Source organism: Pseudomonas sp. 58(2021), assembly GCF_017491585.1.
GTDB lineage: Bacteria > Pseudomonadota > Gammaproteobacteria > Pseudomonadales > Pseudomonadaceae > Aquipseudomonas > Aquipseudomonas fluorescens_BT.
Genome location: NZ_JAFGYZ010000010.1, coordinates 1 through 57090 on the forward strand (window position 1 = coordinate 1; position 57090 = coordinate 57090).

General features: G+C 60.7%; 52 protein-coding genes (1 of these 52 only partly in view). 28 read left to right on the forward strand and 24 right to left on the reverse strand.

Features of this window, described 5'->3' with window-relative positions:
* Window positions 1-220: 220 nt before the first annotated feature.
* From J5M72_RS13225 to J5M72_RS13250, 6 genes are all read right to left on the reverse strand, one after another.
* Entirely contained in the window at window positions 221-994 is a 774-nt protein-coding gene (locus J5M72_RS13225) for an enoyl-CoA hydratase (RefSeq protein WP_169430498.1), read from the reverse strand.
* Window positions 995-1008: 14 nt separating this feature from the next.
* The gene (locus J5M72_RS13230; RefSeq protein WP_207865703.1) at window positions 1009-2136 is read right to left on the reverse strand and encodes an acyl-CoA dehydrogenase; all 1128 of its coding nucleotides are present in this window, start codon (window positions 2134-2136) and stop codon (window positions 1009-1011) included.
* 141 nt (window positions 2137-2277) lie between these two features.
* Window positions 2278-3471, reverse strand: coding sequence for an acetyl-CoA C-acyltransferase (locus J5M72_RS13235; protein ID WP_207865705.1), 1194 nt, complete (start codon window positions 3469-3471; stop codon window positions 2278-2280).
* A 13-nt stretch (window positions 3472-3484) separates the two neighbouring features.
* The gene (locus J5M72_RS13240; protein ID WP_169430501.1) at window positions 3485-4246 is read right to left on the reverse strand and encodes an SDR family NAD(P)-dependent oxidoreductase; all 762 of its coding nucleotides are present in this window, start codon (window positions 4244-4246) and stop codon (window positions 3485-3487) included.
* Window positions 4247-4261: 15 nt separating this feature from the next.
* Window positions 4262-5926 carry an AMP-binding protein gene (locus tag J5M72_RS13245; RefSeq protein ID WP_207865707.1) on the reverse strand — a complete coding sequence of 555 codons (1665 nt, stop codon included), beginning with the start codon at window positions 5924-5926 and terminating at the stop codon, window positions 4262-4264.
* Between the two features lie 184 nt (window positions 5927-6110).
* The gene (locus J5M72_RS13250; RefSeq protein WP_207865709.1) at window positions 6111-7127 is read right to left on the reverse strand and encodes an AraC family transcriptional regulator; all 1017 of its coding nucleotides are present in this window, start codon (window positions 7125-7127) and stop codon (window positions 6111-6113) included.
* Between the two features lie 221 nt (window positions 7128-7348).
* Between J5M72_RS13250 and efeU the strand changes: the two genes are divergently transcribed.
* Genes efeU through efeO (J5M72_RS13270) form a run of 4 tightly spaced genes read left to right on the forward strand, consistent with a single transcriptional unit; the run spans window position 7349 to window position 11567 of the window.
* Window positions 7349-8197, forward strand: coding sequence for an iron uptake transporter permease EfeU (efeU, locus tag J5M72_RS13255; RefSeq protein WP_207865711.1), 849 nt, complete (start codon window positions 7349-7351; stop codon window positions 8195-8197).
* A gap of 8 nt (window positions 8198-8205) precedes the next feature.
* Window positions 8206-9405, forward strand: coding sequence for an iron uptake system protein EfeO (gene efeO, locus J5M72_RS13260; protein ID WP_207865713.1), 1200 nt, complete (start codon window positions 8206-8208; stop codon window positions 9403-9405).
* 17 nt (window positions 9406-9422) lie between these two features.
* Entirely contained in the window at window positions 9423-10721 is a 1299-nt protein-coding gene (gene efeB / locus J5M72_RS13265) for an iron uptake transporter deferrochelatase/peroxidase subunit (RefSeq protein ID WP_169430506.1), read from the forward strand.
* Window positions 10722-10742: 21 nt separating this feature from the next.
* On the forward strand, window positions 10743-11567 hold the full coding sequence (gene efeO, locus J5M72_RS13270; protein ID WP_207865715.1) for an iron uptake system protein EfeO: 825 nt from the start codon (window positions 10743-10745) through the stop codon (window positions 11565-11567).
* 77 nt (window positions 11568-11644) lie between these two features.
* Here efeO (J5M72_RS13270) and pssA read toward each other — a convergent pair whose 3' ends face one another.
* The gene (gene pssA / locus J5M72_RS13275) at window positions 11645-12988 is read right to left on the reverse strand and encodes a CDP-diacylglycerol--serine O-phosphatidyltransferase (RefSeq protein WP_207865717.1); all 1344 of its coding nucleotides are present in this window, start codon (window positions 12986-12988) and stop codon (window positions 11645-11647) included.
* 170 nt (window positions 12989-13158) lie between these two features.
* Here pssA and J5M72_RS13280 point away from each other — a divergent pair, with 170 nt between their 5' ends.
* From J5M72_RS13280 to J5M72_RS13295, 4 genes are all read left to right on the forward strand, one after another.
* On the forward strand, window positions 13159-13725 hold the full coding sequence (locus tag J5M72_RS13280; protein ID WP_207865719.1) for a TetR/AcrR family transcriptional regulator: 567 nt from the start codon (window positions 13159-13161) through the stop codon (window positions 13723-13725).
* 53 nt (window positions 13726-13778) lie between these two features.
* Complete coding sequence (locus tag J5M72_RS13285; protein WP_007951263.1) at window positions 13779-14258, forward strand: nuclear transport factor 2 family protein; 480 nt, start codon at window positions 13779-13781, stop codon at window positions 14256-14258.
* 213 nt (window positions 14259-14471) lie between these two features.
* Window positions 14472-14993 (forward strand): hypothetical protein, encoded by a 522-nt coding sequence (locus tag J5M72_RS13290; RefSeq protein WP_207865720.1) that lies wholly within the window; start codon window positions 14472-14474, stop codon window positions 14991-14993.
* A gap of 108 nt (window positions 14994-15101) precedes the next feature.
* Window positions 15102-15881, forward strand: coding sequence for a TSUP family transporter (locus J5M72_RS13295; RefSeq protein WP_207865724.1), 780 nt, complete (start codon window positions 15102-15104; stop codon window positions 15879-15881).
* Here the strand turns inward: J5M72_RS13295 and nudC are convergent.
* From nudC to J5M72_RS13310, 3 genes are all read right to left on the reverse strand, one after another.
* Window positions 15849-16679 (reverse strand): NAD(+) diphosphatase, encoded by an 831-nt coding sequence (gene nudC / locus J5M72_RS13300; RefSeq protein ID WP_169430511.1) that lies wholly within the window; start codon window positions 16677-16679, stop codon window positions 15849-15851. The two genes, J5M72_RS13295 and nudC, sit on opposite strands and share 33 nt — an antisense overlap.
* A gap of 6 nt (window positions 16680-16685) precedes the next feature.
* Window positions 16686-17498, reverse strand: a complete 813-nt coding sequence (locus J5M72_RS13305; protein ID WP_085709995.1) for a crotonase/enoyl-CoA hydratase family protein — start codon at window positions 17496-17498, stop codon at window positions 16686-16688.
* An 82-nt stretch (window positions 17499-17580) separates the two neighbouring features.
* Entirely contained in the window at window positions 17581-18354 is a 774-nt protein-coding gene (locus tag J5M72_RS13310) for a class I SAM-dependent methyltransferase (RefSeq protein WP_207865726.1), read from the reverse strand.
* 158 nt (window positions 18355-18512) lie between these two features.
* On the opposite strand from J5M72_RS13310, the gene J5M72_RS13315 reads away from it, so the two are divergent.
* The 3 genes from J5M72_RS13315 (at window position 18513) to J5M72_RS13325 (ending at window position 20346) form a co-directional block, all read left to right on the forward strand.
* A complete protein-coding gene (locus J5M72_RS13315) occupies window positions 18513-19046 on the forward strand; it encodes a tetratricopeptide repeat protein (protein WP_169430513.1) in 534 nt (177 codons plus the stop codon).
* A gap of 89 nt (window positions 19047-19135) precedes the next feature.
* The gene (locus J5M72_RS13320; protein WP_243433322.1) at window positions 19136-19594 is read left to right on the forward strand and encodes a sigma-70 family RNA polymerase sigma factor; all 459 of its coding nucleotides are present in this window, start codon (window positions 19136-19138) and stop codon (window positions 19592-19594) included.
* Window positions 19591-20346: a transcriptional regulator gene (locus J5M72_RS13325; RefSeq protein ID WP_207865728.1), complete on the forward strand. Its 756-nt coding sequence runs from the start codon at window positions 19591-19593 to the stop codon at window positions 20344-20346. The genes J5M72_RS13320 and J5M72_RS13325 overlap by 4 nt, the downstream gene beginning before the upstream one ends.
* Here the strand turns inward: J5M72_RS13325 and J5M72_RS13330 are convergent.
* A complete protein-coding gene (locus tag J5M72_RS13330) occupies window positions 20330-22594 on the reverse strand; it encodes a hypothetical protein (protein ID WP_207865730.1) in 2265 nt (754 codons plus the stop codon). The genes J5M72_RS13325 and J5M72_RS13330 overlap by 17 nt on opposite strands.
* A gap of 222 nt (window positions 22595-22816) precedes the next feature.
* Between J5M72_RS13330 and pncA the strand changes: the two genes are divergently transcribed.
* Window positions 22817-23443 carry a bifunctional nicotinamidase/pyrazinamidase gene (gene pncA / locus J5M72_RS13335; protein WP_207865732.1) on the forward strand — a complete coding sequence of 209 codons (627 nt, stop codon included), beginning with the start codon at window positions 22817-22819 and terminating at the stop codon, window positions 23441-23443.
* A gap of 93 nt (window positions 23444-23536) precedes the next feature.
* Here pncA and J5M72_RS13340 read toward each other — a convergent pair whose 3' ends face one another.
* Complete coding sequence (locus J5M72_RS13340; RefSeq protein WP_207865734.1) at window positions 23537-24838, reverse strand: ATP-binding protein; 1302 nt, start codon at window positions 24836-24838, stop codon at window positions 23537-23539.
* Between the two features lie 4 nt (window positions 24839-24842).
* Window positions 24843-25544, reverse strand: coding sequence for a response regulator transcription factor (locus tag J5M72_RS13345; protein WP_065261627.1), 702 nt, complete (start codon window positions 25542-25544; stop codon window positions 24843-24845).
* A 203-nt stretch (window positions 25545-25747) separates the two neighbouring features.
* Between J5M72_RS13345 and J5M72_RS13350 the strand changes: the two genes are divergently transcribed.
* The 8 genes from J5M72_RS13350 (at window position 25748) to J5M72_RS13385 (ending at window position 36183) form a co-directional block, all read left to right on the forward strand.
* Entirely contained in the window at window positions 25748-26905 is a 1158-nt protein-coding gene (locus tag J5M72_RS13350) for an efflux RND transporter periplasmic adaptor subunit (RefSeq protein ID WP_102718708.1), read from the forward strand.
* Between the two features lie 15 nt (window positions 26906-26920).
* The gene (locus tag J5M72_RS13355; protein ID WP_207865736.1) at window positions 26921-30019 is read left to right on the forward strand and encodes an efflux RND transporter permease subunit; all 3099 of its coding nucleotides are present in this window, start codon (window positions 26921-26923) and stop codon (window positions 30017-30019) included.
* A 78-nt stretch (window positions 30020-30097) separates the two neighbouring features.
* Window positions 30098-30739 carry a DUF1345 domain-containing protein gene (locus J5M72_RS13360; protein ID WP_169430519.1) on the forward strand — a complete coding sequence of 214 codons (642 nt, stop codon included), beginning with the start codon at window positions 30098-30100 and terminating at the stop codon, window positions 30737-30739.
* 151 nt (window positions 30740-30890) lie between these two features.
* A complete protein-coding gene (locus J5M72_RS13365) occupies window positions 30891-31919 on the forward strand; it encodes a LacI family DNA-binding transcriptional regulator (protein WP_347709520.1) in 1029 nt (342 codons plus the stop codon).
* 105 nt (window positions 31920-32024) lie between these two features.
* Entirely contained in the window at window positions 32025-32807 is a 783-nt protein-coding gene (locus J5M72_RS13370; protein WP_207865737.1) for a TIM barrel protein, read from the forward strand.
* On the forward strand, window positions 32800-33819 hold the full coding sequence (locus J5M72_RS13375) for a sugar kinase (RefSeq protein ID WP_207865739.1): 1020 nt from the start codon (window positions 32800-32802) through the stop codon (window positions 33817-33819). The genes J5M72_RS13370 and J5M72_RS13375 overlap by 8 nt, the downstream gene beginning before the upstream one ends.
* A 66-nt stretch (window positions 33820-33885) precedes the next feature.
* On the forward strand, window positions 33886-35184 hold the full coding sequence (locus tag J5M72_RS13380) for an MFS transporter (protein ID WP_207865741.1): 1299 nt from the start codon (window positions 33886-33888) through the stop codon (window positions 35182-35184).
* Between the two features lie 21 nt (window positions 35185-35205).
* The gene (locus tag J5M72_RS13385) at window positions 35206-36183 is read left to right on the forward strand and encodes a D-glycerate dehydrogenase (RefSeq protein ID WP_207865743.1); all 978 of its coding nucleotides are present in this window, start codon (window positions 35206-35208) and stop codon (window positions 36181-36183) included.
* A gap of 123 nt (window positions 36184-36306) precedes the next feature.
* Here J5M72_RS13385 and J5M72_RS13390 read toward each other — a convergent pair whose 3' ends face one another.
* The 4 genes from J5M72_RS13390 to J5M72_RS13405 all read right to left on the reverse strand — a co-directional run bounded on the left by J5M72_RS13390 (window position 36307) and on the right by J5M72_RS13405 (window position 41738).
* Window positions 36307-37494, reverse strand: a complete 1188-nt coding sequence (locus tag J5M72_RS13390) for a pyridoxal phosphate-dependent aminotransferase (protein WP_207865745.1) — start codon at window positions 37492-37494, stop codon at window positions 36307-36309.
* Window positions 37495-37535: 41 nt separating this feature from the next.
* Window positions 37536-39161: a methyl-accepting chemotaxis protein gene (locus tag J5M72_RS13395; RefSeq protein WP_207865747.1), complete on the reverse strand. Its 1626-nt coding sequence runs from the start codon at window positions 39159-39161 to the stop codon at window positions 37536-37538.
* Between the two features lie 221 nt (window positions 39162-39382).
* A complete protein-coding gene (locus J5M72_RS13400) occupies window positions 39383-40522 on the reverse strand; it encodes a glycerate kinase (protein WP_207865749.1) in 1140 nt (379 codons plus the stop codon).
* 91 nt (window positions 40523-40613) lie between these two features.
* Window positions 40614-41738: a sugar diacid recognition domain-containing protein gene (locus tag J5M72_RS13405; protein ID WP_207865751.1), complete on the reverse strand. Its 1125-nt coding sequence runs from the start codon at window positions 41736-41738 to the stop codon at window positions 40614-40616.
* 171 nt (window positions 41739-41909) lie between these two features.
* Between J5M72_RS13405 and J5M72_RS13410 the strand changes: the two genes are divergently transcribed.
* The gene (locus tag J5M72_RS13410) at window positions 41910-43220 is read left to right on the forward strand and encodes an MFS transporter (RefSeq protein WP_207865753.1); all 1311 of its coding nucleotides are present in this window, start codon (window positions 41910-41912) and stop codon (window positions 43218-43220) included.
* Window positions 43221-43283: 63 nt separating this feature from the next.
* On the opposite strand, the gene J5M72_RS13415 is transcribed toward J5M72_RS13410, so the two are convergent.
* The 3 genes from J5M72_RS13415 to J5M72_RS13425 form a co-directional block, all read right to left on the reverse strand.
* Window positions 43284-43655 (reverse strand): DUF6124 family protein, encoded by a 372-nt coding sequence (locus J5M72_RS13415; RefSeq protein ID WP_169430530.1) that lies wholly within the window; start codon window positions 43653-43655, stop codon window positions 43284-43286.
* Between the two features lie 544 nt (window positions 43656-44199).
* On the reverse strand, window positions 44200-44562 hold the full coding sequence (locus tag J5M72_RS13420) for a hypothetical protein (protein WP_207865755.1): 363 nt from the start codon (window positions 44560-44562) through the stop codon (window positions 44200-44202).
* Window positions 44559-45263 carry an SDR family oxidoreductase gene (locus tag J5M72_RS13425; protein WP_169430532.1) on the reverse strand — a complete coding sequence of 235 codons (705 nt, stop codon included), beginning with the start codon at window positions 45261-45263 and terminating at the stop codon, window positions 44559-44561. Before J5M72_RS13425 ends, J5M72_RS13420 begins: the two co-directional genes overlap by 4 nt.
* A 99-nt stretch (window positions 45264-45362) precedes the next feature.
* Between J5M72_RS13425 and J5M72_RS13430 the strand changes: the two genes are divergently transcribed.
* The 3 genes from J5M72_RS13430 (at window position 45363) to rarD (ending at window position 48543) form a co-directional block, all read left to right on the forward strand.
* Window positions 45363-46262, forward strand: a complete 900-nt coding sequence (locus J5M72_RS13430; RefSeq protein WP_207865757.1) for a LysR family transcriptional regulator — start codon at window positions 45363-45365, stop codon at window positions 46260-46262.
* 69 nt (window positions 46263-46331) lie between these two features.
* Entirely contained in the window at window positions 46332-47345 is a 1014-nt protein-coding gene (locus J5M72_RS13435) for an aldo/keto reductase (RefSeq protein WP_207865759.1), read from the forward strand.
* A gap of 316 nt (window positions 47346-47661) precedes the next feature.
* Entirely contained in the window at window positions 47662-48543 is an 882-nt protein-coding gene (gene rarD / locus J5M72_RS13440) for an EamA family transporter RarD (RefSeq protein WP_207865761.1), read from the forward strand.
* A 63-nt stretch (window positions 48544-48606) separates the two neighbouring features.
* On the opposite strand, the gene hppD is transcribed toward rarD, so the two are convergent.
* A complete protein-coding gene (gene hppD / locus J5M72_RS13445) occupies window positions 48607-49683 on the reverse strand; it encodes a 4-hydroxyphenylpyruvate dioxygenase (RefSeq protein WP_007958955.1) in 1077 nt (358 codons plus the stop codon).
* 246 nt (window positions 49684-49929) lie between these two features.
* Window positions 49930-50877: a DMT family transporter gene (locus tag J5M72_RS13450; RefSeq protein ID WP_207865763.1), complete on the reverse strand. Its 948-nt coding sequence runs from the start codon at window positions 50875-50877 to the stop codon at window positions 49930-49932.
* A 77-nt stretch (window positions 50878-50954) separates the two neighbouring features.
* On the opposite strand from J5M72_RS13450, the gene J5M72_RS13455 reads away from it, so the two are divergent.
* The 3 genes from J5M72_RS13455 (at window position 50955) to J5M72_RS13465 (ending at window position 54079) form a co-directional block, all read left to right on the forward strand.
* On the forward strand, window positions 50955-51827 hold the full coding sequence (locus J5M72_RS13455) for a LysR family transcriptional regulator (RefSeq protein WP_169430537.1): 873 nt from the start codon (window positions 50955-50957) through the stop codon (window positions 51825-51827).
* Between the two features lie 115 nt (window positions 51828-51942).
* Complete coding sequence (locus J5M72_RS13460; RefSeq protein WP_207865765.1) at window positions 51943-53478, forward strand: EAL domain-containing protein; 1536 nt, start codon at window positions 51943-51945, stop codon at window positions 53476-53478.
* A 235-nt stretch (window positions 53479-53713) separates the two neighbouring features.
* On the forward strand, window positions 53714-54079 hold the full coding sequence (locus J5M72_RS13465; RefSeq protein WP_169430538.1) for a histone-like nucleoid-structuring protein, MvaT/MvaU family: 366 nt from the start codon (window positions 53714-53716) through the stop codon (window positions 54077-54079).
* A gap of 209 nt (window positions 54080-54288) precedes the next feature.
* Here the strand turns inward: J5M72_RS13465 and J5M72_RS13470 are convergent, their stop codons facing one another.
* Complete coding sequence (locus J5M72_RS13470; protein ID WP_169430539.1) at window positions 54289-54807, reverse strand: DUF4946 domain-containing protein; 519 nt, start codon at window positions 54805-54807, stop codon at window positions 54289-54291.
* 142 nt (window positions 54808-54949) lie between these two features.
* On the opposite strand from J5M72_RS13470, the gene gloA reads away from it, so the two are divergent.
* Complete coding sequence (gloA, locus tag J5M72_RS13475) at window positions 54950-55471, forward strand: lactoylglutathione lyase (RefSeq protein WP_169430540.1); 522 nt, start codon at window positions 54950-54952, stop codon at window positions 55469-55471.
* An 82-nt stretch (window positions 55472-55553) separates the two neighbouring features.
* Here the strand turns inward: gloA and ahpF are convergent, their stop codons facing one another.
* Window positions 55554-57090, reverse strand: partial view of an alkyl hydroperoxide reductase subunit F gene (gene ahpF, locus J5M72_RS13480; RefSeq protein ID WP_169430541.1) — the 3' portion only. It continues 26 nt past the right edge of the window; the window shows 1537 of its 1563 coding nt (coding positions 27-1563); the start codon falls outside the window, past its right edge; it ends in the stop codon at window positions 55554-55556.

A 57090-nucleotide genomic window follows, 5' to 3' on the forward strand; every position in this document is an offset into this window, starting at 1 on the left:
CCCCCAGGAGAGGGAGCTGACCGAGGTGTCTGGCGTCATACATCGACCTGAAAGATCGCGTCGATTATGGATAGCGGACTACATGCTTTTTACAGCCTGAGTTCGACTCGGTAATTCAGGTCGGCGTAACTCCCGAGTACAACCCGGTCAGTCCCCTCTCCCTCCGGGCGGTCCGACGTTTCGGGAGGGTTAGGGTGAGGGGGCTCTTGAGGGCGCCGCGTTATTTGCCCTGGAACTCGGCAGGCCGCTTGGCCACAAACGCAGCCATCCCTTCCTTCTGATCCTGCGTCGCAAACGCCGCATGGAACACCCGGCGCTCGAAACGCACGCCTTCGGTCAGGTTCACTTCGAACGCGCGGTTGACGCTTTCCTTGACCATCATCGCAATCGGCAGCGATTTGCTGGCGATCACCGCCGCGACTTTTAGCGCTTCGTCCAGCAGTTCATCACTCGGCACGATCCGAGCGACGATGCCGCAGCGCTCGGCTTCCACCGCGTCGATCAAACGCCCGCTCAGGCACATTTCCATGGCCTTGGCCTTGCCCACGGCGCGGGTCAGGCGCTGGGTGCCGCCCATGCCCGGCAGCACGCCGAGGTTGATTTCCGGCTGGCCGAATTTGGCGTTGTCGCCGGCCAGGATGAAGTCGCACATCAGCGCCAGTTCGCAGCCACCGCCGAGGGCAAAACCGTTGACCGCCGCGATGATCGGCTTGCGGCGGTTGGCCACGCGGTCGCTGTCACTGAACAGATCGTCCATGTAGATCTGCGGATAGGTCAGCTCGGCCATCTCCTTGATGTCGGCGCCGGCAGCGAAGGCTTTTTTCGAGCCGGTGATGACGATGCAGCCAATGTTCGCATCGGCTTCCAGGCCATCGAGGGCGCGGTTCACTTCGCTGACCAGTTGCGCGTTGAGGGCATTGAGCGCCTGCGGGCGATTGAGGGTGATCAGGCCGACGCGGCCGTGGGTTTCCAGCAAAATCGTTTCGTAACTCATGTGCAGATTCCTTCTCAAAGATTGCGCGAAATGACCATGCGCTGAATGTCGCTGGTGCCTTCGTAGATCTGGCAGACCCGCACGTCGCGGTAGATGCGCTCCAGCGGGAAGTCGTTGAGGTAACCGTAACCGCCCAGAGTTTGCAAGGCCATGGAGCAGACCTTCTCGGCCATTTCCGAGGCGAACAACTTGGCCATCGACGCCTCGACCAGCGCCGGCTGACCGCTGTCACGCAGGGCGGCGGCGTAATGCACCATCTGCCGCGCCACGGCGATCTGGGTGGCCATGTCCGCCAGGCGGAACGCCACGGCCTGATGCTCGATGATCGGCTTGCCGAAGGTGTCACGCTCGCGGGCGTAATCACGGGCGGCTTCGAACGCGGCACGGGCCATGCCCACCGATTGCGAAGCGATGCCGACACGGCCGCCTTCGAGGTTGGCCAGGGCGATCCTGTAGCCCTCGCCCTCCTCGCCCAACCGGTTGGCCACCGGCACTTTCACGTCTTCAAACAGAATCTGGCAGGTGTCCGACGCGTGCTGGCCGAGCTTATCTTCGACTCGGGCGACTTTGTAGCCCGGCGAATCGGTCGGCACGATGAAGGCGCTGATCCCGCGCTTGCCGGCACTCGGATCGGTGACCGCAAACACGATCACAACCCCGGCATTCTGCCCGGAGGTGATGAACTGTTTGCAGCCGTTGAGCACGTAGTGATCGCCTTCCAGCCGCGCACGGGTTTTCAGGCTGCTGGCGTCGGAGCCGGCCTGGGGTTCGGTCAGCGCGAAGGCACCGAGCATCTCGCCGCTGGCCAGCGGTTTGAGGAAACGTTCACGCTGGTCGTCGTTGCCGAACTTGAGGATCGGCACACAACCCACCGAGTTGTGCACGCTCATGATCGTCGAGCAGGCGCCGTCGCCGGCGGCGATTTCTTCCAGCGCCATGGCGTAGGCCAGATAACCGGTGTCGCAACCGCCCCACTGCTCCGGCACCAGCATGCCGAAGAAGCCCAGCCCGGCCATTTCGCCAATGGCCTCTTTCGGGAAGCGGTGTTCGCGATCCCACTCGGCGGCAAACGGTTTGAGCCGTTCCTCGGCAAACTGCCGGGCCATGTCGCGGATTTGTTGTTGGTCGTCATTGGGAATCATGGCAAATCCTTATTCATTGGCACCGTCTATCCCCTGTGTGAGCGGGCTTGCTCGCGAAAGCGGTGGATCAGCACAGTGAGTGTTGGCTGACAGGACGCTTTCGCGAGCAAGCCCGCTCCCACAATTCGAGATGCGCGAGCTTTAGTAGAGGCACTCGACAGCCATCGCCGTGGCTTCGCCGCCGCCGATGCAGATCGCCGCAACACCGCGTTTCAAGCCTTTCTGGCGCAGAGCCGAGAGCAAGGTCACCAGAATCCGCGCACCGGAGGCACCGATCGGATGGCCCAGGGCGCAGGCGCCACCGTGGATGTTGAGCTTGTCGTGAGGAATTTCCAGGTGGGTCATCGCCGCCATGCCGACCACGGCGAAAGCTTCGTTGACTTCAAACAGGTCGACCTGATCCAGCGACCAGCCGGTCTTCTTCATCAGTTTCTTGATCGCGCCAATCGGTGCCACCGGGAACAGGCCCGGAGTGTCGGCAAACGCGGCGTGGCCGTGAATCACCGCCAATGGTTTCAGACCTTGCTTCTGCGCTTGCGACTGGCGCATCAGCACCAGTGCGGCGGCGCCGTCGGAGATCGAGCTGGAATTGGCGGCGGTCACAGTGCCGCCCTCGCGGAACGCCGGTTTCAGTGACGCGATCTTGTCCAGCTTGGCTTTTGGCGGCTGCTCGTCGTTGCTGATCACAACCTGTTCTTTGCCAACGGTGACGGTCAGCGGAACGATCTCGGCTTTGAAACTGCCGTCCTTGATTGCCTGCTGGGCACGGGTGGTCGAGGCGATGGCGAAAGCGTCCTGAGCCTCGCGGCTGAAGTCGTTGGTTTCGGCGCAATCCTCGGCGAAGGTGCCCATCAGGCGGCCCTTGTCGTAAGCGTCTTCGAGGCCGTCGAGGAACATCGAGTCCAGCACCCGGCCGTGGCCCATGCGATAACCGGCACGGGCGCGGTCCAGCAGGTACGGCGCGTTGGACATGCTTTCCATACCGCCGGCGATCACCACATCGGCGCTGCCGGCCAGCAACATGTCGTGAGCCAGAATGGTGGTTTCCATGCCCGAGCCGCACATCTTGTTGACGGTGGTGCAGCGGGTGGATTTATCCAGCCCGGCGCCCAGCGCAGCCTGACGCGCAGGCGCCTGGCCGAGCCCGGCCGGCAGTACGCAGCCGAACAACACTTCATCGACCGCATCGGCGGCCACACCGGCACGCTCAACCGCCGCCTTGATTGCAGCGGCGCCCAGTTGCGGCGCGGTCAGGCTTTTCAGTTCGCCCTGAAAACCGCCCATCGGGGTGCGGACGGCGCTGACGATGACAATCGGATCGTTGGAGATGGTCATGAAAAAATCCTCCTTACTTGGCGGCCATGCGCAAGGCACCGTCGAGACGGATCACCTCGCCGTTGAGCATGCTGTTTTCAATGATATGCCGCACCAGCGCGGCGTACTCGGCAGGTTTGCCCAGGCGTGGCGGGAACGGTACGCCGGCGGCCAGCGAGTCGCGCACTTCCGGGGTCATGCCGGCCATCATCGGGGTTTCGAAAATGCCCGGGGCGATGGTCATCACGCGGATGCCGAAGCGCGCCAGTTCACGCGCGGCAGGCAGAGTCAGGCTGGCGATGGCGCCTTTGGACGCGGAATACGCCGCCTGGCCGATCTGGCCGTCGAACGCCGCGACGGATGCGGTGTTGATGATCACGCCGCGCTCACCGTCGGCGTTGGCTTCGCTTTCGGCAATCGCGGCTGCCGCCAGACGCAGCATGTTGAAACTGCCGATCAGGTTGACGTTGATCACCTGGGCGAAGCTCGCCAACGCATGCGGACCGTTCTTGCCGAGGATTTTTTCGCCACGAACAATGCCGGCGCAGTTCACCAGGCCATTGAGGCTGCCGAAGGCTTTTACCGTGGCCTGCACGGCGGCTTCGGCGGCAGCTTCGTTGCTGATGTCGGCCACCACACTTTGCGCGCCGAGGCGCTGTGCCTGGGCGGCGACGGCTTCGGCGTTCATGTCCACCAGCATCACTTTGGCACCGGCGCTCACCAGCAACTCAGCGGTGGCGGCACCCAGGCCGGATGCGCCGCCGGTGACGATAAAAACCTTGTTCTCGATCTGCATGACTGACTTCCTGATTCAAGCTGAAACTTTGTGCGCCGCGGCCTCTTGAGCCTTGGCGATTTCCTGGTTGCGCAAGATAAAGCGCTGCAATTTGCCGCTCGGGGTTTTCGGCAACTCGCTGACAAATTCGATTTCACGGGGGTACGAGTGCGCGGCCAGGCGCTTGCGCACGTGCTGCCGCAGTTCTTCGGCCAGCGCCGGTTCGGCGCGGTATTGCGGGTTGAGCACGACGAAGGCTTTGACCAGTTCGGTGCGCTCGGGATCGGGCTTGCCGACCACCGCCGCTTCGACCACCGCCGGGTGCTCGATCAGAGCGCTTTCCACGTCGAACGGGCCAACCCGGTAGCCGGACGTGGTGATCACGTCATCGCTGCGGCCAACGAAGCTGATACTGCCGTCCGGGTTCCACTCCACGGTGTCGCCGCTCAGGTAGTAATTGCCGACGAAGGCCTTGGTCGGTGCACCTTCGTAACCGGCGAACCAGCACATGGGCGACTGTGTGCGGTCGATGGCGAGAATGCCGGGCTGACCGACGCCGAGTTCGTTGTACTGATCGTCGAGCACCACGATGCGATGGCCCGGCGAGGCGAAACCGGCAGCGCCGAGGTGGATCGGGTGTTCGAGGCCGTGGTGGTTGCACAGCACCATGCCCAGTTCGGTCTGGCCGTAGTGGTCGTGAATGACCACGCCGAGGTTGTCGGCGAACCAGCGGATCACTTCCGGGTTCAACGGCTCGCCGGCACTGCTGACGATGCGCAACTTGCCCTTGATCGATTTGGCAAACTCATCGCCGCCGGCAATCAGCAAACGATACGCCGTGGGCGAACCGGTGAGGTTGGTGATCCCGTACTTGTTGATCACCCGGCAAGTGCTTTCGAGGGTGAACGGGCCATCGTAGAAGGTGATCGGATGGCCCATCGACAACGGGCCGGTCACGCCAAAATAAATGCCGTAGGCCCAGCCCGGATCGGCGACGTTCCAGAACGCATCTTCCGGGCGCAGATCCACGGCATCGCGGGTGTAACTCTGGAACGCCACGATGGCTTTGAGCGGCACCGAAAGCGCTTTCGACGGACCGGTGGTGCCCGAAGTGAACATCAGCAGGAACGGGTCTTCGCCGGTCAGCATCACCGGTTCGCAGACACTGGAATGGTTGGGCAACTCGGCCCAGAAACTGAAATCGCCTCGGACGATGCCCTGGCCTTTCGGGCCGCCGACGGTAACCAGCGTCGGGCAATCGGCGACTTCACTGAGCTTGGGCCGGTTGACGGCATCGGTGACCACGACTTTGGCGCCGGAACTGTTCAGGCGATGTTCGAGGGCTTTGGGGCCGAACGCGGTGAACAGCGGTTGATACACCGCGCCGATGCGCCAGGTGGCGAACACGGTGATCAGCAATTCGATATTGCGCGGCAGCAGGCCAGCGACCTTGTCGCCCTTCTGCACGCCTTGGGCGAGAAGGAAATTGGCGAAGCGCGCGGCTTTGTCCTGCAGGTCGCTGAAGGTGTACGTCGCACTGGCGCCGTCGCGACCTTCCCAGAACAGCGCGATGCGCCCCGGCAAGGCGTGACGGTCACAACATTCGACGCAGGCGTTGAGCGCCTCGAGCGAGCCGCTGAGTGCGGCGTCCACGGTGTGCTGATAATCAAACTGTGCGGTGGCAGACAAGTAATCGCGCATTGCCAGAATCCCTCTGTTCTTATTAGGTTGGGGAACCGTAAACAACAGAGGAATACTCGCGCCGCACGCCGATTGCGGCAATGGTCAAAGCCCTCAAAGTGGATGACTGGTTTGGCCAAGGTTCGCGTCGATGATCGTTCCCACGCGGAGTGTGGGAACGAGAACCAGCGGCGGGTAGTGTGGGTCAGGACGCTTCGTTGAGGATCAAGCTGCGATAGTGCCCAGGATTAGTTCCCGACCACTTGCGAAACGCCTTGTAGAACGAGCTCGCATCGGCAAACCCCAGCCGCGTGGCGATCTCGGCAAAACTGATCGCAGGCTCTGCCAGCCAGGTAATCGCCAATTCCTTGCGCACGCTGTCCTTGAGGCCTTGATACGTCTGCCCCTCTTCCGCCAGACGCCGACGCAGGGTCGAGGCCGACATGCACAGTTGCTGGGCCAGGGCTTCGGTTTCCGGCCACTGTTCGGCGGGCAACTGCCGCAGATCCTGCTTGATCCGGCTGGCAAGGCTTTCCGGGTCGCGGTACTTCACCAGAATGTTCGCCGGGGCATGGGCCAGAAAACGCTTTAACTCCTCGGCGCTGCGCTTGATCGGCAGATCCAGCACGTCGGCGGCGAAAATCATCCGCGTGCGCGGCCGGTCGAAACGCAGGTTCTCGGAGAACATCACCCGATAGTCATCACAGAAATCCGGCGCCGGGCAGCGCAACTCGATGGCCAGGATCGGAATCCGCCGCCCCGCCAGCCAGCACGCCACGCCGTGGACGATCATCCAGTAAGTGAAATAGGTGAAGGCGCGGCGCGGCTCGGGGTCGTCCTCCAGCAGGACGATTTCCGCCAGGCTTTGCTGGTGCACGAGTTGTGCCGGCAGGCGTTCAAGCATCAGCGACAGGAAACTCAAACCGCTGCTCAGCCCGGCCGCCAGATTCGGTTGGGCCATCGCGCTGCGGCAGAGGAACTCCAGGCTGCCGGACTTCAGCTTGCGCGGGTCCATGCCAAAGAACTCGTCGTCTCCCCGCCGCGCCAGCAGCCGCCACAACCGCGCGTATTGACCGGCGGGCACGCGGGCGTCATCGGTGCCCAGCAGCGCCGGATCGATGCCGACCTTGTTCAAGACTTCCTCCGTGGCCACGCCCGGCGCACAACTTTGCTGCAGTGCTTCACGCACCAGTTGAATGGCGATGGTGTCTTTTTCCGACATGGATCGAGGCAAATCCTGTTGTTGTTCGAGTGGCTGGCATCTTAACGCAGCCATCGAGACACAGCTCGCTCACGCTCTGAAATGCTTTTGGCTGACATGAGAATGATTGTTCTTCAGGCCTGTTCAGCTATCGTTCAGGTAAATGTCAATGAGTGGCATGTGAGAATGACTTTCATTATGTTACAACTTGTAACCTCATTTCGTTACACAGTGGATGCCGAATGCTCGTTCCCTTTCTGATCATGCTGCGTGAAGGCATTGAAGCCGCGCTGATCGTTGGCATTATCGCCAGCTACCTGCAACAGACCGGTCGTGGCCAGTGGATGCCGGCGGTATGGATCGGCGTGTTTCTCGCCGCTGCGCTGGCGTTGCTGGTCGGCGGTGGCCTGGAACTGGTCAGCGCCGAATTCCCGCAAAAACAGCAGGAACTCTTTGAAGGCGTGGTCGGCCTTGTCGCCGTGGGGATTCTCAGCTCCATGGTGTTCTGGATGCGCAAGGTGGCGCGTTCGATCAAACATTCGCTGCAAGCCTCTCTCGATCACGCACTGACTTCGTCGAAGCATCAGGTCATCGCCCTGATCGCCATGGTGTTTTTCGCCGTCGCCCGGGAAGGACTGGAAACGGTGTTCTTCCTGCTCGCCGTGTTCCAGCAGAGCGAAGGCCCGGGCGCGCCGATTGGCGCCCTGCTCGGCCTGATCCTGGCCATCGTCGTCGGCTTCCTGATCTACAGTGGCAGCATGCGCCTGAACCTGTCGGCGTTCTTCCGCTGGACCGGACTGTTCATCCTGGTGGTCGCTGCCGGGATTCTCTCCAACTCGGTGCAGGCGCTGCACGAAGCCGGGGTCTGGAATCACCTGCAAACCGTGCTCTTCGACTTCAGCGCGACGTTGCCGATGGACGGCCCGCTGGGCTCGGTGCTGGCCGGCATGTTCGGTTATCAGGATGCCCCGACCGTCAGCACCCTCGGTGCGTATCTGATCTATCTGGTGGTGGCGCTGGTGATGTTCTTCTATCCGTCTCCCGCCCCTGCACCCAAAGCCGCCGCCTCGAATTCCGTTTCCAGCCAATAAGGGCCTCCATGTCAAAGCCTAATATCCCTCAGGCCTCGCCTCCCCGCGCCTTGCGCTGGGCGGTGGCCGGTTCGGTGGTCGTGATGATCGCCGCCGGCGGCCTGTTCTACTACGCCTCGAAAATGGCCGCGGCCAAACGTCAGCACAATCATGACGAAGTGGTGGTCAACATCCACCCCGGCAGTTGCGAGCCGAACGAGCTGAGCGTACCCGCCGGGCGCGCCAGTTTCCGCATCGTCAACCGCTCCGACCGGGCGGTGGAATGGGAAATCCTCGACGGCGTGCTGGTGATCGAGGAACGCGAGAACATCGCGCCGGGCCTGAGCCAGGTGATCAACGCCAACCTGCAACCCGGCGACTACGCCATCACCTGCGGGTTGCTGAGCAATCCGCGCGGCGTGCTGCATGTCACGCCGACCGCCGCTTCCGACGCCGCCGCCAAGGCCAAGCCGTCGATGGTCGCTTTCGTCGGGCCGCTGTCGGAGTTCCGGGTTTATCTGGCCACTCAGGGCAGCGCGCTGATCAGAGCTGTCACGGCGCTCAACCAGGCAATCACCCGCGGTGATCTGGCCCAGGCCCAAGCGGCGTATTTGCCGGCCCGTGCCGCGTATCAGCGTCTGGCCCCGGCCGCACAACGCCTGGCGGAACTGGACAACAGCATCAACGCCCGCGCCGATTACTTCGAAAAACGCGAGCAGGATCCGGCCTTTGTCGGTTTCCATCGCATCGAGTACGCGCTGTTCCAGCAACGCAGTCTCGACGGCCTGTCGCCGGTTGCCGAACGCCTGTTGGGCGACGTCAACACGCTGAAACAACAGTTGCTGGCCCAATCGCTGCCGCCGGAGCAACTGGTGGAAATCCTCGTGCGCAACCTCAACACCCTGGCCGACGTGCGCGCCGCCAGCGGCGAAGAGGAACGCTACAGCCACAGCGATCTCAACGGTTTCGCAGCCAATCTGGAGACCGCGCACAAAGTCGTCGAACTGCTGCGGCCGCTGCTGAGCAAATCCGCCGCCGAACTGCTGCCGAAAATCGACAGCGCGCTGACTGATTTCGACAACACCCTGAACGGCTTCAAGGTCAAGGATGGCTACGCCAGTTACGACACCGTCAGCGGTGAACAACGCAAACAGATCGCCGACAAGGCCAAGACCCTGGCCGACGCCCTCGACGGCATCGATCCCGCCCTCGGCCTCTCCGGCCTGTAAATAGAAGACGAATACCGATGAACGATTCCGAACACTTCAACCTGCAACGCCGTCGCGTACTGATGGGGATGGGCGCCGCCGGCGTCGCACTGGCCGGCACCGCCCTGAGCTGCCCGGCCATGGCCGCCGTACCCGCGCAAGTCACCGAAGCACCGAGCAGCGACAAGACCCAGGATCATCACGACTTCCATGGCGTACACCAGACCGGCATTGTCACCCCGCGTCCGGCGTCCGGCATGCTGGTGTCATTCGATGTGCTGGCCAGCGACCGTGAAGACCTCGAACGCCTGTTCCGCACCCTCAACGAGCGCATCGCGTTCCTGATGAAGGGCGGGCCGGTGGCGCAGATCGATCCGAAGCTGCCGCCGCCGGATTCCGGCATCCTCGGCCCGGTGGTCACCCCGGACAACCTGACCATTACGGTGTCGGTGGGCGAATCGCTGTTCGACGAGCGTTTCGGCCTCGCCGCTGCCAAGCCCAAGCGCCTGATCCGCATGGTCGGCTTCCCCAACGATGCGCTGGAAGCCGATTGCTGCCACGGCGACTTGAGCCTGCAGTTCTGCTCCAACACCGCCGACACCAACATCCACGCCCTGCGCGACATCGTGAAAAACCTGCCGGACCTGCTGCTGGTGCGCTGGAAACAGGAAGGCAGCGTGCCGCCGCAAGCCCCGGCCAAACCCGGTGTGCCGGCGCAATCGGCGCGTAACTTCCTGGGTTTTCGCGACGGCTCGGCCAACCCGGATTCCAACGACGACAAAGCCATGGACCGTATCGTCTGGGTGCAACCGGGCAGCGACGAACCGGCCTGGGCCGTCCACGGCAGTTATCAAGCGGTGCGGATCATCCGCAACTTCGTCGAACGCTGGGACCGCACGCCGTTACAGGAGCAGGAAAGCATCATCGGCCGGGTGAAAACCACCGGCGCGCCAATGGGCGCCAGCCATGAAACCGAAGTCCCGGACTACAGCAAGGACCCGGAAGGCAAGCTGACCAAGCTCGACGCGCACATCCGTCTGGCCAACCCGCGCACCGCCGCGACCCAGGCCAATCTGATCCTACGCCGGCCGTTCAACTATTCCAACGGCGTGAACAAGAACGGCCAGCTCGACATGGGCCTGTTGTTCATCTGCTACCAGGCCGATCTGGAAAAAGGCTTCATCACCGTTCAGACCCGCCTCAACGGCGAGCCGCTGGAGGAATACCTCAAGCCGGTCGGCGGCGGTTACTTCTTCACCCTGCCGGGTGTTACGGGCGACAAGGATTTCATCGGTCGCTCGCTGCTCAACGCTACCCAACCAAAAACAACTGCATAGCATTCAACAGGAGCCGCCCCCATGAAAAAGACGCCCATCGCGTTATTGCTGACCCTTGGTCTACTCAACACCCCGCTGTCGGCGTTCGCGGCGACCGCGCCGCTGGATCTGGTCGGGCCGGTTTCGGACTACAAGATCTACGTCACCGAGCAACTGGACCAACTGGGCACCCACACCAGGCAATTCACCGATGCCGTGAAAAAGGGCGACCTGGCCACCGCGCAAAAACTCTACGCGCCAACCCGCGTTTATTACGAGTCGATCGAGCCAATCGCCGAGCTGTTCAGTGACCTCGATGCATCCATCGACTCCCGCGTCGACGACCACGAAAAAGGCGTGAAGGCTGAAGACTTCACCGGTTTTCACCGCCTCGAGTACTCGTTGTTCTCGGAAAAAAGCACCCAGGGCCTGAACGATCTGGCCGACAAGCTGGATAAAGACGTCCAGGACCTGCAGACCCGCGTCGCCGGCCTGACCTTCCCGCCCGAGAAAGTCGTCGGCGGTGCTGCCGCACTGCTGGAAGAAGTCGCCGCCACCAAGATCTCCGGTGAGGAAGACCGTTACAGCCACACCGATCTCTATGACTTCCAGGGCAACATCGACGGCGCGAAGAAAATCGTCGACCTGTTCCGTCCGCAGATCGAGAAGCAGGACAAGGCGTTTGTGGCCAAAGTCGACAAGAACTTCGCCACCGTGGACAAGATCCTGGCCAAGTACAAGACCAGGGACGGTGGTTTCGAGACTTACGACAAGGTGAAGGACAACGACCGCAAGGCGCTGGTGGGCCCGGTCAATACCCTGGCAGAAGACCTGTCGACGCTGCGTGGCAAGCTCGGTCTGAACTGAGACGTGTAGCGCCTGTTCTGCCGCCTTCGCGGGCTTGCTCGCGAAGACATTTTTAGCGACGCTGAAAACTCTGTGCATTAGAGGATGCGATAGAGCAACCGTTCGACCCGCACCCGGCTCACGCGCTTGAGGAACTTGGCCACCCCGGCCGGATAGTCCGCCAAGGCTTCCAGGTCCTGGAATCGCTCGATCCGCGTGGTGTGTTCGAAGATGTTTTCCAGCTCAAGGCGGCGCGGTTCCAGCCACTCGCCTTTCGGGTCATCGATCAACAACGCGTTTTCCAGGTCGAGACGGAACGCCCGCGGGTTGAGGTTGTTGCCGGTCAGCAGCGTGTAGCGCTGGTCGATCCACATGCCCTTGAGGTGATAGCTGTTGTCGCCCTCACGCCACAGATGCAGGTTCAACTGGCCGCTGTCGATGTTGCGCTGATGGCGCTTGGCGAAACGGCGCAGGCTGATCTCGTAGAGATACGGCAGCGCGGCGATCACCTTGAACGGCTCGGTCGGCGGAATGTAGAAGTCGTTGGCGGTCTTGTCGCCGACCACGATATCGATCTTCACACCACGGGCCAGCGCCCGGTTGATCTCGCGGATCACCCCCAGCGGCAGGTTGAAGTACGGCGTGCAGATGGTCAGTTGCTTCTGGGCGCTGGCAATCAGTTCCAGAATCACCCGGTTCAGCGGATTGTTCTTGCCCACACCGAGCAACGGGCTGACCGACAGGCCGGTATGCGCCGTGCTGCCGGCACTGGTGTCATACGCGGCGTATTTGAGACGGCTGCGCAGGTCGCCGATGTCGTTGCGCAGGCTGCGGGTGGTCGGCAGGTTCGGCAGGTCGAGGCGATGCACCGCTTTGGATTCGATCAGACCGTGCTTGACCAGGTGGTGCATGGAGTCCGCCAATTCACGGTTCTGCAACACGTGATAACGGTCAAAGCGATACTTGTCGAACTTGTGCAGGTAGACGTTGTTCAGGCTGGCGCCGCTGTAGACCACGCAATCGTCGATCACGAAGCCCTTCAGGTGCAGCACGCCGAACAGCTCGCGGGTCTGCACCGGCACGCCATAAACCGGCACCACGCTCTGGTGGGTGCGGGTCATCTCCTGATACCAGGCGGCGTTGCCCGGTTGCTTGCCGGCACCGATCAAGCCGCGCTGGGCCCGCAGCCAGTCGACGACCACCGCGATTTCAAGCTCGGGACGCTTGAGTTTGGCGGCGTGCAAGGCCTCGAGAATTTCCTGGCCGGCCTCATCGTTTTGCAGATAGAGCGCGACGAGGTAGATGCGCTGGGTCGCCTGGGCGATTTTCTCCAGCAGGCAACGGCGGAACTCGGCGGCACCGGACAGAATGGTCACGGCCTCGGCGGTCAGCGGAAAGCTGCGCAACTTGGGCAGCAGAGAGCGTTTGAAAAGCAACGGCATAGGGCTCGCAATGGGTCGAATCCGAAGAACCCGAGAGCTTACACCATCAACTCCTTCGGGTCTTCACGCCTGATTGATCGTTTCCACGTTCTGCGTGGGAATGCAGCGCGCGGGAACGATCGTAAAATAATTTCTTGACCAAGGAGAACGATCGTTCTACTGTTCATCACATGAACGAAATCACACGCAACGACACGACCCGAGACATCATTCTGGATGTCACCGAAAAGTTGATCTACAAAAGTGGCATCGCGGCCACCGGCATGGATCTTCTGGTGAAAACCGCCGGTGTTTCCAGAAAGAGTATCTACCGCTACTTCGCCAACAAGGAGGAGTTGACCGTCGCCGCCCTGCAACGCCGCGACGTGCGCTGGATGCACTGGTACAGAAGCGCCGTCGATCAGGCCGAAACCCCGGCCGACCGCCTGCTCAACCTGTTTACCGTACTCAAGGGCTGGTTCGCCTCGGAAGGTTTCCGGGGCTGTGCCTTCATCAACACCAGTGGCGAAACCGGCGATCCCGAGGATCCGGTGCGCCTGGTCGCCAAAGACCACAAACAAAAGCTGCTCGACTACCTGTGCGAGCTGTGTACCGAACATGGTGCCGAGGACCCGCAGCTGTTGGCCAAGCAGCTGCTGATCCTGATTGACGGCGCCATTACCGTAGCGCTTGTGATGGGTGATCACAGTGCCGCCGATAATGCGCAATGCATGGCGCGAAAGTTATTGGACCTGTAACGCCTTAATAAGCCTGACAAGTTGTTTAACTGTTAATAGATCGGGAGACAAACATGTCTACTGCAGCCGAAGTTCGTCCGCCATTGCCACCGTTCAACCGTGAATCGGCCATTGAAAAAGTTCGTCTGGCCGAAGATGGCTGGAACTCCCGCGACCCGGAGCGCGTGTCGCTGGCCTACACCCTGGACACCAAATGGCGCAACCGCGCCGAATTCGCCAACAACCGCGAAGAAGCCAAAGGGTTCCTGACCCGCAAATGGGCCAAGGAACTGGATTACCGCCTGATCAAGGAACTCTGGGCTTATTCCGACACCCGCATCGCCGTGCGTTACGCCTACGAATGGCACGACGACTCGGGCAACTGGTTCCGCTCCTACGGCAACGAGAACTGGGAATTCGACGAGCACGGCCTGATGTTCCAGCGTTACGCCTGCATCAACGACATGCCGATCAAGGAAAGCGAACGCAAGTTCCACTGGCCTCTGGGCCGACGCCCGGATGATCATCCGGGGTTGTCCGAGCTGGGTCTGTAATCACGGAGCCCGCCACTCACGATGGAAGCAGGGATGCTTCCATTTCGTGCTTTTCCCAAAACAACAATAGCCCATTGTTTTTATCGCAAAAGGTACTTATGGACTGTCAGTAATGACAGTAGCGACAACAGCAAATTCATCAAATCATTGTCATGCAGCCATATTTGGCCGAATTAACGGCCTCTCTATCGACCATGACAGTGAGCGACTGATATGACCCAGAAAAACATGGTTCCAAATGGTGATTTCAGCACCGGTGATTTCAGCGAATGGATTCCACAAGGTTACGACACACCGATGTCCGTCGAACGCCACAACGGTAGCTATGCCGCACGCTTGGTCGGTGGTAGAAACCAGGGGCAGAGTCTTGCAACAAAGACCTTTCACATTCAACCGGGAGTGTTCGCTTTCAGTTCCCGGATCCAGGCTCCCAATGCCGCCCCGTTGCAAGACACCAAGGATCGACGAATTCACATCCCGGTCCTCAGCAAAACCCCCAATCCAATGTTTCACGCGCACATCTACTGCACGCTCTGGACGACCAATCGCAACACTGGTGAGCATGAAGTATGGCCCGAAGTACGCTATGTCGATCCGCAAACAAGAACGCTGACGCTCAAAGGCACTATCCGGCCCGGTTACGAGTGGTTAAGTGTTCACTTCGCCATTCCCAACGATCCCTTTGGAAACAAAGGGCATTACCTCATCAGCAAAGTCTGGTTCTCGGTCGTGTAGCGACTTCCGTCCGAGCTCCACTTGATCGACGAGGATCCAAGTCGCGATGACCGGGTGTTACGGCTATGATGACCGCCCGCTCCTGCCCTGCCGAAATAAGCCGATTCCATGCCTTTCGAACTCAGCGTTGACCTCACTACCCTGGCCGTTCTGGCCCTTGTCGCTTTCATTGCCGGATTCATCGACGCCATCGCCGGCGGTGGCGGTCTGTTGACCACGCCTGCGCTGCTCACCGCCGGCCTGCCGCCGCACCTGGTGCTGGGCACCAACAAGTTGAGTTCGACCTTCGGTTCGGCCACCGCCAGTTTTACTTTCTACCGGCGCAAGCTGTTCCACCCAAGGCAATGGATGCACGCGATCATTGGCACGCTGGTCGGCGCCCTGACCGGCGCCATCGTCGCCCACTATCTGCCGGCGGAATGGCTGAACAAGATGCTGCCGGTAATCGTCTTCGCCTGCGGCCTGTACCTGTTGTTTGGCGGCACGCCGAAAGCGCCCCTGGACAGCGACGCACCGATCAAGAAAAAGTGGCAATCGACCCAGGGCTTCAGCCTCGGCTTCTACGACGGCGTGGCGGGTCCTGGCACCGGCGCGTTCTGGACGGTCAGCAGCCTGCTGCTGTACCCGATCGATCTGGTCAAGGCCAGCGGCGTGGCGCGCAGCATGAACTTCGTCAGCAACATTGCAGCGCTGTCGGTGTTCGTGTTTTCCGGGCAAGTGGACTGGATCATCGGCCTGAGCATGGGCCTGTCGGTGATGGTCGGCGCATTCTTCGGGGCGCGCACCGCGATCAGCGGCGGCGCCAAGTTCATTCGTCCGGTGTTCATCACCGTGGTGCTGGGGTTGACCGTGCGCCTAGCCTGGCAGCACTGGTTCAGCATGGCCTAAACGCCGCGCTACATAGACGTCGATCAGGTAACGGGCAATCGATTTTGACGCCGGCAACGGCGGCAGATCGTGTACGTTGAACCACTGGGCGTCTTCGATCTCGTCTTCCTGACAGACAATCTCGCCACCGGCATATTCGGCGTGGAAGCCCAGCATCATCGAGTGCGGGAACGGCCAGCACTGGCTGCCCATGTACTGGATGTTCTTCACTTCGATGCTGACCTCTTCGCGCACTTCGCGGATCAGGCAATCCTCGGCGGATTCCCCAGGCTCCGCGAACCCGGCCAGCGTGCTGTAGACCCCGGTGACGAAACGCGGTGAGCGCGCCAGCAGGACTTCATCGCCACGGGTCACCAGCACGATCATGCTCGGCGAAATGCGCGGATAACTGCGCAGCTCGCACGGCTGACAATACATCGCCCGCTCCCGTGGCACCTGAGTCATGGCCTGACCGCAGTTGCCGCAGAACCGGTGTTCACGGGCCCAGGTGCCGATCTGTGCGGCATAGCCCAGCACTTTGTAGATAGTGTGATCGCCATCGAGCATGAACGCCCGCAGCCCCTTCCAGTTACAACCCGACACCTCGCTGGTGTTGCGCAATTCCAGCAGGTAGACCGGCTCGCCATCGAGGTGACCGATGCCGTGCTCGGCAAGGATCGACAAGTCCTGGCGCTTGAGCCATTCCCGGGGGAACAGCGCGCCGTTGTCATCGAACAGAAAACCCTCGGGGCTGCGCGCGACGGCCCAGCCGCCGGGTTGATCGGTGTCCAGTACTGCGGTGGTCCAGCGAGATGTCATGGTTTCTCAATCCAGAAATTCGGGTTTCTGTTTGCTCATATGGGCGGCCATGGCCACGCGCAAGTCGGTGGATTGCAACATGGCGGCGTTCCAGGTGGCAACGTACTCCAGACCATCGTCGATACGATGGTCGCGCATGTAGCTGATCATTTCCTTGGTGCCGGTGACCGCGATCGGCGACTTGCCGGCGATGTCCCGGGCAATGTCCATCACGCCTTCGATCAGGCTGTCCTTGTCGCTGTAGACGCGGTTGACCAGGCCGATGCTGCGCGCTTCTTCGGCGCCAAAGGTGCGACCGGTGTAAGCCAGTTCCCGCAGCATGCCGTCACCGATGATCCGTGGCAACCGTTGCAAAGTGCCTACATCGGCCGCCATGCCGATATCGATTTCTTTAATGGAGAATTGTGCATCTTCGGCGGCGTAGCGCATGTCGCAGGCCGCGATCAGATCGATGGCGCCGCCCAGGCAATAACCCTGAATCGCCGCCAGCACCGGTTTGCGGCAATTGTCGACGGCGTTGAACGAGGCTTGCAGGGTCAGAATCTTTTTGCGCAGCAGGCGTGCGTTGCGGCCGACGTCCTTGCCCAGCTCGTTGGCGACGCCGGCCAGCATCATCAGGTCGATACCCGAGGAAAAGTGTTTGCCGGCACCACTGAGCACCACCACCCGCACTTCGTCGGTGTCGTCGATCCACTGGAACACCTCGACGATTTCGCTCCAGAACGCAGCGTTCATCGAGTTGATTTTTTCCGGACGGTTGATCTGCACATGGGCGATGTTGTCGGCCAGTTCGACGCTGAAGGCGGTGTATTGAGTCATGGCAGAAATCCTTTACCGGGCTGAAAATGAGGCCCGAACTATAACAAGGCATCAGCACGGCGGTTCGGCCAAATGCGGGACTTTAGCCGTTCTTCACCGCGACGAAAGCGGCGGTCTCGTAAGGCACCGTCACCACCTCTCTGCCCCGCAGCTGCGGCTCGCCGGCAATCAGTTGAGCAATCTGCTCGTCGATCTTCGCGCGCTGTTGATCGTTCAACGCGGCAATGAAACTGGTGGATCGCACCCGGTTGAAAATCACATCTTCCGGCGAGCCGGTATGACCATGCTGAAAGTGCTGAGCCTGCAACGGCCCGAACGCCGGGTGTGGAAAGGCCTTGCGCCATTCGCCGGTGTAGAAGCGCGGCGTGTCGCCTTCCAACGCATTGACGATGGCGTCCAGCTTGGGCACCCAGTCGATCCGGGTGTCGCGCAGGTTCCAGATCAGGCCCAGTTTGCCGCCCGGCTTGAGCACCCGGGCGATTTCATCCAGCGCCTCGGTGCTGGCGAACCAGTGAAAGGCCTGCGCGCAGACGACGGCATCCACCGAGGCATCGGGCAGCGGCAAATCCCTTGCCGTACCGCTGACGGCCAACACCTGCGGCCAGGCCAGCGACAGCTTCTCCAGCATCTGCGCCACCGGCTCAACGGCAATCATCTGAGCACCGGTCGCCACCAATCGTCCGGTGAACTTGCCGGTGCCGGCGCCGAGGTCGATAACGGTCTTGTGGCCATCGAGGCCCAGTGTGCCCGTCAGCCATTCGGTAACGGCAGGCGGATAGTCGGGCCGGCCTTTGACGTAGGTGTCGGCGGCGGTTTTGTAGCCGCTGGCGGCCGAATGGTGAACCTGATCTTTCATGGCCAAACTCCCATGGTAGAACTGCAGATCGAAGACGAACGCTGACGAGCATAGCGCCGGAGAAAGGGCTTTCCTTTAACAAAGCCTGACAAAGCAATGAATAAATGTTCACCCTGCGGTGTTCAAAGTGAAACATGACCCCCTGTGGAGCCTTGCCCATGACTATCCGTTCCGTTATGTTCGCCGCCCCGTTGCTGGTGGCCGCCGTTTTCGTGAGCCCCCTCGCCTTCGCCAATGGCGATGAAGAGGCGCCCGTTCAGAAACCCAACTGCCCCAAAGGCCAGGTGTTCGACACCAAAACGCAGAAGTGCGTGATGCAGACCAGCCATCTGGTGCCCGACGCCGACCGGACCGATTACGCCTACCGTCTGGCCAAGGCCGGCCGTTATGAAGAAGCCCTGGCCCTGCTCGATACGCTGGAACAACCGAACACCGCCAAGGCCCTCAACTATCGCGGTTATGCCACGCGCAAACTGGGGCGCACCGACGAAGGCATCGGCTATTACCTGCAATCGGTGAGGCTTGATCCGCAGTACGCGCAAGTCCGCGAGTACCTGGGCGAGGCTTATGTCATCAAGGGTCGCGTCGATCTGGCGCAGGAACAGTTGCAGCACATCCAGAAGATTTGCGGCACAACCTGCGAGGAATACCGAGACTTGGCGGAAGCCATCAACGATTCATCGAAAACCTGACACGACACGCGGAGGCGAACATTTTCAGCGATCAGGCCTTCAGAGCCGAACTCGGGCAACACCTGGCGCGCCTGTGGCGTTACGGCTTGCTGCTGTCGCGCAATCGGCACGTGGCCGAGGATCTGGTGCAAGCCACCTGCGTACGGGCGCTCGAGCGTTCGAGCCAGTACGTGGCTGGCACGCGCATGGATCGCTGGCTGCTGAGCATCCTGCATTCGATCTGGCTCAACGAAGTGCGCGCCCGTCGGGTGCGCCAGGGCCAGGGTGTGGCGGACGCCGAAAGTCAGTTGACCTTCGATGGTGAATACGCCGCGCAGACCCACGTGATGGCGGCGCAGGTGATCCGCCGTGTCGATGCGCTGCCGGAAACTCAGCGCGAAACGGTGTATCTCGCCTACGTTGAAGGCCTGTCCTACCGCGAAGTCGCCGAGATCCTGCAAGTGCCGATCGGCACGGTCATGAGCCGGCTGGCCACCGCGCGCCTGAAACTGGCCGAATACCCGCCGCTGCAAGCGGTACCGAACAGCCCCGCAGGAGACCGGCAATGAATACGCCTTCCGACGAGCAACTGGTGGCGTATCTGGACGATGAACTGGACCGCGAACAGCGCAGCCACCTCGACAGTCTCATCGCCGACGATCCGCTCCTGAGCCTACGGGTGCAATGGCTGAGCCGCAGCAACCTGCCGTTCAAGACCGCCTATGACGAACTGGCGCAACAGGCGCCGCTCGATCGCTTGCAGGCCCGGCTCGATGCCGCGCCGTCACCGCAGAAGCCGGGTTTCAGCCGACGCTGGTTCATCGGCGCAGCGGCAGCGGGCGTGGCGCTCGCAGGTGTCGCGGCGGACCGCTTGTTCCTGGCCTGGCAAGCGCAGCAATCGCACAACTGGCGCGAGCGGGTGGGCGATTACATGGCGTTGTACGTGCCGCAGACTCTCGAACACTTGCCCACCGATGAAGCCTCGCAACTGGCGCAGTTGCGAACCGTCGATGCGCGCCTGGGTCTGAGCCTTTCGCCCGCTAAGCTGAAGCTGCCCGGTGCCGTGTTCAAGCGTGCACAAATACTCGAATACGACGGCGTACCCATTGCGCAAATCGTTTATCAGGACGCCAGATACGGCCCGCTTGCGCTATGCGTGACGCGCTCGAACAGTGGCAGTCTTCCCGTGGAGCAGGAGCGTCGACACAAAATGAATGTGGTGTACTGGACCGTTCACGAACATGCATGGATGTTGATCGGATACAACCCGACATCCGAGCTTCATGGTTTCGCCCGAACCCTGATCAATATTCAACTTTGATCGTGTCGAGGGAGAACCAGTCTGCCTTCGGACAGACAATCCGGATGAACTTTATCCCCGATGCCTCATGCAAGACGCTTTGTGGCGTGCTGTAGGACGTGCCGAGAGACTTGCTTGCAAGCAGGGTTCCGTGCGCAGACAGATACTCCACGAAACTGTCTTCATAGTTACTGCTTAAATGCCAGAAACTGGCGCAGGAACAGGCATCTTTCAACTCCAGCTCGACGATCACCGGCTCCGGAGGATTACTGTCGCGACCGATACTCAACACCTGTCCTTCAACCCGCCCGGCGAACGATTGGCCGATATCGGCACGTGGCATGATCGCGCACTCGCCACTACCCGACACAAAATTGATAAGCAGGTTGGCGGTTTCCATGATGCCCCCCTTCGTCACCACTTGCGCGGGTGCCTGCGTGAAGTCCTCCAATACCATGGCCGGCAGGTTCAGAACCTTATACTCGCGGGTTTTGAAAACCACGGCGGAGCGCTCGTCGTGATGACCGTCAAATGCCACCTTCAGCTCCAGGACCACCTTGGTTTCCGGCTTGAATTTCAGCAATAGATCCCGCATCAGCGCATTGTCCAGACCGGCCTTTGTTTCTGGCTCCGTGACCGGAGCGCCGTTGGCAATCGTGATCTCATGGTCCTTGTCATCGTGTCCGACACCGCATAGACGAAACCAGCGTAACTGCCCCACAGCCATCCCTGGCCACGGTTTGCAGGTTGCCTGAGCGTGCCCTTTGAATGCGCCCAGTTCGAGCACTTCATCCAGAGCCTGTGGCAACCCCGGGGTTGGCAAGCGCCGATCGGCGTCTTCGATCCTGTGGACGGTGACCTCCCGCTCGCCCGATGGCTGCGAGCCTCCTGCCTGCAGCAACTCCCAACCCAGTGTCATCGTTCGGCCGTGATTGGCCGCAAGCACTTCAGGCCTGAGTACAAAATTGGCACGGTGATTCTTGTTGAAGTTGACCGCCTTGAACACCGGTGAGCCAAGCCCTGGAGCCCCTTTGACCAGCAGACGAGCCTGATCGCCGTCCTGGGCCTCAAGGTGCTCGACACGAACGGTCAGACCCTCGGGAAAGTCCAATGGATCAAACTGATCGCCAGTCCCGACGAGGGTTGGAGGCAACAGATCACTGGTGGCGCCGCCAATGATGCGGACGGTCAACGTCTCGGAACGATCCAGCGGTACACCACCACTTACCCGGGTATACCGGAATTTAGCCGTGCCGTCCGCGGCGGCAGTGAGATAATTGTTCGGTACCGAGAACGTGTACATGAACGGAATGTTCTTGACCGTCTCGACCAACGTCAATGACTGCACGTCACCGATCGCATCCTGAAAGCGGCAGTACAGGTGAATGTCGTCACCTTTCATCCAGTCGCGTGACACGTACACCTGCGCAGTCGCGGGCCCGCCGGCAAGCTTGTCGAGGTCGATCGTATCGGGGTCATCTTCGGCGTCGGCAGGGTCTTCACTGACAATCGGCGGGTCGTACCATTGCCCCAAAAGATTGACGTACAAAGGCAATGCGACCGAGTACGGATTGTCGGTGTCCGGACCGTTGCCAACACAATCGGTCACCGTGAACTTCAACGAAAAATCCGCCGCGTCGCCCGCTTCGATGAACGTCGCTTCCTCGATCCTGATCACCAAAGGCTCTCCGCTATCGACGTCGGCCTGGGTCACAAGCCGCGTCAGGATCACGCCGTTGCAATCAAGTTGCACGTTGTCGAAAGCTCTCATCAGCGGATAGGAAAGCGTGACAGCAACGCCTTCCCGTGCCCGTTCGGGATTGACGCCTTCATCGAGGACCACTTGCTCGACTTTCAGCTTCAGCTCCGAATGCCCCTCCTCCTCGGGAAAACGATCCACCAGCCCCGGACGCTTGCTGTGGAACCAGACCCGCAACGGGTGTGAAGTTTCAATCTCGACGCCGGCTTGTTCCAGGCCGTAGTCCAGCGTGTTAAGCCCGTCCTTCAAATATTTCACCGGAACATACAGGTCCGCTCGTTGGTTTTCCTCTCCGGCGGAAATCGGTTTAGTTGCCACTACAACACCGTCAAGTCGCAAGACAAGCCTGTCATCCGCAACCATACCCGCCGAAGGCTCGATGAAAACCTTGACCCCCTCGGGATAGAGATAAGTCAGCGCCAATGGCAGTCCGGCATCGACCGGTTGCGGCGCGGACACCGGTTGTTTCATACCGGGAATACGAGGTTGAACGAGTGTAGGGACGGCCATCGTCTTCAGTCCTTTGCCAGCGGATCGAAAGGGATTGATCACTGCAGGATCGCGTTGCCTGCCATCAGATACCCATGCAGCGAAGGCCACAACTGTCATATCTGACAGGTGTTTTCTCGAAGAAAATGATCAAGAATTGCTGCTGAATTGCGCTCGCCCGATCAGGCGCACGAGGCAGGCTGTACTATGCTGGACCAGTGACTTTCCAAGTAAGGATTACCGATGTCTATCACGCCTCGTAGTGCATTGCTGGTCATCGATGTACAGAACGACTTCATTCCCGGCGGCCAATTGCCGGTGCCCGAGGGTGATCGGATAGTGCCGTTGGTCAACGATCTCGCCCGCCAGTTCAAACAGGTCGTGATCGCACAGGACTGGCACCCTGCCGGCCATGCGTCGTTCGCCTCCAGTCACCCCAGCCACAAGCCCTACGACGTGATTCAACTGCCCTACGGCGAACAGACCCTGTGGCCGGATCATTGCGTGCAGGCCACCCGGGGTGCCGAACTCCACCCGGAATTGAACCTGCCTCATGCGCAACTGATCATCCGCAAGGGCTGCAACCCGGACATCGACAGCTATTCGGCGTTTCTGGAAGCGGACCGCGTCACAACCACAGGTCTGGCGGGTTATCTGAAGGAGCGCGGCATCGACACGGTGTACATGGTCGGCCTGGCGCTGGATTTCTGCGTGATGTTCTCCGCGCTGGATGCACGGGCCGCGGGGTTCAATGCGTTTGTGGTGCTGGATGCATGCCGGGCGATTGATCTGAACGGCTCGCTGACGGCGGCGATCGAGCAGATGCAAGTGGCGGGGGTCGGCCTGATCCATTCCACTGAACTGCTTTGACTGACGCCTGTTATCTCACGCTGATCGCTGTGCACTGATCGTTCCCACGTCGAGGCCTCGAACCGTTTGCGTGGGAATGATCATCAACGAGCGCTAAACGGGGGTTGGTAGCCACAGCCTGAACCGCGCCCCGCCCAACGGCGAACCTTCCACCGTCAACGTCCCGCCCTGGGCTTCCAGCGCCCGACGGCTGATTGCCAGCCCCAGGCCAAACCCGCCCGTGGCCCGGTCGCGGCTGCGATCCAGTCGATAGAACGGCTCGAAAATCCGCTCCCGCTCGTCTTCCGGAATGCCAATCCCGTCGTCATCCACCCAGATCTCACAGCCCTTCGGGCAAACCTGCACACCGATCTGAATGCGCTTTTCGCAGTAACGCATGGCGTTACGCAACAGGTTCTGAATTGCACGGGCGGTCAGGCGTGGATCAAGGGAAAAACGTTCCAGCTGATTATGCAGCAGCACATCGATGACGATTTCCGGAGATTCCAGCTCTTCGTCGACGCTGCCCAGAATGCTGTCGATGAACTCGTCCAGCGACACTTCTACCTGCTCCGGCAAACGCGCCGGATTTTGCAGGCGACTGTAGGAAAGCAGCTCCAGCACCAATTCATCCAGTTCACGAATATGCGCGACCAGACCTTGCAGGCGTTCACGACTGGTTTGCGGCAAATCATCGGACAGCGCCAGCGCCAGGCCGAAGTCCAGGCGGGTCAGCGGCGTGCGCAATTCGTGGGACACGGCGTTGAGCAGGTCCCGCTGCTGGTTGAGCAGGTTTTCGATGTCGCCGGCCATGGTGTCGAACACGTTGGCCAGGCTGCCGATGTTGGAGCTCGGGCCAATCTGCGTGCGCTCGCTCAAATGGCCCTTGCCGAAACGTTCGGCCGTGCCCTTGAGGCGTTCCAGGTCGCGCCAGTGCGGACGAAACCAGAGCAACAGGCACGCCAGCAGACTCGCGCCGATCAGCACGTTGATGCTCCAGTACAACAGGTTCACGTCCATCGGATCCGGCGGGACCACCATTTGCACGGCCACCTGGTCGTTCAGCGGCGTCACCGCCAGCGTACGCCAGCCCCAGTCGCCGATGCGCACCACGTTTTCGCCACGACGCAGGCGCTCTTGTTCGATCGGGGTGAAATCGGCGTTATCGATACGGGCGAGGACGATGTGCAGCGGCTGGAAATCCTTGTCCATCGACGCCGCAACCGCCGGCCACTGATCCTGCGGCACGGCGCGAAACTGCTTGGTGATCAGCGATTGCAGGCCACGGGAATAATCGAGGTTGTAGGTGACGAACCGCTGCTTGAACGCCATCACCACCAGATCCGGCACCAGATAGATCGCCGCGCTGTAGGAAACGATCGTCACCAGATAGAGGCGAAACAGGATTCTGAACATCGAATCAGCATTCCCACTCGGAACGGCTGAACAGATAACCCTTGCCCCACACGGTCTTGATCTTGCGCGCTTCGCCCGCGTGGTCGTCGAACTTGCGTCGCAGCTTGGAAATCGCCACATCCACCGAGCGGTCGGTGCCGTTGAACTCTATGCCGCGCAGGCGTTGCAGAATCTGGTCGCGACTCAGCACTTCACCGGCATGACGGGCCAGCACCACCAGCAGGTTGTATTCGCCGCTGGACAGTTCAACCGGCTGATCGCGCCAGGTCACCGTGCGCTCCGACAGATCGATGCACAGGTTGCCCATCAGGATGCGGTCGTTGGCGGTCATCGGCTCGCCCAGGCTGCTGCGACGCAGCAAGGTGCGTACCCGCGCCAGCAAAACCCGTGGTTCGCAGGGTTTGGTCACGTAATCGTCGGCGCCCATTTCCAGGCCCAGCACCTGATCGTGGCTGTCGTCGCGGGCGGTCAGCATCAAAATCGGCAGCGTTGCCGAGTCTGCGCGCAACAGGCGACAGACCTGCAAGCCGTCGAGGCCCGGCAGCATCAGGTCGAGAATCACCAGGTCCGGCGGATTGAGCCGCGCCCGTTCGCGCACATGGTCGCCTCGGCCGATCACGCTGACGGAATAGCCGTTGCGCTCGAGATAGCTGGAGATCAGTTCGGCGAGGGCGGTGTCGTCTTCGACCAGGAGGATGTTGGGCATTGATGATCCAGAAAGTGCTGTGGCGACTGGCTTGCCCGCGAAGGCGGCATATCTGTCGCAATAAATTTCAAGGCGTAAAGGATATACGCCCTCACTCGTCCCTGAGCAAAACCCTTACACAATTTCACACAGCACCTACAAAGCTTCACCGCTACCCTCTGCGACTGTCCGTAGGATGCGCAGATCAATATTGGGGGTTGTACATGTCGAAGAATCTGCTGGCCGGGCTCGGCCTGATCGCATTGGCGCTGACGCTGAGTGCCTGTGATAAATCCTCGAACGCCGAGGAACAGGCGCCGCCGGCCACCGTGCGGATCGAAACCCTTGAGGCGCGCCCCCTGTCGATCAGCAGCGAACTGAGCGGGCGGATTGCCGCCCCGCGCATCGCCGAAGTCCGCGCCCGGGTCGCCGGCGTGGTGCTGCAACGCACCTACCGCGAAGGCAGCGACGTGAAAAAAGGCGACGTGCTGTTCCGCATCGATCCGGCACCGTTCAAGGCTGACCTCGATAGCGCCGAAGCGGCCCTGCGCAAGGCCGAGGCCAACGCGTTCCAGGCGAAGTTGCAGGAGCAGCGCTACGCCCAGTTGATCGACGACAAGGCCATCAGCGCTCAGGACTACGACAACGCCCGCGCCAACGCCCGGCAGACCGCCGCCGACGTGGCCGCCAACAAGGCTGCCGTCGAGCGCGCCAAACTGAATCTCGGTTACGCCACCGTCACCGCGCCGATCTCCGGGCGCGTCGGTCGTGCCCTGGTGACCGAAGGCGCACTGGTCGGCCAGAACGAAACCACGCCCATGGCGCTGATCCAGCAGTTGAACCCGATCCACGCCGACCTCACCCAATCGACCCGTGAATTGAATGAGCTGCGCCGGGCATTCCGTTCCGGTCAGTTGCAGCAGGTCGGCCAGGATCAGGTCAAGGCCACGTTGATCCAGGACGACGGCAGCCTCTATCCGCTGCCGGGCAAACTGCTGTTCAGTGACATCACGGTCGATCCGGGCACCGGGCAGATCATCCTGCGTAGCGAATTCCCCAACCCGGACCTCGATCTGTTGCCCGGCAGCTACGTTCGCGTGCGTCTGGAGCAAGGCGTGATCCAGCATGGCCTGACCGTGCCGCAACGCGCGGTACAACGTGACAGCGCCGGTGTGGCGCAGGTCCTGACGGTCGACGACCAGATGCGCGTCGCCCAGCAGCCAGTGCAGCTCGGCGCGGTACAGAACGACCGCTGGATCGTCACCGGTGGCCTCAAGCCCGGCGACCGCATTGTCATCGAAGGCCTGCAACACGCCCGTCCGGGCGAAGTGGTGCAGATCGACGACACCCCTCTTCCACTTGCCCAGACCTCTGGTCAGTAAGCAGGACGCTCTTCTATGCCGCAGTTCTTTATCGACCGCCCGGTGTTCGCCTGGGTCGTCGCGTTGTTCATCCTGTTGGCCGGTGCGCTGGCCATCCCGCAATTGCCGGTGGCTCAATACCCCGACGTCGCGCCGCCGCAGATCGAAATCTATGCCGTGTACCCGGGCGCCTCGGCGCAGACCGTCGATGAGAGCGTCGTCAGCCTGATCGAGGAAGAACTCAACGGCGCCGATCACCTGCTGTATTTCGAATCGCAAAGCAGCCTCGGCAGCGCCACGATCAAGGCGACGTTCCAACCAGGCACCAACCCGGAACTGGCGCAGGTCGACGTGCAGAACCGCCTCAAGGTGGTCGAGTCGCGCCTGCCGCAAGCGGTGAACCAGCAAGGTTTGCAGGTGGAGAAAGTCTCCGCCGGCTTCCTGCTGCTCATCACCCTGACCTCCAGCGACGGCAAGCTCGACGACGTGGCGCTCAGCGATTATCTGGCGCGTAACGTGATGAACGAGATCAAGCGCATCGACGGTGTCGGCAAGGCCCAGTTGTACGGCGCCGAGCGGGCGATGCGGATCTGGGTCGATCCGCAGAAGCTGATCGGCTTCAACCTGACGCCTGCCGATGTCAATGCCGCCATCGTCGCGCAGAACGCCCAGGTCTCGGCGGGCAGCATCGGTGATTTGCCAAATCCGAGCAGTCAGGAAATCACCGCGACGATTCTGGTCAAGGGTCAGCTTTCGACGCCGGAAGAGTTCGCCGATATCGTACTCAAGGCCAACCCGGACGGCTCCACCGTACGCATCAAGGATGTGGCGCGGGTCGAGATCGGCAGCCAGGAATATCAGTTCGGCACCCGCCTGAACGGCAAGCCGTCCACCGCCGTTGGCGTGCAACTTTCGCCGGGCGCCAATGCCCTCAGCACCGCGACCTTGATCCGGGCGAAAATGGATGAACTGTCGCGCTATTTCCCGGCGGGCGTGGAATACAAGATTCCCTACGACACGTCGCCGTTCGTGAAGGTCTCGATCACCAAAGTGGTCTACACCCTGGGCGAAGCGATGTTGCTGGTGTTTGCGGTGATGTTCCTGTTCCTGCAGAACATCCGCTATACCCTGATTCCGACGCTGGTGGTGCCGGTGGCGCTGATGGGTACTTTTGCGACGATGCTGGCGCTGGGTTTCTCGATCAACGTGCTGACCATGTTCGGCATGGTGCTGGCCATCGGCATTCTGGTGGACGACGCCATCGTGGTGGTGGAAAACGTCGAACGGATCATGGCCACCGAAGGCTTGTCACCCAAAGAGGCGACACGCAAGGCGATGAGCCAGATCACCGGCGCGATCATCGGCATCACGCTGGTGCTGGTGGCGGTGTTCATTCCGATGGCCTTCATGCAGGGTTCGGTGGGTGTCATTTACCGGCAGTTCTCGCTGTCGATGGCCACCTCGATCCTGTTCTCGGCATTCCTCGCCCTGACCTTGACCCCGGCACTGTGCGCCACTTTGCTCAAGCCGATTGCCAAGGGCGAGCACCACGAGAAAACCGGGTTCTTCGGCTGGTTCAACCGTCGCTTCGAGCAACTGACCGATCGCTATCAGGGCTGGGTCGGCTACGCGCTGAAACGCACCGGTCGTTATCTGCTGATCTACGTTGTGTTGCTGGTGGCTCTGGGCCTGTGCTTTGCGCGCCTGCCCTCCTCGTTCCTGCCGGTCGAGGATCAGGGTTACACCATCACCGACATTCAACTGCCACCCGGTGCGAGCAAGAACCGCACAGTGCAGGTGGTCGAGCAGATCGAAGCGCACAACGCCAGCGAACCGGGCGTGGGCGACAGCACCGTGATTCTCGGATTCAGTTTCTCTGGCAGCGGGCAGAACGCCGCGCTGGCGTTCACTACGCTCAAGGACTGGTCGCAGCGTGGCAGCGACGACTCGGCGAGCTCGATTGCCGACCGCGCCAACATTGCCCTGAGCCAGATCAAGGACGCGGTGGCCTTCGCCGTACTGCCGCCGCCGGTGGATGGCCTCGGCACGTCCAGCGGCTTCGAGTTCCGCCTGCAGGATCGTGGCGGCCTCGGTCATGCGACCTTGATGGAAGCGCGCACCCAACTGCTGGACGCCGCCGAGAAAAGCCCGATCCTGATGAACGTGCGTGAAAGTGCCCTGGCCGAAGCGCCGCAAGTGCAGCTGGAAGTGGACCGCAAGCAGGCCAACGCACTGGGCATCTCGTTCGCCGACGTCGGCAACGTGCTGTCCACCGCCATCGGTTCTTCGTACGTCAACGACTTCCCCAATCAGGGGCGGATGCAACGCGTGGTCGTGCAGGCTGAAGGCGATCGCCGCAGTCAGGTCGATGACCTGCTGAAAATGCACGTGCGCAACGACGCCGGGAAAATGGTGCCACTGTCGGCGTTTGTCCGGGCCACCTGGACTCAAGGCCCGGCGCAGCTGACCCGTTACAACGGCTACCCGGCGATCTCGATTTCCGGCGAACCAAAACCCGGCCACAGCACCGGCGAAGCCATGGCGGAAATCGAAAGGCTGGTTGCCCAAGGGCCGAAAGGCCTGGGGCAGGAATGGACAGGGCTGTCGCTGCAGGAACGTTTGTCCGGCAGTCAGGCACCGATTCTGCTCGGGCTGTCGCTGTTGATCGTGTTCCTGTGTCTGGCGGCGTTGTACGAGAGCTGGTCGATTCCGACTTCCGTGCTGCTCGTCGTACCGCTCGGTGTTCTCGGCGCGGTGCTGGCGGTGACCTTGCGCGGGATGCCCAACGATGTGTTCTTCAAGGTCGGCCTGATCACCATCATCGGTCTGTCGGCGAAAAACGCGATCCTGATCATCGAGTTTGCCAAAAGCCTGTATGACGAAGGTCACGATCTGATTGATGCCACATTGCAAGCGGCGCGTCTGCGGTTGCGGCCGATTGTGATGACTTCGCTGGCATTCATTCTGGGCGTGGTACCCCTGGCGATTGCCACGGGCGCGAGTTCGGCGAGCCAGCAAGCCATCGGTACCGGGGTGATTGGCGGGATGATTACGGCGACGCTGGCGGTGATTTTCGTGCCGGTATTCTTTGTGGTGGTGATCAAGCTTGTGCGCAGGTTCGCCAAGCCTGATTGATTGACCGGTTCCGGCGCGGTGGCCACAGGTCGCCGCGCTGGGCTAAGGTGTCTGCACACCCTGGCCCATCGAGTTCCCATGCGCTTCCTCGCCCGCACCCACCCTCGCCTTTCCGCCGCCGCATTGTTCGGTCTTGCCGTCGGCCTGCTGGTCCCTGCCGACTCCGTCATCAGCAAAACCCTCATTGGCTGGAACGCCGGCGTCTGGACCTATCTGCTCCTGATGTTCTGGCTGACAGCTCGCGCGAAAGCACCGGACGTCAGACGCATCGCCGAAGTCGAGGACGAAAACGCCGGACTGGTGTTGTTCGTGGTGTGTATCGCGGCGCTGGCCAGTCTGGCGGCCATCACCCTGGAACTGGTCGGCAGCAAGGACCTGCAAACTTCCCACAAGCTCCTGCACTACGGCTTTACCGCGTTGACGGTGATTGGCTCATGGTTGCTGATCGGGGTCATTTTCAGTGTCCACTACGCCAGGCTTTTTTATACCTGGGACGGCAAGGAGCCGGCGCTGCGTTTTGCCGAAGGCCTGACAACGCCCAACTATTGGGACTTTCTGTACTTCTCGTTCACCATCGGCGTCGCTGTGCAGACGGCGGATGTCGGCGTGGCCACCCGAGAAATACGCAAGATCGTGCTGGCACAGTCGTTGATCGGCTTTGTATTCAACACTGCCATTCTCGGGTTCTCGATCAACATTGCGGCCGGGTTGTTCGGCTGATGTCTAGCTCATCCTCGAGCGCCACTTGTCGGTAACTTAGGGTTTTCCTCCGATCATTCACTTGACGATCCAATCGCTTCTGGTGTTTCCTGAAACCGGTTTCAGATGCAGATAATCTGACCTGACAAATCCAATAACAAGGTTTCAGACCGTGAACGATTTCTCCGCCGCCCAGCGCAGCCGCGTCACCATGCTCGACGTTGCCGAACACGCTGGCGTGTCCAAGGCCAGCGTCTCGCGCTTTATCGGCGATGACCGCGCCCTGCTCTCCGATGCCATTGCCCAACGCATCGAGCAGGCGATTGCCGAACTCGGCTACCGTCCCAATCAAATGGCCCGTGGCTTGAAACGCGGGCGCACCCGCCTGATCGGCATGCTGGTGGCCGATATCCGCAACCCCTATTCGATTGCCGTGATGCACGGCGTGGAAACCGCCTGCCGCCGGCACGGTTACAGCCTGGTGGTGTGCAACACCGATCGCGATGACGAGCAGGAACGCCAGCATCTGGCGCTGTTGCGCTCGTACAACATCGAAGGGCTGATCGTGAACACCCTGGGCCACCACCGGGATGAACTGGATGAGCTGAAGCGGGAAATGCCGCTGGTGCTGGTGGATCGCAAGGTCGATGGGCTCGACAGCGACATGGTCGGGCTGAATAACCCGCAAGCCATCGAGATGGCGCTCGAACATCTGCAGCAACGCGGCTATCGCGATGTACTGCTGGTGACGGAACCGTACGACGGCACCAGCTCGCGGGTCGAGCGGGTCAGCGGTTTTCAGCAGCAGATTGGCCAGCGCGAGGACCTCCGTGGCGCTGTACTGGAAACCGGCCCGAGTCTTGCCAAAGACCTTCAAACCTTTTTAAACACACCTGATTCGGGCCCTAAAGCCCTGTTCTGCGCCAATGGCGTGGCGGCGCTGGCTTGCACCCTGGCCTTGCGCGAGATCGGCTGCCACTTGTTCGAGGATGTCGGGCTGATCGCGCTGGATGATCTGGATTGGTATCCATTGGTGGGCAGCGGGATTACGGCCCTCGCCCAGCCAACCGCCGAGATTGGGGCACAGGCATTTGAATGCTTGCTCAAGCGCTTGCGTGGGGATGATGAAGCAGCGCGGACGCTGGATTTTGCACCGTTGCTCATTGAGCGCGGTTCGACCCGTGGATTTTGTGGTGACTGACATGGCCTCTTCGCGGGCAAGTCCGCGAAGGGGCCCGAAAGAGCACTGCACAACTTGATGATTTTTTTTGAACAAAAATGAAACCGGTTTCAGAGGTAGATAACAATGAATAAACCCGCCGTTTCCATCAGCCTTTCCAGCTACGGCGCCGACCTTGTGCGCCGCCGTGGTCAAGGCTCTTTCATCGAGGTGTTGGCCGCTGCCGGTGCCCATCGCATCGAATGGCGCGAAGAGCTGTTGACCAACGAAGTCCCCGAACAACTCTCCACCGCCACGCAAACCCGAGGCCTGCAAAGTATCTATTCCTCGCCCACCGAACTGTGGCTCGCCGGCCAATCGCGGCCCAATCCCGAACTCATCACTGCGCTGCAAAACGCCGAAGCGTTCGGTTCGAAGTGGCTTAAAGTCTCGCTGGGTTTTTTCACCGACAACAACGATCTGCAGACGCTCGCGCAAATCCTTGCGCAAAGCCCGGTGCAACTACTGGTGGAGAACGATCAGACCCTGCACGGCGGGCGCATCGAACCGTTCCAGCGCTTTTTCGCCGCCGTCGAGCAACACAACTTGCCAATCAACATGACCTTCGACATCGGCAACTGGCAGTGGCAGGACCAGTCCGCCACCAGTGCCGCTCGACTGCTGGGCCGCCACGTCGGTTACGTGCATTGCAAAGCCGTGGCCCGCCGCGCCGACGGCAAACTGGTAGCGGTTCCGCCGGCCGCCACCGACCTGCATCTGTGGGAACAACTGCTGCGGCACATGGCCCAAGGGGTCATGCGCGCCGCCGAATACCCGTTGCAGGGCGACGACCTGGTGCAATTGACCACCGAACACGTTGCCGCGCTCGCCTGCCTCGGCCAATCCCGCCTGGAGCCTGCTCATGTCTGAGATCGATATTCTGTCGTTCGGTGAAACCATGGCCATGTTTGTTGCCGAACAGAGCGGTGATCTGGCATTCGTCGATCAGTTCCACAGACGGATTGCCGGGGCGGACAGCAACGTCGCCATCGGACTTTCCCGACTGGGTTTCAAGGTGGCCTGGCTGAGCCGGGTCGGTGCCGATTCGCTGGGACGATTTGTCGTCGAAACCCTGGCCCGTGAAGGTCTGGATTGCAGCCATGTCGAAGTCGACAACGCGCACCCGACGGGTTTCCAGCTCAAGTCGCGCAACGATGACGGCAGCGATCCGACGGTCGAGTACTTCCGTCGCGGCTCGGCGGCCAGTCATCTGTCATCGAAGTCGATCACCCCGACGCTGCTGGGCGCGCGACATCTGCACGCCACCGGCATTCCGCCAGCGCTGTCGGCGTCGGCCCGGGAAATGTCCCGTGAACTGATGACCCGCATGCGCAACACCGGGCGCAGCGTGTCATTCGACCCGAACCTGCGCCCGAGCCTGTGGGCCAGCGAACGGGAGATGATCACCGAAATCAACCGCCTCGCCGCCCTCGCCGATTGGGTGTTGCCGGGGCTGAGCGAAGGTCGCTTGCTCACCGGGTTTGAAGATCCGGCGGACATCGCCGCGTTTTATCTGGATCAGGGTGCCGAAGCCGTGGCGATCAAACTCGGGCCGCAGGGTGCGTATTACCGCACGCACCTGGATCAGGGGTTTGTTGCCGGTGTGCCGGTCGAAACCGTGGTCGATACGGTCGGTGCCGGAGATGGATTTGCGGTGGGGATGATCAGTGCCCTGCTGGAGCACCAGAGCTTTCCCGAAGCCGTCAGACGCGCCAACTGGATTGGCAGCCGGGCGGTGCAGAGCCGTGGCGACATGGAGGGCTTGCCGACCCGATCCGAACTTTCGGCTGAACTGGAGGCCGTCAATCGCGAGCAGGCTCGCTCCCACACTGGATCGGGTTCCAACTCAGCCCCCTTGTGGGAGCGAGCCTGCTCGCGATAGGGCCAGTACAAACAACCGATTAATTGAACCTGCTGCGACAAAAACAACAAGCTCAGGAGCAAGACCATGAAAACCGCAACCCTCGCCACCCGCCGCTGGTGGTACATCATGCCGATCGTGTTCATCACCTACAGCCTGGCGTACCTGGATCGCGCCAATTACGGATTCGCTGCCGCCTCCGGGATGGCCGCCGACCTGATGATCACGCCGGGCCTGTCCTCGCTGCTCGGCGCGCTGTTTTTCCTCGGTTACTTTTTCTTCCAGGTGCCCGGCGCGATCTACGCGCAGAAGCACAGCGTCAAGAAGCTGATCTTCGTCAGCCTGATCCTCTGGGGCGGGCTCGCCACGCTGACCGGCGTGGTTTCCAACGCCTATTGGCTGATCGTCATCCGCTTCATGCTCGGCGTGGTCGAAGCGGCGGTGATGCCGGCGATGCTGGTCTATCTCTGCCACTGGTTTACCCGTGCCGAACGCTCGCGAGCCAACACCTTCCTGATCCTCGGCAACCCGGTGACCATGCTGTGGATGTCGGTGGTTTCGGGCTATCTGGTGCAGCATTTCAGCTGGCGCTGGATGTTCATCATCGAAGGTTTGCCGGCGGTGCTCTGGGCGTTTATCTGGTGGAAGCTGGCCGATGATCGTCCGGCCCAGGCCAAGTGGCTCAACGACCAGGAAAAGCACGATCTGCAAAGCGCTCTCGCCGCCGAACAGGTCGGGATCAAAGCGGTGAAGAACTACGCTGAAGCTTTCCGCTCGCCGAAGGTGATCATTCTGGCGCTGCAGTTTTTCTGCTGGAGCATTGGCGTCTACGGCTTTGTGCTGTGGCTGCCGTCGATTCTCAAGGCCGGCGCGCAAATGGACATGATCGAGGCTGGCTGGCTCTCGGCCCTGCCGTATCTGGCGGCGGTGATCGGGATGCTGCTGGTGTCCTGGGGCTCGGACAAACTGCAAAAGCGCAAACGTTTCGTCTGGCCGCCGCTGCTGATTGCCTCGGTGGCGTTCTACGGTTCGTATGCCTTGGGTGCCGAGCATTTCTGGTGGTCGTACACGCTGCTGGTGATTGCCGGCGCCTGCATGTACGCGCCTTACGGGCCGTTCTTCGCGATCGTGCCGGAAATCCTGCCGGCCAACGTTGCCGGCGGCGCCATGGCGCTGATCAACAGCATGGGCGCCCTCGGTTCGTTCGGCGGTTCGTATCTCGTCGGTTACCTCAACAGCTCCACCGGTTCGCCCGGCGCTTCGTACCTGCTGATGAGCGGCGCGCTGATGCTTTCGGTGGTGCTGACGATTTTTCTCAAGCCCGGCGCGAGCGACCGGGTGACGGCCAAGCGTGTCGCACCGCGTCCGCAGCCGGCCCATTCCTGAATTGAAAGAGAGATGACTGCGATGAAAAAGCAGGTTGTGCTGTACAAAAAACTTTCGCCGGCGCTGATGGCGCACCTTGAGGAACAGGTCGATGTGACACTGATCGACAGCCTCGACGCCGACGGCCTGATGAAACTGCGCGACGCCCTGCCCGGCGCCCACGGATTGCTCGGCGCGAGTCTGAAACTGGATGCGGCATTGCTTGATCTGGCACCGCAGCTCGAAGCGATTTCCAGCGTCTCGGTGGGCGTCGACAACTACGACATCGACTACCTGACCCGACGCAGAATTCTGCTGACCAACACCCCGGACGTGCTCACCGAAACCACCGCCGACACCGGTTTCGCGCTGATCCTGGCCACCGCCCGGCGCGTGGTGGAACTGGCGAACATGGTACGCGGCGGTCACTGGCACCGCAGCATCGGCCCGGCGCATTTCGGCACCGATGTGCATGGCAAGACCCTGGGCATCATCGGTATGGGGCGGATTGGCGAGGCGTTGGCGCAGCGTGGACATTTCGGGTTCGGGATGCCGGTGATCTATCACAGCCAGTCGCGCAAACCGGCGGTCGAGGCACGCTTCAACGCGCAGTACCGCAGCCTTGAAGACTTGCTGCAGCAGGCGGATTTCATCTGTCTGACGTTGCCGCTGACGGCGCAGACTGAAGGTTTGATTGGCGCCGAACAGTTTGCGTTGATGCGCCCGGAAAGCATCTTCATCAACATTTCCCGAGGCAAGGTAGTAGACGAGGCGGCCATGATCGACACCTTGCGCCATAACCGGATTCGCGCGGCGGGGCTGGATGTGTTCGAGCGTGAGCCGCTGAATCATGACTCGCCGCTGTTGCAGTTGAACAACGTGGTGGCCACACCGCACATGGGTTCGGCGACCCATGAAACGCGCGAAGCGATGGCGCGGTGTGCGGTGGAGAATCTGTTGGCGGCGTTAACTGGGAAGAAGCCGGTGAATCTGGTGAACTCATCAGCTTGGCAGAGCTGAAACTTTCAGCGCTTGTACCGGCCCTTCGCGAGCAGGCTCGCTCCCACAGGTCTTGTGTACACCGCAGTACACTGTGGGAGCGAGCCTGCTCGCGAAGGGGCCATTAAAGACAACACAGAACCTTCAGGCACTGCGCACTTGCAAAAGCTGCGCAGCGCACAGCGCAATCCGCGAACATGCATCCGCCAGCTTCACCCGATCCACCACCAGCCCGATGCGAATATGCCCCGCCGCACTGGGCCCGAACGCTTCACCGGCCAGCACCGAAACCCCATACCCCTCCAGCAATCGTTCTGCAAAATCCTGCGCCCCGATCCCGGTCTGGCGCACATCGACCATCACGAACATCCCGCCATCCGGCTTGATCGGGTACAACCCCGGACAGCCGCGCAACCGCTCGCACACCAGATCCCGACGCAACCGGTATTCCTCGCGCATCTGCGTCACTTCCGGCAGGTCTGTCTCCAGCGCTACCTGCGCCGCTTTCTGCACGAAATCCGGCAGACCGAACAGCATGCTCAACGACAGATTCACCAAATGCTCGGCCAACGGTTTGGGCCCGATCATCCAGCCGATCCGCCAACCGGTCATCGCGTGGGACTTGGACAGGCTGTTGACGGTCGCGGTGCGCTCGGCCATGCCCGGCAGGCTCGCCGGGCTGACGTGCTCGCCTTCGTATAACAATTCGCTGTAAACCTCGTCACTGATCAGCCACAAGTCATGACGAATGCACAGCGCCGCCAGCGCCTGCCAGATCAGCAACGACAGACTGGCGCCGGAAGGATTGTTGGGGCTGTTGAGCAACATGGCCCGAGTCTTCGGGGTGATCCGCGCCGCGACATCCGCCGGGTCGACGCGAAAACCGTTTTCCGGACGAACCGGCACTGGCACCACGGTTGCGCCACAGGCACCGAATACACCTTCATAAGTCACATACATCGGTTCGGCGACGATCACTTCATCACCCGGATCCAGCAGGCATTGCGCCACCGAATACACCGCGCATTGTGCGCCGGGCAACACGATCACATGCTCGGCATCGACATCCTGACCGCTGTTGCGTCGATGGCGCTCGGCGATCAACGTGCGCAGCTCCCGCCGGCCGCGCACTTCGGAATAATGCGTATCGCCCGCCAACAGGCTGTCGATGGCGCCGTGGATGATCGGAAGCGGCGTGTCGAAATCCGGATCACCCACCGACAGCAGCAACACATCGACCCCTTCGGCGCGCAGTTCCAGCGCTCGGTCGTGAATCCGCCAGGCCGCTGCTCCCTCCCCGGCGATTCGTTGGGTCAAGGCTGAATAGCGCATGTACGTCTCCTGATTGCGCGGTCTCCAGCCTACACCCTAGGTCAAATCACAAACCGCGCCACCATCGCATTCAAATCCACCGCCAGGCGCGACAGTTCGTGGGTCGCGGCGCTGGTCTGGTTGGCCCCGGCGGCCGATTGCGTGGCCAGGTCGCGGATGTTGACCAGGTTGCGGTCGACCTCGCGGGACACCTGCGCCTGCTCTTCCGAAGCGCTGGCGATCACCAGGTTGCGCTCGTTGATCTGGTGAATCGATTGGGTGATCTGCTCCAGCGCGACGCCGGCAGCGCGGGCCATTTCCAGGGTGGTCTGGGTGCGTTGGTTGCTCTGCTGCATCGACTCGACCGCTTCGCCGGTGCCGTTCTGGATGCCGGCGACCATTTTTTCGATTTCCTGGGTCGATTGCGCGGTGCGATGGGCCAGGGCGCGAACCTCGTCCGCTACCACGGCGAAACCACGCCCGGCTTCACCGGCACGGGCCGCTTCGATGGCAGCGTTGAGTGCCAGCAGGTTGGTCTGTTCGGCGATGGCGCGGATCACGTCCAGCACCTTGCCGATGTCGCGACCCTGAGCGGCCAGGCCTTCGATCATCTGCGCGGTGTTTTGTACGTCGTGGGTCATGGTCTGGATCGCATCAACGGTTTTCACCACCTGATCGCGACCTTCGCGGGCGGCGTGGGTCGACTGGTTCGAGGCTTCGGAGGTCGACACCGCGTTGCGTGCCACCTCTTCCACCGCGGCGGTCATTTCGTTGACGGCGGTGGCGGCCTGTTCGATTTCGTTGTTCTGCTGTTGCAGGCCACGGGAGGCTTCTTCGGTCACGGCGTTGAGTTCTTCGGCAGCGGCGCCCAGTTGCGTGGCGGAGCCGGCAATCTGCTCGATGGTCTTGCGCAGATTGGTCTGCATGGCGGCCAGGGCTTCGAGCAGACGCGCCGGTTCGTCCTTGCCGTCGATTTCGATGACTTTGGTCAGGTTGCCGCCGGCGATGGTTTGTGCCGCAGCGACGGCGCGGTTCAGCGGGGTGACGATGCTGCGGGTCAGCAGCCAGGCCAGCAATACCGTGGCCACTGCTGCGATGACGGCCACGATGACGATGCCGGTAATGGCACCGTCGTAATGCTCACCGGCCTGAATAGAAGCGTCTTTAGCACCAGCGGCATTGATCGCAATGAGTTTGTTGAGCTGCTCTCCCATCTGGTCCGTGCCGTCCTTGATCTTCGTGTTGATCAGGGCGCGCATCTCTTCGAGCTTGTCCTGACGCGACAAATCCATCATTTGGTTCTGGGCTTGCAGATAGTTGTCCAGCGTCGTCGCGAAGGCCTGATATTGCGCACGCTCTTCACTCTCAGCGGGCAACGCGGCGTAAGCGGCCTGGGCGCTGCGCACTTTGTCCACCAGCACGCCGATGCGAGTCTGCGCTTCCTGCAGGCCTGCAGCTTCACGGTTGACCAGAACCCGGAACGATAGAATCCGCAGACGCAATACGTTCTCCGTCATCACACCAAGATAAGTGACGCTGGGCAACTGATTGGTCTGCATCTCGACGGAAGCCTGACGGATGATCGACATGCGGTTGACGGCGAACACGCCGAGCACGATCACCAGCAGGGCAATAAAGGCAAAACCGAGGAAGGCACGGGGCGCGATATTCAGATTACGCAAGGACATAGGAGGACTCTCGGATAGTTGAAACTACTAGCGTCCATGCCCTTTCACTGGCCCTTGTGCGGGCTTCAGTCCGGCGTCACTGTTTCAGGAAGTCTTGTGCGCGCCTGATCTCTGTATCGGCCAGGCTTGAGGGATTTTGCAGGTAAAGAGCAAATATTTTTCTAATTATTGCGAGTGTTTCGCTATTGAAACACCCGACGTTTTAGATGATGGGTGACAGGTCAGCCCGCAGTTGCCACACGCCATACGCGAGCAATGTCTGTGGCACGTTCGCGCAGCAGGCGTGGCGCCTCGGCGCAGGCTTGTTCCAGCGTCATCGGGCCGCTGGTGACGGCGAATGCTGCGTCGATACCGTGCTCGTAGAGTGCCTGATAACCCTCGCCCAGCGTGCCGGCAATGACAATCACCGGCACGCCGTGCTGCTTGGCGATCCGCGCGACGCCGAACGGGGTTTTGCCGCGCAGGGTCTGGGCATCGAAGCGTCCTTCGCCGGTGATGACCAGATGTGCGCCCTTCACGGCCTCGGCCAGTCCGACCAGTTCCGCGACGACTTCGACACCGGCCTGGAACCGTGCGCCGAGAAATGCCTTGGCAGCAAAGCCCAATCCACCCGCGGCACCGCTGCCCGGCTCGTCCTGAACATCCTTGCCCAACGCCTGCGCACACAATCGGGCAAAGTGACCAAGGGCTTGATCCAGTTGCTGCACTTGCGCAGGGGATGCGCCCTTCTGCGGACCGAAGATTGCCGAGGCGCCGTGAGGGCCACACAGCGGATTGTTGACGTCGGCGGCGATGTCGAAACGCACTTGCGCCAGACGCGGGTCGAATTCGCTCAAGTCCAGTCGTGCAAGTTGCGCCAGCGCCAGACCGCCCGGCACCAGCGATTGCCCTTGAGCATCCAGCAATTTCACGCCCAACGCCTGCATCGCGCCGGCGCCGCCGTCATTGGTGGCGCTGCCGCCGATGGCCAGAATGACACGCTGTGCGCCGGCATCCAGCGCTGCACGGATCAGTTCACCGGTGCCGAACGTGCTGCTGATGCAGGCATCGCGCTGCCCCGGCGGCACCAGTTGCAAGCCGCTGGCCTCGGCCATTTCAATGATTGCGGTGTGGTTGTGCGGCAGCCAGCCCCACGCCGCATCGACCGCCGCGCCCAACGGGCCGCGCACGCGGGTACGGCGCAGTTCGCCTTCACACGCAGCGAGAATCGACTCCACCGTGCCTTCGCCACCGTCGGCCATCGGGCACTTGACCAGCGTCGCCTGCGGCCAGACCTGCGCCAGGCCCAGCGCAATGGCTTCTGCAACGCCTTGGGCACTCAGGCTGTCCTTGAACGAATCGGGGGCGATGACGATTTTCATGCGAATTCTCCAGTTCCAATGCCCCTCATGCTGCCAGTCGCCTCGCACGTTGACGCCTGTCCGCTGCACAAGTCGTGCAGGCGTTTATTGTTCATTTCGACAAATCGTCGGTCTGTGGCAGCAATTGCACACCCAGATACAACGCCAGCATCCCGTCCAGTTTCAACGGATCGACCCCGCTCAACTCGGCGATCCGCTCCATCCGGTAACGCAGGCTGTTGCGGTGAATCCCCAACGCATCGGCGCAGGCCTGGCTCTGCCCGTCGTGATCGCACCAACTGCGCAGGGTCGCGAGCAACTGGCCGTTGCTGTCCTTGGCGATCACCTTGCGCAATGGTTTGAGCAATTCGTCCAGCGCATCATCGTTGCGATGGCGCCAGAGCATCACCGGCAGGCGATAGCGGTTGAGGGTCAGCAGTCGAGAATGCGGCAACACTTCGCGGCCATAGGCGAGCAGATCGCCGACCCGTCGATAGCAACGACGCAACCCGGCCAGCCCATCGGCCTGCCCGCCGACCGCAATGCGCAGGATGTTCCAGCCCAGGCCATCGAGCTTTTCCAGCAAGCGATCATGCTCGACGTTCTGACTCGCCGGCCGACACCACAGCAGCGACGACTTGGCCGAACTCACGCACCAACTGTCAGGATAACGCGACATCAGCCAGGCACTCAGCGCCTCGACGGTTTGCCCCGGCCCGTGCTCCAGTCCTAGCTCAAACAGGTACGGCACCCGCGTCAGTTGCGGTTTGAGGCCCAGTTGCTGGGCCTCGTCGACCAGCCTTGGCGCATCCCCCGCCTCGCTCAGCAGCAGCGCCAGCAAGTCATCGCAACGCTGCCGCCGCCATTGCTGCTCGGATTGCTGGTTGCGCTGGCCGACCAGCATTTCGGCGGTCATGCGCACCAGCTCGGCGTAAGTGCGCAGTTGCTCCGGTTCGCCGGTGATGCCGAGCACACCGATCAAGCGCTGATCGAGCAACAGCGGCAGATTGATCCCCGGCTGCACGCCTTTGAGATGCACCGCCGTCTGCGCGTCGATCTCCACCACTCGCCCGTTGGCCAGGACCAATTGCGCACCTTCGTGACGGGTGTTGATGCGCTCCGGCTCGCCGCTGCCGAGGATCAGTCCCTGGCTGTCCATGACGTTGACGTTGTACGGCAAAATGGCCATGGCCCGGTCGACGATGTCCTGGGCGAGGTCGTGATCGAGTTCGAACATAAAGGCTGAAATCCTTGAAAACAGGCGCGGACGGTTGTTCACCCGCACAGGGTCTGCCGGCAAACCCTGTGCTCAGGCACAAAGACAATCCGGCCAAAGGTGACCGAGACTCTCAGGGCGATCAACGTTACCCTTTGCATCGCAAAAAATCATAATAAAGAGAGAGCCGCCATGTCGCAGAGCGCCGCTGCCGCCCAGACCATCGCTGACGATAAAAATGCCGTCTACAAACGCATCACCCTGCGTTTGATCCCCTTCATCTTCATCTGCTACCTGTTCAACTACCTCGACCGGGTCAACGTTGGATTTGCCAAACTGCAGATGCTCGACGCGCTGAAATTCAGCGAAACCGTGTACGGCCTCGGTGCCGGTATCTTCTTCATCGGCTACGTGCTGTGCGGCGTACCGAGCAACCTCGCGCTGACCAAGTTCGGCCCACGGCGCTGGATCGCGCTGATGATGATCACCTGGGGCACGCTGTCGACTTGCCTGCTGTTTGTCACCACACCGACCCAGTTCTACACCCTGCGCCTGTTCACCGGCGCGGCTGAAGCCGGGTTCTTCCCGGGCGTTGTGCTCTATCTCTCGCAGTGGTTCCCGACCTTCCGCCGTGGCCGGATCATGGCGTTGTTCATGTCGGCGATCCCGGTGTCCGGCCTGCTGGGCAGCCCGTTTTCCGGCTGGATCCTCAATCACTTCGCTGCGGGCCAGGGCGGTTTGGCCGGTTGGCAGTGGATGTTCCTGCTGCAAGGTATTCCGACCGTGATCCTCGGCGCGCTGGCGTATTTCCTGCTGAGCGACAACTTCGCCAACGCCAAGTGGCTGACCCCGCATGAGCGTTCGGTACTGGAAGCCGATCAGGCGGAAGACCTGGCGAACAAACCTAAAACCACTTCCGACTCGCTGATCGCCGTGTTCAAGAACCCAGCCATCTGGGCCTTCGGCCTGATCTACTTCTGCATTCAGAGCGGCGTGTACGCGATCAACTTCTGGCTGCCGTCGATCATCAAGAACCTCGGTTTCAGCGACAACCTGGTGATTGGCTGGTTGAGTGCGATTCCGTATCTGCTGGCGGCGGTGTTCATGCTGGTGGTCGGTCGTTCGGCGGACTTGCGTAAAGAACGCCGCTGGCATTTGGTGGTGCCGATGTTGATGGGCGCTGTCGGCCTGCTGATCGCGGTGAACTTCGCGGCGAATCCGGCGATTGCGATTCTCGGTCTGACCATTGCGACCATGGGCGCGTTGACCGGTTTGCCGATGTTCTGGCCGGTGCCGACGGCGATGCTGAGCGCGGGCGCTGCGGCGGGTGGGTTGGCGTTGATCAATTCGATGGGGCAGATGGCCGGGTTCCTGAGCCCTTACCTCGTCGGTTGGGTCAAGGACAGTACCGGGTCGACGGATGCGGCGTTGTACCTGCTGGCGGGTGTGATTGTTGGCGGGAGTCTGCTGGCGTTGCGGATGACGCGGACGTTGCGGGCCTGATTATTGGCAGGTACACAAAAACGGCCCGATTCGGGCCGTTTTTTATTGTTGCTCTTTGATCGGTCAGGGCTGGGCTTCAGCCGCCGTGTCCAGATTATCCAGCACCCGATTTACCGCCAGTTCCGCCAGCATGATCAGTTGCCCAATGCCCAGCAGCACATGCCGCTGCGGCGCATCGAGCATTCCGGCGAAATCGCTGGCCATGGTTTTGGCCGAGGTCAGGGTTTCGCAGGCGTCGGCCAGTAGCTCTTCGCTCGGGATGCCGGGGGCGATGAGGTAGCGGGTGTTGGGTTTGAGCAACGGTTTTCGGGGGAGCAGCGGATTGAGGTAATGATCGAGGGCGCGTTCGGCGGCTTCGTGGAATTTCTTTGAATCGAGGGTTTCGTAGGGGGACGTTGAATCGGCTTCGGGTGGGTTGGGTGTTGGTTTGATCATGGTGAAACTCCTAAGGCGCTTATTGGAGCCACCACACTCGCTACCAAACGATGGTGGTGGCCAGACGCAGGTTGGTAGACCGGGCCTTAGGAGAAACGGCGCACCCGAAGGTGCCCTGCGAATGACCACCATAAAACAGAGACAAAAGACTCTACAAAATGGAGCACTCTGCACTTAAAGACCCGGGCTACCAAACCCGATCGCTGTTCTTTTCAGCGACGGAACAACGATAAAACCCGGCCCATAAGCGCACAAGCCGGCGGATTCTGGCTTAGTCGTAGGCAACGGCGCAAGGTTGTGTAGCCTGGGGTGCGTGTCTGAACGTGTCCTTTAAACACCAGGCTTAAACACTGCGGCGTCGATGAGAACCTACCCCCTCACCCCAGCCCTCTCCCCCAAGGGGGCGAGGGGGAAAGGGAGCCGATTTGTATGTTTTTCAAAACCTGAGTTCGACTCGGTATGTCATGTCGATGTACCTCGTGAGATTACCTCGGTCGGCTCCCTCTCCCTCCGGGAGAGGGCTGGGGTGAGGGAGCTCTTGATTCTAAGCCCCCGATTTCGCATCCAACTCCAAAACCACCCCACTCGGCATCTGCACAAAAATCTGCCAAACCCCATCCTCCGGCACCTGCGCCACCTGATACGGCAACCCACTGCCCTGCACCCGCTTCAAAACCACCGCCGCGTCTTCATCGGTACGAAACGCGATATGACTCAACGCCGCCTCATCCAGCGCCGCTTGCTCAATCACATGCACCAACGCCTGCCCATCCTGATACAACCACCGCCCGGGAAACGGAAACGGCGGCCGACGCCCCGGCGTCAATCCCAGCAGTGCGTTGAAAGCATCCTGAATCGGTTGCCCGTCCGGCGCGTTGAACGCCATGTGATCGAAGTGCCAGGTCATAACAATCCACCTCCGTCGACATCGATGATGCTGCCGCTGATAAAGCCGTTTTTCATGACCAGCATAAACGCGGCGGCCAGGTCCTGTGGCGTGCCGACACGGCCCACCGGCAGCGCCGCCGAGGTGCGGGCGAACATCGCGCTGCGCTGGCTTTCATCCATGCCGGCGTAGGCTTCGGTGTCGGTCACGCCGGGGCTGATCACGTTGACCCGACGCGGCGCCAGCTCCTTGGCCAGTTGTTTGGCCAGAGCGTCCAGCGCGGCATTCAGGGTGGTCTTGATGAATTGCCCTGCGACGAATTTGCGCGACAGCAAACCCGACGTCAGGGTGATGCTGCCCCGCTCGCTCAGGTACGGCAGCGCCGCTTGAATCGCGCGCAAAGTGCCCCAGAATTTCACATCGAACGCCTGCTGCGCCTGGAGCAGATCGCTGTCGGCCAACGGCTTGGCGCTGACGCTCGGCCCGGCGGTCATCACCAGATGATCGAACGCGCCGATGCGTTCGAACAGTTGACGCAGCGAGGCCTCATCGGTGACATCGGCTGACTCGTGGCGGATACCTTCGTGAGTTTCGGACGTTTCAGCACGGCGCCCGACCGAGTAAACACGGGCGCCACGTTCCGCGGCATTCGACGCGACGGCGGCGCCAATGCCGCTGCTGCCGCCGATGACCACAACAGTCTGATTGTCGAATGGTTTCATGGGAGTTCTCCGGTGGGCTTGAGGAGATTGCATCTTCCCCCGTTGCCAATCGCAGAAAAATCCCGGTAAATCGGAAGGATCTTTAAAGGATTTTTACCAATGAGCTCGATTCTGGATCTTGAGATCTTCGTCCGTACCGCCGACTCCGGCAGCATTTCCGCCGCCGCCCGGGCGCTGGAGCTGACGCCAGCCGCCGCCAGCATCGCCTTGAAACGCCTGGAAACCCGCCTCGGCATCCGCCTCTTCGCCCGCTCGACCCGCAGCATGCGCCTGACCGAAGAAGGCCGGCGCTATCTGGAAAGCGTGCGTCTGGCACTGGCCACACTGGCCGAGGGCGAACAAGCGCTGAAGCAGCAGACCGAAGGCCTGAGCGGCGTGCTGCAACTGGCGGCGCCGTCGGACTTCGGGCGCAATGTGCTGTTGCCGTGGCTGGACGATTTCAAGCGCGAGCACCCGCACATTCAGCTGCAATTGCTGCTCAACGACCGACACACGGACCTGTTTCGCGAGACGGTGGATGTGGCGTTGCGCTTTGGCGTGCCGAGTGATTCGACGCTGGTGGCGTTGCCGATTCTGTCCGAGCATCGTCGCGTGGCCTGTGCCAGCCCTGCGTATCTGGAGCGTCACGGCACACCGCAGAACCCCGCCGAGCTGAGCGATCACAGTGCCCTGCTCTACCTGCGCAACGGCCGACCTTACAACACCTGGCGTTTCCATCGCGAAGACGAAACGCTTGAAGTCGAAGTACGCGGCGACTACCTCAGCGACGATGGCGAAGTCGCCCGCCGCTGGGCACTCGCCGGGCACGGCATCGCTTACAAGGCCTGGCTCGACGTGGCCGAAGACGTACGCGCCGGACGACTGGTGACGCTGGTCGATGACTGGCATGGTGAGAGCGTGCCGTTCAATCTGCTGTGCCCGCACCGGGTGCAGGTGTCGGAACGGGTCAAGGTGTTGCAGGCGTTTTTACGTGAGCGCTGCGAGGCGTTGCGCCGATAAATTCACTTTGCCGCGCCGGGCGCTTCTGGTATTTGATGGAAGCTTTCCCACCGACAAAAGGATTTCGGCATGAGCTATCGCACACTGGGTCATTCGGGGTTGCAGGTGTCCACCCTCACCCTCGGCACGATGATGTTCGGCGAGCAGACCAGCGCAGAGGATTCGCTGCGCATCATCGACAAGGCGTGGGATCAGGGCATCAACTTCATCGACACGGCTGACGTCTACACCAACGGCCGCTCGGAAGAGATCGTCGGCGAAGCCATCGCCCGTCATCGTCACGAATGGGTGCTGGCGACCAAGGTCGGATTCGGCCCGGTGGACGGCGTGCCGAATCGCAGCGGACTGAGCCGCAAGCACATTTTCAATGGTCTGGAAGCCAGCCTGACCCGGCTCGGCACCGACTACCTCGACATCTATTACCTGCACCGCGAAGACCACAACACGCCGCTGGAAGTGACGATCTCGGCGATTGGCGATCTGATTCGCCAGGGCAAGATCCGTTATTGGGGCCTGTCGAACTATCGCGGCTGGCGGATCGCCGAGGTGATTCGTGTGGCAGACAAACTGGGTGTCGATCGCCCGGTGATCAGCCAGCCGCTGTACAACATCGTCAACCGTCAGGCCGAAACCGAGCAGATCACCGCCGCCCAGACCTACGGCCTCGGCGTGGTGCCTTACAGCCCGCTGGCCCGTGGCGTGCTCAGCGGCAAATACGCACCGGACGTGACCCCGGACGCCAACAGCCGCGCCGGGCGTCAGGACAAACGGATTCTGGAGACTGAATGGCGCGTGGAGTCGTTGCGCATTGCCCAGCAGATCCAGCACTACACCAAAGAGCGCGGGGTCGGGATTGTCGAGTTTGCGATTGCCTGGGTGCTGAACAACGGCGCGGTGACGTCGGCGATTGTCGGGCCGCGTACGGAAGAACAATGGGATGCGTACACCAAGGCGCAAGCGGTGAAGATCACGGCGCAGGATGAGGCGTTTATCGACTCGCTGGTGACGCCGGGGCATGCATCTACGCCGGGGTTTAATGATGTGAGCCATTTTGTGTCTGGGCGTAAACCGCGTTCGGCGTGAGATCGCTGCCCTCATCGGAACGCCGCCCGCCTATCCCTCTCCCGGGGGGAGAGGGAACCGATTGGGGGAAATTGAAGCTACGCTTTTGCCTGAAGCTGTTGTGTTGAATCCGTAATCGACTCGGACTTTCACGTCGCTGAAACTCGTGAGACACCTCGGTCAGTCCCCTCTCCCTCCGGGAGAGGGTTAGGCGGGCGGCGTTCCGATGAGGGGCTTTTGAACTCATGTAGAAAATATTGACCACTCCGACCAATATTCACCACAAAAACCACGTATCCTGCGCGCCCCGTTTGACCATCACCCCCGCGAGGACAGTTTGTCTAAAGGTATCGCTCTTTCGGTAACAGCCTCGACGCTGTTTGCCGTCATGTATTACTACACCTCGTTGCTCACTCCGTTGAGCGGCGTGGAAATTTTCGGTTGGCGGATGCTGCTGACCGTGCCCTGCATGACCGTGTTCATGATGTTGTCCGGCGAATGGCGGCGGGCGCTGGAGCTGCTGCGCCGGATCCCTGCGCTGCCGAAGCTGATCGGTGGCCTGATCCTGTCGTCTGCATTGCTGGGCATGCAGTTGTGGCTGTTCATGTGGGCGCCGCTCAACGGCTACAGCCTCGATGTATCGCTGGGTTATTTCCTGTTGCCGTTGGCCATGGTGCTGACCGGACGCATCGCTTATGGCGAAAACCTGTCATACCTGCAAAAAGTCGCGGTGTTTTTTGCCAGCCTCGGCGTGTTGAACGAGCTGTATCAGATCGGCGGGTTTTCCTGGGCGACGCTGGTCGTAGTTGTCGGTTACCCGTTGTATTTCGTGCTGCGCAAATACCTCAAGACCGACAACCTCGGCGGTTTGTGGGTCGACATGACGCTGATGTTGCCGGTGGCGTACTGGTTTGTGCGCGGCGGCGAACAGGGTTTCGGCGTGTTCGATCAGTACCCGGCGCTGACGTGGCTGATTCCACTGCTCGGTGTGATCAGTGCGTCGGCGCTGGTGGTGTACATCATCGCCAGCCGCTTGCTGCCGTTCAGCCTGTTTGGTTTGTTGAGTTACGTTGAGCCGGTGTTGCTGCTCGGTGTGGCGCTGTTGCTGGGCGAGAGCATCAAGCCCGGTGAATGGCTGACTTACATCCCGATCTGGCTCGCGGTGGTAGTACTGGTGTTTGAAGGGTTCAAGCATCTGATGCGCCAACGGCGCCCGTAAGACGCGCAATAAAAAGCCCGGCCTGCATTTCTGCAGGCCGGGCTTTTTTACATCTGATGCGGATTACTCGGTAGCGAGCACGCCACGACGCACCTGGTCACGTTCGATCGATTCGAACAGTGCCTTGAAGTTGCCTTCGCCGAAACCATCATCGCCCTTGCGCTGGATGAATTCGAAGAACACCGGGCCCATCAGGGTTTCCGAGAAGATCTGCAGCAGCAGACGCTTGTCTTCTTTATCCGACGCACCATCGAGCAGGATGCCGCGCGATTGCAACTGATCGACCGGTTCGCCGTGGTTCGGCAGACGGCCTTCGAGCATTTCGTAGTAGGTGTCCGGCGGCGCGGTCATGAAGCGCATGCCGATTTTCTTCAGCTGATCCCAGGTCTTGACCAGGTCGTCAGTAAGGAACGCCACGTGCTGAATGCCCTCGCCGTTGAACTGCATGAGGAACTCTTCGATCTGCCCGGCACCCTTCGACGATTCTTCGTTGAGCGGGATGCGGATCATGCCGTCCGGAGCGGTCATCGCTTTCGAGGTCAGGCCGGTGTATTCGCCCTTGATGTCGAAGTAACGGATCTCGCGGAAGTTGAACAGCTTCTCGTAGAAGTTGGCCCAGTAGGCCATGCGACCGCGGTACACGTTGTGGGTCAGGTGGTCGATGATTTTCAGGCCGGCACCGACCGGGTTGCGGTCAACGCCTTCGAGGAACACGAAGTCGATGTCATAGATCGAGCTGCCTTCGCCGAAACGGTCGATCAGGTACAGCGGCGCGCCGCCAATGCCCTTGATCGCCGGCAGGTTCAGTTCCATCGGACCGGTTTCGATGTGGATCGGCTGGGCGCCGAGTTCCAGTGCGCGGTTGTAGGCCTTTTGCGAATCCTTGACCCGGAACGCCATGCCGCAAACGGACGGGCCGTGTTCGGCCGCGAAGTACGAAGCAACGCTGTGGGGTTCGTTGTTGAGGATCAGGTTGATCGCGCCCTGGCGATACAGGTGCACGTTCTTGGAACGGTGGGTCGCGACCTTGGTGAAGCCCATGATCTCGAAGATCGGCTCCAGGGTGCCAGGCGTCGGCGATGCGAACTCGATGAACTCGAAGCCCATCAGGCCCATTGGGTTTTCGTATAAATCTGCCATGGTTGGCGCCTCATCATTCTTATCAATTAACCAGAGTTATTTGTCAGTAATGCTGAGACCGGTGGGTGGCGCACAGGAGATGCCACGCACACTGCGGGCGAGGAAGTCACCGTAGATCAGTTGAAACCCGAATATCTTCATTGTCGACCCAAGGCTCTTGCGGGCGAGGCTTCTGCTGCCAGAAGACGATTATTATTGTATGCGTAACCCGATTCTACACAGCGTAAATAGGGTTGTCTGCCCTCTCTATAAAATCCGCTTTTTTCGGCCCGGTGCAAGGGGTTTGTTGCACAGGTAAATGCCCGTCAGGATCAGTGCGCCGCCCAGCCCCATGGGGATCGTCACTGGTTCACCCAGCAGGATGGCACCGGCCAGCACGGCAGTCAGCGGGTTGAGCGCGATGAACACGCCAGAGCGAGTTGCACCCAATTTGCGGATACCGTCGTAGTAACCGATGTAGGCCACCGCCGAGCCGAGTACGCCCAGGTAGATCAGGCTCAGCCATTGCATCGTGCCCAGATTGGCCACCGGTTGCACGCTCACCTCACCGTGAATGGCAGCCAGCACCCAAAGCATCAGCGTACCGAGTACGATCGAAAACGTAACGGTCTGCAACGGGCCGATGCTGTGATTAAGGCTGGAGGAAAAAAGCGAATAAACGCCCCAGCCGATTACGCAGCCGAAAATCAGCAGATCACCCAGCCAGGCGTCTGGCGGCGTAGTCAGCCATTGTGGATCACGGCTGACGATCACCACACCGGCGCCGCCGATACACACCAGAATGCCGATGATTTTGGATCGACTCATTTGCTCCTTGAACAAAAGCCATGAAGCCAGACCGATCACCGCCGGATTCAACGCGACGATGAGCGATGCCCGCGACGCATTGATGTATTGCAAGCCGTAAAAGAAGCACAGGTTGTAGAAGAAGATCCCGAAGAAACCCAGCGACACCAGTTGCAGCCATTGCCGGCCGGTGGGTCGCGCAAAAGGAATTCGCGCCAGCCACAGAAATCCGAGCAACGCGACGCTGGCCAGCAGGAATCGAAGGCTGGCCGCAAGGATCGGGCTCAGGCTGCCGGCCAGCATGCGCCCGGCGACCCAGGTCCCGCCCCAGATCATGGTGACCATGGCCAGATTCAGATAGACGGGCATGTCCGAGGTCTCCGGACGGATTGATTCATGACTATTCATAACGCTCTCAACGACTCAACGGGCGGATGCCGTATCATTCGAGTCATTATTGATCATCGTAAAATGAGCTTTTACTCATGACCTTGACCCAGCTCGAAATCTTTTCGCTGGTGGCCGAACTGCGCGGCTTCACCCTCGCGGCCCATCGCCTGGGGATCTCGCAATCGGCGGTGTCCCACGCCTTGAAGTCGCTGGAGCAGGAACTGGGTGTCGATTTATTTCGCCGGCATCAATCGCAAGTGGAACTCAGCGACATTGGCGAGCAGTTGCTGTTGCGCGCGCGGGCCATGCTCGGGCTGGCCAACACGTTGCGCCAGGAAGCCGCCGATGCGCGCGGGCTGAAAAGCGGCACCTTGCGCATCGGCTCGTTCGGCCCGACCTCATCGATCAGGTTGCTGCCGCGAATCCTCCGGCATTTCCGCCAGGTGCACCCGGGCATCGAGGTTCACATCGACGAAGGGCCGGACCGCCAGGTGCTCCAGTGGCTTGATGCGCGACGGATCGATATCGGTTTCGTGGTGTTGCCCGAAGAACGCTTCGATACGTTCGCCCTGATGGAAGATCGGATGGTCGCCCTGCTCCCGCTCGACCATCCTCTGGCCACGCAGGCGGCACTGAGCCTGAACGATCTGTGCAGCGACCCGTTCGTACTCACCGAAGCCGGCTCTTCGGAACTGGTATCGCGACTGTTCAACGCGGCAAGGCTGAGCCCGAATATCCGCTACCGGTGCTCGCAACTGCTGAGCACCCTCGATACCGTGAGCCGGGGCGACGCCATCACGATCGTTGCCGAAGGTTCCCTCCCGGACGAGCCGGATCCGCGCTATGTGAAGAAGCCATTGTCACCGGCCGTGCAACGACACATCGGTCTGGCCGTACTCGATAAACGCCAGGCTTCACCCGCGACCCTGGCATTCATCAAATTGGCAACAACGCTGGATTACCGCTGAGCGGCACGAGTTCCAACGGCCAACTATCATGGGCACAGCTCCATCGCTTTCCGGAAGGTGCACCCTTGCCCCGCCTGCAGTCGAGAGCCCCACACCATCGCAACAGGATGCGCCCATGCCTCTGACCGTCAGGCCCCGCCGCAAACGCAGTACCCGAATCATCGTGACACTGTTGTGCGGCTTGCTGCCGATCCTCATCGGCACCGTCATTCTTCATATACAGGCCGAACGTACGCTGGAGCAGAGTTCCCGACAAACCGCCGAGGAAGCTTTGCGCCAGTTTGATCTGATGCTCGACAACACCGCCCAGTCCGCCCGGGAATTGCTGCCGCTGGCTGGCCAGCCCTGCGAGAACGTCAAACTGGCACTGCGCGAACAGGTCACCCGCCGCCCGTTCGTGCGCTCGACCAATCTGGTGTGGGACAACAACCTCTATTGCAGTTCGTTGTTCGGTGATTTCAAGGAAGCCGTCAATCCGGGGGACTACACCCAGGGCAAGTTATGGCTCATGAACGGCAACCCGGTTACGCCGGATACGGCGCTGCTGGTGTATCGACTGAACGATGGCCGGGGCGGCGCCCTGACGACGCTGGACGGCTATCACTTGAGCAATATCCTGCGCCTGATCGGCCGGCAGACATTGTTATTGCTGCAGGTCGGCAACAACTGGCTTTCAGCCGACGGCAAGGTGCATCAAGGCGCCCTTCCCGAGTTGCCGGTGGCCCAGAGTACGTTGAACTCTCCACACTATGCCTACACGGTGAGCGCCGGTTTCCCTGAAGATAAAATCTGGAACTACATGAGCGACGAATATCCGCCGCTGTTCAGTCTGTTGATTTTCTTCGGGGCGGTATCCGGAGCAATCGGTTATTTCGTGCAGAACCGCGCAACATCCCCCAGTCACGAAATGCTGCGCGCGCTGGAGGCCGGAGAGTTCATTCCCTACTTTCAACCGGTGGTCTATGGCGACAGCAAACGCTGGTCGGGCTGCGAAGTACTGATGCGCTGGAATCATCCCAGAGAAGGCCTGGTACGTCCGGACCTGTTCATACCGTTTGCCGAACATTCCGGGCTGATCGTGCCGATGACCCGTTCATTGATGCAGCAGACCGCTGTCGTGCTCGGGCCGCTGTCTTCTTCCTTCGAAGCCCCCTTCCACATCGGAATCAACATTACAGCCAGCCACTGCCACGATCTTGAATTGGTGGAAGACTGTCGGGAGTTCCTGGCGGCATTCGCGCCCGATAGTGTCAGCCTGGTACTTGAGTTGACGGAGCGGGAACTGATCGAGCCCACCGACATCACCCATAAACTGTTTGAGCAACTGCGCGCCATGGGCGTAAAGATCGCCATCGACGACTTCGGCACCGGTCATTCGAGCCTGGGTTACCTGAGAACACTCAATGTCGACTTCCTCAAGATCGACCAGACGTTCGTCGCCATGATCGATAAAGATGCCCTGTCACGACACATTCTGGACAGCATCATCGAGCTATGCGCCAAACTGGATCTGGGAACTGTGGCCGAGGGTGTAGAGACACAAGCCCAGTGCGATTACCTGGCGGCGCATCACGTCAACTTTCTGCAAGGCTACCTGTTCGGCAAGCCCGTTTCTGCCATAGACTTCATTGACGCATTAACTCACCATTAACTTGGCCTGATAAATCCGGGCTTGCCGACAGCGCGCACGAAATTGATTCAAGACATCGCCGTTTTTTACATAAAGAAAAAGTCAGGATTTACTCTCGTCGCATTAACTACTACAATTTTTCTTACCTGTTGCAAGACTGGCAGGTGAGCCACTATCACCGAGTCGCTTCAAGGCTCTTGGCTTATAGCTTTGTTTGCGGTTGGTATCAGCCAAACACACTATTGGAGTAAAGATATTGTCCAGACTCGCTGAATTTCGTGCAGCTGAAAAGGCCCTTCAGGAACAGCTCAAGCAGCTGGAATCGCTGAAGAACGATGCCGGGCTCAAGAAAGAAATCGAATTCGAAGAAAAGCTCCAGGGGCTGATGAAAACCTACGGCAAAGGCCTGAAAGACATCATCGCCATCCTCGATCCGAATCCGGCAAAATCCGGCCTGCAACAGGCCTCGGCACCTAAAACCCGCCGCGCTCGCGTGGTCAAGGTCTATCAGAACCCGCACACCGGCGAGCTGATCGAGACCAAGGGTGGCAACCATCGCGGCCTGAAGGCCTGGAAGGAACAATACGGTGCAGCCACCGTTGATTCCTGGTTGCGCGGTTAATCCCTGGCAAACATAAAAGCCCTGCAAATGCAGGGCTTTTTTTTGGACAACATTTAACAAATGCAACATTTTCTTGTTGAAAAAGTTGGCAGCAAAATCTCCGTCGCACGCTGAAACTATGCTTCCGGATGTTGCGCACCTGCCAGGCGAACAACTTTGTATTTAATTACTTTCGGTATCTGGAAGCCCGTTGACCAGCGAACAGCCGATTAAAATTTCAGGCTGTTTCTTGCGCTCGCAATTTCATCCGCGCTGGCCTTGTAAACGTCGGCTTGCCCGGCATACGAAAGTACATACGCCTTGTCCGCCTCTACTGCGGCGACCAGTGTTTGCGACAACACATGACGCCCGTTCTCAGTGACAGTACAAGTGGTTTCAAGCGCTGCCAATGAACCCAGCGTACTGGGATGAACCTTGTTGCAGACACTCTGGTAGCCCCCTTGGAAAAAGTCCTTCTGCACCGACTTGCGCATCTCCAGCAACACGCCTTGCAGATTGACCTGATGACCTGTCTCCACACGCGTCATCGTCAACTCCATCACCATCACCTGATTACCATCGGCGTCGGTCTTCGCCGCCCGCTGACGGGTAACTTCCGGCGTTGTGTCGGGCAACGCTTCAACTTGCCAGCCGGACGGCCAGGTAATGCTCGGAGCGTCCGCCAGGGCTGCAATGGCAACGAGGGACAAGCCGAAGAAAACGAACAGCGATTTGAACGGTCGGATCATTACCAGAGGCACTCGCAGATTGAACCATAAAGTCTGAGGCTCGCCCGCTCGCAGGGCAAGCCCGCGCTTTCGGTTTGGCGATGCCGCAACGCATGCGTATCATTGCGCCCATTCACTCGCCCCAATTTGTTACGGAGGGCTCATGAGCCTGCAAGAACTGAACACCTTCCCTGGCGTGACCGCCACCCCGGACAGCGCAACCCGCAACTTTGTGTTCAACCACACCATGCTGCGCGTCAAGGACATCACCAAGTCGCTGGACTTCTACACCCGTGTACTGGGCTTCTCGCTGGTAGAGAAGCGTGATTTCCCGGAAGCGGAATTCAGCCTGTACTTCCTCGCATTGGTCGACAAGTCGCAGATCCCGGCCGATGCCGCTGCGCGTACCGAGTGGATGAAGTCGATCCCCGGCATCCTGGAACTGACCCACAACCACGGCACCGAAAGCGATGCCGATTTCGCCTACCACAATGGCAACACTGACCCGCGCGGTTTCGGCCACATCTGCATTTCGGTCCCGGACATCGTCGCGGCTTGTGCACGCTTTGAAGAACTGGGCTGCGACTTCCAGAAGCGCCTGACCGATGGCCGCATGAAAAGCCTGGCGTTCATCAAGGATCCGGATGGTTACTGGGTCGAGATCATCCAGCCAGCGCCGCTGTAAAGCTGAACCTGGGTAGAAAGCACCGCGCAACGAAAAAACCCCATCATCGCTGATGGGGTTTTTCTTTTTTCAGGCCCGGGATTTATGCCGGGGCCGAAGTCCGGATCAAGTGATCGAAAGCGCTGAGGGAAGCCTTGGCGCCCTCGCCCACCGCAATCACGATCTGCTTGTACGGCACGGTGGTCACGTCACCGGCAGCAAAGATGCCGGGGATCGAGGTTTCACCGCGGTTGTCGACGATGATCTCGCCGCGCGGCGACAGCTCGATGGTGCCTTTGAGCCAGTCGGTATTGGGCAGCAAACCGATCTGCACGAAGATCCCTTCCAGCTCGACCGAGCGCAGTTCGTCAGTATTGCGATCCTTGTAGCGCAGACCGTTGACCTTCTGGCCATCGCCAGTGACTTCAGTGGTCAACGCACTGGTGATCACGGTGACATTCGGCAGGCTGTGCAGCTTGCGTTGCAACACAGCGTCGGCACGCAGTTGTACATCGAACTCGAGCAAGGTGACGTGGGACACGATGCCAGCCAGATCGATGGCCGCTTCGACGCCGGAGTTACCGCCGCCAATCACCGCCACACGCTTGCCTTTGAACAGCGGACCGTCGCAGTGCGGGCAGTACGCCACGCCTTTGTTGCGGTATTCCTGCTCGCCCGGCACGTTCATTTCACGCCACCGCGCACCCGTCGCCAGAATTACGCTCTTGGCCTTGAGGGTCGCGCCGCTGGCGAAGTGGACTTCATGCAGCTCGCCATGCTTGCCCGGGATCAGCTTGTCGGCGCGCTGCAGATTCATGATGTCGACGTCGTACTGCTTGACGTGCTCTTCCAGCGCGGTCGCCAGTTTCGGGCCTTCGGTTTCCTGCACGGAAATGAAGTTCTCGATGGCCATGGTGTCCAGCACCTGACCGCCAAAGCGCTCGGCTGCAACACCGGTGCGAATGCCTTTACGTGCGGCATAGATCGCTGCCGACGCACCGGCCGGGCCACCGCCAACCACCAGCACATCAAAGGCTTGCTTGGCGCTGATTTTCTCGGCCTGACGCTCGATGGCGCCGGTATCGAGTTTGGCGAGGATTTCTTCCAGGCCCATGCGGCCCTGGCCGAAGTTTTCGCCATTCAGGTAAATGCTTGGCACGGCCATGATCTTGCGATCGTTGACTTCGTCCTGGAACAGCGCGCCGTCGATGGCGACGTGGCGGATGTTCGGGTTCAGCACGGCCATCAGGTTCAGCGCCTGAACCACGTCCGGGCAGTTCTGGCAGGACAGCGAGAAGTAAGTCTCGAAATTGAACTCGCCCTTGAGCGAGCGGATCTGTTCGATCACTTCGACACTGGCCTTCGAAGGGTGGCCGCCGACTTGCAGCAGGGCCAGCACCAGCGAAGTGAATTCATGGCCCATCGGGATGCCGGCGAAACGCAGGCTGATGTCGGCACCGGGGCGGTTGATCGAGAACGACGGCTTGCGTGCATCGTCGCCGCTGTCGATCAAAGTAATCTGGTGCGAAAGACTGGCAACGTCTTTCAGCAGGTCGAGCATTTCACGGGATTTCGCACCGTCGTCGAGTGAAGCAACGATCTCGATCGGCTGGGTGACCCGTTCCAGGTACGATTTCAAC

Excerpts from the sequence above, each read along its gene's own strand:
- J5M72_RS13225 (WP_169430498.1), bottom strand. The coding sequence starts at position 994 with ATGAGTTACGAAACGATTTTGCTGGAAACCCACGGCCGCGTCGGCCTG.
- J5M72_RS13230 (WP_207865703.1), bottom strand. The coding sequence starts at position 2,136 with ATGATTCCCAATGACGACCAACAACAAATCCGCGACATGGCCCGGCAG.
- J5M72_RS13235 (WP_207865705.1), bottom strand. The coding sequence starts at position 3,471 with ATGACCATCTCCAACGATCCGATTGTCATCGTCAGCGCCGTCCGCACC.
- J5M72_RS13240 (WP_169430501.1), bottom strand. The coding sequence starts at position 4,246 with ATGCAGATCGAGAACAAGGTTTTTATCGTCACCGGCGGCGCATCCGGC.
- J5M72_RS13245 (WP_207865707.1), bottom strand. The coding sequence starts at position 5,926 with ATGCGCGATTACTTGTCTGCCACCGCACAGTTTGATTATCAGCACACC.
- J5M72_RS13250 (WP_207865709.1), bottom strand. The coding sequence starts at position 7,127 with ATGTCGGAAAAAGACACCATCGCCATTCAACTGGTGCGTGAAGCACTG.
- efeU (WP_207865711.1), top strand. The coding sequence starts at position 7,349 with ATGCTCGTTCCCTTTCTGATCATGCTGCGTGAAGGCATTGAAGCCGCG.
- efeO (WP_207865713.1), top strand. The coding sequence starts at position 8,206 with ATGTCAAAGCCTAATATCCCTCAGGCCTCGCCTCCCCGCGCCTTGCGC.
- efeB (WP_169430506.1), top strand. The coding sequence starts at position 9,423 with ATGAACGATTCCGAACACTTCAACCTGCAACGCCGTCGCGTACTGATG.
- efeO (WP_207865715.1), top strand. The coding sequence starts at position 10,743 with ATGAAAAAGACGCCCATCGCGTTATTGCTGACCCTTGGTCTACTCAAC.
- pssA (WP_207865717.1), bottom strand. The coding sequence starts at position 12,988 with ATGCCGTTGCTTTTCAAACGCTCTCTGCTGCCCAAGTTGCGCAGCTTT.
- J5M72_RS13280 (WP_207865719.1), top strand. The coding sequence starts at position 13,159 with ATGAACGAAATCACACGCAACGACACGACCCGAGACATCATTCTGGAT.
- J5M72_RS13285 (WP_007951263.1), top strand. The coding sequence starts at position 13,779 with ATGTCTACTGCAGCCGAAGTTCGTCCGCCATTGCCACCGTTCAACCGT.
- J5M72_RS13290 (WP_207865720.1), top strand. The coding sequence starts at position 14,472 with ATGACCCAGAAAAACATGGTTCCAAATGGTGATTTCAGCACCGGTGAT.
- J5M72_RS13295 (WP_207865724.1), top strand. The coding sequence starts at position 15,102 with ATGCCTTTCGAACTCAGCGTTGACCTCACTACCCTGGCCGTTCTGGCC.
- nudC (WP_169430511.1), bottom strand. The coding sequence starts at position 16,679 with ATGACATCTCGCTGGACCACCGCAGTACTGGACACCGATCAACCCGGC.
- J5M72_RS13305 (WP_085709995.1), bottom strand. The coding sequence starts at position 17,498 with ATGACTCAATACACCGCCTTCAGCGTCGAACTGGCCGACAACATCGCC.
- J5M72_RS13310 (WP_207865726.1), bottom strand. The coding sequence starts at position 18,354 with ATGAAAGATCAGGTTCACCATTCGGCCGCCAGCGGCTACAAAACCGCC.
- J5M72_RS13315 (WP_169430513.1), top strand. The coding sequence starts at position 18,513 with ATGACTATCCGTTCCGTTATGTTCGCCGCCCCGTTGCTGGTGGCCGCC.
- J5M72_RS13325 (WP_207865728.1), top strand. The coding sequence starts at position 19,591 with ATGAATACGCCTTCCGACGAGCAACTGGTGGCGTATCTGGACGATGAA.
- J5M72_RS13330 (WP_207865730.1), bottom strand. The coding sequence starts at position 22,594 with ATGGCCGTCCCTACACTCGTTCAACCTCGTATTCCCGGTATGAAACAA.
- pncA (WP_207865732.1), top strand. The coding sequence starts at position 22,817 with ATGTCTATCACGCCTCGTAGTGCATTGCTGGTCATCGATGTACAGAAC.
- J5M72_RS13340 (WP_207865734.1), bottom strand. The coding sequence starts at position 24,838 with ATGTTCAGAATCCTGTTTCGCCTCTATCTGGTGACGATCGTTTCCTAC.
- J5M72_RS13345 (WP_065261627.1), bottom strand. The coding sequence starts at position 25,544 with ATGCCCAACATCCTCCTGGTCGAAGACGACACCGCCCTCGCCGAACTG.
- J5M72_RS13350 (WP_102718708.1), top strand. The coding sequence starts at position 25,748 with ATGTCGAAGAATCTGCTGGCCGGGCTCGGCCTGATCGCATTGGCGCTG.
- J5M72_RS13355 (WP_207865736.1), top strand. The coding sequence starts at position 26,921 with ATGCCGCAGTTCTTTATCGACCGCCCGGTGTTCGCCTGGGTCGTCGCG.
- J5M72_RS13360 (WP_169430519.1), top strand. The coding sequence starts at position 30,098 with ATGCGCTTCCTCGCCCGCACCCACCCTCGCCTTTCCGCCGCCGCATTG.
- J5M72_RS13370 (WP_207865737.1), top strand. The coding sequence starts at position 32,025 with ATGAATAAACCCGCCGTTTCCATCAGCCTTTCCAGCTACGGCGCCGAC.
- J5M72_RS13375 (WP_207865739.1), top strand. The coding sequence starts at position 32,800 with ATGTCTGAGATCGATATTCTGTCGTTCGGTGAAACCATGGCCATGTTT.
- J5M72_RS13380 (WP_207865741.1), top strand. The coding sequence starts at position 33,886 with ATGAAAACCGCAACCCTCGCCACCCGCCGCTGGTGGTACATCATGCCG.
- J5M72_RS13385 (WP_207865743.1), top strand. The coding sequence starts at position 35,206 with ATGAAAAAGCAGGTTGTGCTGTACAAAAAACTTTCGCCGGCGCTGATG.
- J5M72_RS13390 (WP_207865745.1), bottom strand. The coding sequence starts at position 37,494 with ATGCGCTATTCAGCCTTGACCCAACGAATCGCCGGGGAGGGAGCAGCG.
- J5M72_RS13395 (WP_207865747.1), bottom strand. The coding sequence starts at position 39,161 with ATGTCCTTGCGTAATCTGAATATCGCGCCCCGTGCCTTCCTCGGTTTT.
- J5M72_RS13400 (WP_207865749.1), bottom strand. The coding sequence starts at position 40,522 with ATGAAAATCGTCATCGCCCCCGATTCGTTCAAGGACAGCCTGAGTGCC.
- J5M72_RS13405 (WP_207865751.1), bottom strand. The coding sequence starts at position 41,738 with ATGTTCGAACTCGATCACGACCTCGCCCAGGACATCGTCGACCGGGCC.
- J5M72_RS13410 (WP_207865753.1), top strand. The coding sequence starts at position 41,910 with ATGTCGCAGAGCGCCGCTGCCGCCCAGACCATCGCTGACGATAAAAAT.
- J5M72_RS13415 (WP_169430530.1), bottom strand. The coding sequence starts at position 43,655 with ATGATCAAACCAACACCCAACCCACCCGAAGCCGATTCAACGTCCCCC.
- J5M72_RS13420 (WP_207865755.1), bottom strand. The coding sequence starts at position 44,562 with ATGACCTGGCACTTCGATCACATGGCGTTCAACGCGCCGGACGGGCAA.
- J5M72_RS13425 (WP_169430532.1), bottom strand. The coding sequence starts at position 45,263 with ATGAAACCATTCGACAATCAGACTGTTGTGGTCATCGGCGGCAGCAGC.
- J5M72_RS13430 (WP_207865757.1), top strand. The coding sequence starts at position 45,363 with ATGAGCTCGATTCTGGATCTTGAGATCTTCGTCCGTACCGCCGACTCC.
- J5M72_RS13435 (WP_207865759.1), top strand. The coding sequence starts at position 46,332 with ATGAGCTATCGCACACTGGGTCATTCGGGGTTGCAGGTGTCCACCCTC.
- hppD (WP_007958955.1), bottom strand. The coding sequence starts at position 49,683 with ATGGCAGATTTATACGAAAACCCAATGGGCCTGATGGGCTTCGAGTTC.
- J5M72_RS13450 (WP_207865763.1), bottom strand. The coding sequence starts at position 50,877 with ATGAATAGTCATGAATCAATCCGTCCGGAGACCTCGGACATGCCCGTC.
- J5M72_RS13455 (WP_169430537.1), top strand. The coding sequence starts at position 50,955 with ATGACCTTGACCCAGCTCGAAATCTTTTCGCTGGTGGCCGAACTGCGC.
- J5M72_RS13460 (WP_207865765.1), top strand. The coding sequence starts at position 51,943 with ATGCCTCTGACCGTCAGGCCCCGCCGCAAACGCAGTACCCGAATCATC.
- J5M72_RS13470 (WP_169430539.1), bottom strand. The coding sequence starts at position 54,807 with ATGATCCGACCGTTCAAATCGCTGTTCGTTTTCTTCGGCTTGTCCCTC.
- gloA (WP_169430540.1), top strand. The coding sequence starts at position 54,950 with ATGAGCCTGCAAGAACTGAACACCTTCCCTGGCGTGACCGCCACCCCG.